The 56664-nt window shown below is 62.1% G+C and carries 49 protein-coding genes and 1 pseudogene (2 of these 50 cut by a window edge); 24 read left to right on the top strand and 26 right to left on the bottom strand.

Annotated features, from left to right (window positions below; translation table 11 throughout):
- The 3 genes from Q8O96_RS07890 to nadA form a co-directional block, all read left to right on the top strand.
- Positions 1-121: the 3' portion of an AMP-binding protein gene (locus Q8O96_RS07890; RefSeq protein ID WP_305948634.1), read on the top strand. It extends 2948 nt beyond the left edge of the window; the window shows 121 of its 3069 coding nt (coding positions 2949-3069); the start codon falls outside the window, past its left edge; its stop codon occupies positions 119-121.
- Entirely contained in the window at positions 118-759 is a 642-nt protein-coding gene (locus Q8O96_RS07895) for a thioesterase domain-containing protein (RefSeq protein WP_305948635.1), read from the top strand. The genes Q8O96_RS07890 and Q8O96_RS07895 overlap by 4 nt, the downstream gene beginning before the upstream one ends.
- 331 nt (positions 760-1090) lie before the next feature.
- Positions 1091-2149, top strand: a complete 1059-nt coding sequence (nadA, locus tag Q8O96_RS07900; protein ID WP_102860573.1) for a quinolinate synthase NadA — start codon at positions 1091-1093, stop codon at positions 2147-2149.
- Between the two features lie 63 nt (positions 2150-2212).
- Here nadA and Q8O96_RS07905 read toward each other — a convergent pair whose 3' ends face one another.
- The 12 genes from Q8O96_RS07905 to arcD (Q8O96_RS07960) form a co-directional block, all read right to left on the bottom strand.
- A complete protein-coding gene (locus Q8O96_RS07905) occupies positions 2213-2701 on the bottom strand; it encodes an RDD family protein (RefSeq protein WP_305948636.1) in 489 nt (162 codons plus the stop codon).
- A 96-nt stretch (positions 2702-2797) separates the two neighbouring features.
- Positions 2798-3010 (bottom strand): cold-shock protein, encoded by a 213-nt coding sequence (locus Q8O96_RS07910; protein WP_007977299.1) that lies wholly within the window; start codon positions 3008-3010, stop codon positions 2798-2800.
- A 392-nt stretch (positions 3011-3402) separates the two neighbouring features.
- The gene (gene gcvT, locus Q8O96_RS07915; RefSeq protein ID WP_305948637.1) at positions 3403-4527 is read right to left on the bottom strand and encodes a glycine cleavage system aminomethyltransferase GcvT; all 1125 of its coding nucleotides are present in this window, start codon (positions 4525-4527) and stop codon (positions 3403-3405) included.
- Positions 4528-4567: 40 nt separating this feature from the next.
- On the bottom strand, positions 4568-5944 hold the full coding sequence (locus tag Q8O96_RS07920) for an L-serine ammonia-lyase (protein ID WP_102880676.1): 1377 nt from the start codon (positions 5942-5944) through the stop codon (positions 4568-4570).
- 180 nt (positions 5945-6124) lie between these two features.
- Complete coding sequence (gcvP, locus tag Q8O96_RS07925) at positions 6125-8980, bottom strand: aminomethyl-transferring glycine dehydrogenase (protein ID WP_305948638.1); 2856 nt, start codon at positions 8978-8980, stop codon at positions 6125-6127.
- A 10-nt stretch (positions 8981-8990) separates the two neighbouring features.
- A complete protein-coding gene (gene gcvH / locus Q8O96_RS07930) occupies positions 8991-9374 on the bottom strand; it encodes a glycine cleavage system protein GcvH (RefSeq protein WP_102860578.1) in 384 nt (127 codons plus the stop codon).
- Between the two features lie 433 nt (positions 9375-9807).
- On the bottom strand, positions 9808-11316 hold the full coding sequence (locus Q8O96_RS07935; protein ID WP_102860579.1) for a sigma-54-dependent transcriptional regulator: 1509 nt from the start codon (positions 11314-11316) through the stop codon (positions 9808-9810).
- A 125-nt stretch (positions 11317-11441) separates the two neighbouring features.
- Positions 11442-11801: a DUF5064 family protein gene (locus Q8O96_RS07940; RefSeq protein ID WP_102860580.1), complete on the bottom strand. Its 360-nt coding sequence runs from the start codon at positions 11799-11801 to the stop codon at positions 11442-11444.
- A 71-nt stretch (positions 11802-11872) separates the two neighbouring features.
- The gene (gene arcC, locus Q8O96_RS07945) at positions 11873-12802 is read right to left on the bottom strand and encodes a carbamate kinase (RefSeq protein ID WP_115580752.1); all 930 of its coding nucleotides are present in this window, start codon (positions 12800-12802) and stop codon (positions 11873-11875) included.
- Between the two features lie 88 nt (positions 12803-12890).
- Positions 12891-13901: an ornithine carbamoyltransferase gene (locus Q8O96_RS07950; protein WP_305948639.1), complete on the bottom strand. Its 1011-nt coding sequence runs from the start codon at positions 13899-13901 to the stop codon at positions 12891-12893.
- 77 nt (positions 13902-13978) lie between these two features.
- Positions 13979-15235 (bottom strand): arginine deiminase, encoded by a 1257-nt coding sequence (arcA, locus tag Q8O96_RS07955; protein WP_102860582.1) that lies wholly within the window; start codon positions 15233-15235, stop codon positions 13979-13981.
- A 52-nt stretch (positions 15236-15287) separates the two neighbouring features.
- On the bottom strand, positions 15288-16715 hold the full coding sequence (arcD, locus tag Q8O96_RS07960; RefSeq protein ID WP_115580751.1) for an arginine-ornithine antiporter: 1428 nt from the start codon (positions 16713-16715) through the stop codon (positions 15288-15290).
- 451 nt (positions 16716-17166) lie between these two features.
- On the opposite strand from arcD (Q8O96_RS07960), the gene arcD (Q8O96_RS07965) reads away from it, so the two are divergent.
- A complete protein-coding gene (gene arcD, locus Q8O96_RS07965; protein ID WP_305948640.1) occupies positions 17167-18594 on the top strand; it encodes an arginine-ornithine antiporter in 1428 nt (475 codons plus the stop codon).
- 68 nt (positions 18595-18662) lie between these two features.
- Here the strand turns inward: arcD (Q8O96_RS07965) and Q8O96_RS31210 are convergent, their stop codons facing one another.
- From Q8O96_RS31210 to gap, 9 genes and pseudogenes are all read right to left on the bottom strand, one after another.
- Positions 18663-19418, bottom strand: coding sequence for a methyl-accepting chemotaxis protein (locus Q8O96_RS31210; RefSeq protein ID WP_371826170.1), 756 nt, complete (start codon positions 19416-19418; stop codon positions 18663-18665).
- Positions 19419-19568: 150 nt separating this feature from the next.
- Positions 19569-20882 (bottom strand): annotated as a pseudogene (locus Q8O96_RS31215) (chemotaxis protein); the annotation flags it as partial.
- A 150-nt stretch (positions 20883-21032) separates the two neighbouring features.
- On the bottom strand, positions 21033-21446 hold the full coding sequence (locus Q8O96_RS07975) for a YbaN family protein (protein ID WP_305948641.1): 414 nt from the start codon (positions 21444-21446) through the stop codon (positions 21033-21035).
- A gap of 117 nt (positions 21447-21563) precedes the next feature.
- Entirely contained in the window at positions 21564-22172 is a 609-nt protein-coding gene (locus Q8O96_RS07980) for a biliverdin-producing heme oxygenase (protein WP_305948642.1), read from the bottom strand.
- Between the two features lie 112 nt (positions 22173-22284).
- Complete coding sequence (locus tag Q8O96_RS07985) at positions 22285-24903, bottom strand: TonB-dependent receptor (RefSeq protein WP_305948643.1); 2619 nt, start codon at positions 24901-24903, stop codon at positions 22285-22287.
- 119 nt (positions 24904-25022) lie between these two features.
- Entirely contained in the window at positions 25023-25994 is a 972-nt protein-coding gene (locus Q8O96_RS07990; RefSeq protein ID WP_102860590.1) for a FecR domain-containing protein, read from the bottom strand.
- Positions 25995-26107: 113 nt separating this feature from the next.
- Positions 26108-26626, bottom strand: coding sequence for an RNA polymerase sigma factor (locus Q8O96_RS07995; RefSeq protein ID WP_102860591.1), 519 nt, complete (start codon positions 26624-26626; stop codon positions 26108-26110).
- 73 nt (positions 26627-26699) lie between these two features.
- The gene (locus tag Q8O96_RS08000; RefSeq protein ID WP_102860592.1) at positions 26700-27164 is read right to left on the bottom strand and encodes a methylglyoxal synthase; all 465 of its coding nucleotides are present in this window, start codon (positions 27162-27164) and stop codon (positions 26700-26702) included.
- A gap of 15 nt (positions 27165-27179) precedes the next feature.
- Positions 27180-28184 carry a type I glyceraldehyde-3-phosphate dehydrogenase gene (gap, locus tag Q8O96_RS08005; RefSeq protein WP_102880664.1) on the bottom strand — a complete coding sequence of 335 codons (1005 nt, stop codon included), beginning with the start codon at positions 28182-28184 and terminating at the stop codon, positions 27180-27182.
- A gap of 223 nt (positions 28185-28407) precedes the next feature.
- On the opposite strand from gap, the gene edd reads away from it, so the two are divergent.
- From edd to Q8O96_RS08060, 11 genes are all read left to right on the top strand, one after another.
- Positions 28408-30234, top strand: coding sequence for a phosphogluconate dehydratase (edd, locus tag Q8O96_RS08010; RefSeq protein ID WP_102860594.1), 1827 nt, complete (start codon positions 28408-28410; stop codon positions 30232-30234).
- The gene (locus Q8O96_RS08015; protein WP_102860595.1) at positions 30231-31187 is read left to right on the top strand and encodes a glucokinase; all 957 of its coding nucleotides are present in this window, start codon (positions 30231-30233) and stop codon (positions 31185-31187) included. The genes edd and Q8O96_RS08015 overlap by 4 nt, the downstream gene beginning before the upstream one ends.
- Before the next feature lie 87 nt (positions 31188-31274).
- A complete protein-coding gene (locus tag Q8O96_RS08020) occupies positions 31275-32006 on the top strand; it encodes a response regulator (RefSeq protein ID WP_305948644.1) in 732 nt (243 codons plus the stop codon).
- The gene (locus tag Q8O96_RS08025; RefSeq protein WP_102880661.1) at positions 31996-33465 is read left to right on the top strand and encodes an ATP-binding protein; all 1470 of its coding nucleotides are present in this window, start codon (positions 31996-31998) and stop codon (positions 33463-33465) included. Before Q8O96_RS08020 ends, Q8O96_RS08025 begins: the two co-directional genes overlap by 11 nt.
- 226 nt (positions 33466-33691) lie before the next feature.
- Complete coding sequence (locus Q8O96_RS08030; RefSeq protein WP_250329533.1) at positions 33692-34951, top strand: AGE family epimerase/isomerase; 1260 nt, start codon at positions 33692-33694, stop codon at positions 34949-34951.
- Between the two features lie 116 nt (positions 34952-35067).
- Positions 35068-36360: an ABC transporter substrate-binding protein gene (locus tag Q8O96_RS08035; protein WP_305948645.1), complete on the top strand. Its 1293-nt coding sequence runs from the start codon at positions 35068-35070 to the stop codon at positions 36358-36360.
- Between the two features lie 122 nt (positions 36361-36482).
- Positions 36483-37391 carry a carbohydrate ABC transporter permease gene (locus Q8O96_RS08040; protein ID WP_102860601.1) on the top strand — a complete coding sequence of 303 codons (909 nt, stop codon included), beginning with the start codon at positions 36483-36485 and terminating at the stop codon, positions 37389-37391.
- Complete coding sequence (locus tag Q8O96_RS08045; protein ID WP_102880657.1) at positions 37384-38229, top strand: carbohydrate ABC transporter permease; 846 nt, start codon at positions 37384-37386, stop codon at positions 38227-38229. The genes Q8O96_RS08040 and Q8O96_RS08045 overlap by 8 nt, the downstream gene beginning before the upstream one ends.
- A gap of 3 nt (positions 38230-38232) precedes the next feature.
- The gene (locus Q8O96_RS08050) at positions 38233-39393 is read left to right on the top strand and encodes an ABC transporter ATP-binding protein (protein WP_102860603.1); all 1161 of its coding nucleotides are present in this window, start codon (positions 38233-38235) and stop codon (positions 39391-39393) included.
- A gap of 88 nt (positions 39394-39481) precedes the next feature.
- Positions 39482-40831 carry a carbohydrate porin gene (locus Q8O96_RS08055; RefSeq protein WP_102860604.1) on the top strand — a complete coding sequence of 450 codons (1350 nt, stop codon included), beginning with the start codon at positions 39482-39484 and terminating at the stop codon, positions 40829-40831.
- A 130-nt stretch (positions 40832-40961) separates the two neighbouring features.
- Entirely contained in the window at positions 40962-41816 is an 855-nt protein-coding gene (locus Q8O96_RS08060; protein WP_115580741.1) for a D-hexose-6-phosphate mutarotase, read from the top strand.
- A 29-nt stretch (positions 41817-41845) separates the two neighbouring features.
- On the opposite strand, the gene Q8O96_RS08065 is transcribed toward Q8O96_RS08060, so the two are convergent.
- Positions 41846-42706 carry a MurR/RpiR family transcriptional regulator gene (locus Q8O96_RS08065; protein ID WP_170001736.1) on the bottom strand — a complete coding sequence of 287 codons (861 nt, stop codon included), beginning with the start codon at positions 42704-42706 and terminating at the stop codon, positions 41846-41848.
- Between the two features lie 225 nt (positions 42707-42931).
- On the opposite strand from Q8O96_RS08065, the gene zwf reads away from it, so the two are divergent.
- From zwf to Q8O96_RS08080, 3 genes are read left to right on the top strand one after another with little or no spacing between them, the layout of a single operon-like run.
- Positions 42932-44401, top strand: a complete 1470-nt coding sequence (gene zwf, locus Q8O96_RS08070) for a glucose-6-phosphate dehydrogenase (RefSeq protein ID WP_102860606.1) — start codon at positions 42932-42934, stop codon at positions 44399-44401.
- Positions 44388-45101, top strand: a complete 714-nt coding sequence (gene pgl / locus Q8O96_RS08075) for a 6-phosphogluconolactonase (RefSeq protein WP_115580740.1) — start codon at positions 44388-44390, stop codon at positions 45099-45101. The genes zwf and pgl overlap by 14 nt, the downstream gene beginning before the upstream one ends.
- A 17-nt stretch (positions 45102-45118) precedes the next feature.
- Positions 45119-45784, top strand: coding sequence for a bifunctional 4-hydroxy-2-oxoglutarate aldolase/2-dehydro-3-deoxy-phosphogluconate aldolase (locus Q8O96_RS08080; RefSeq protein WP_102860608.1), 666 nt, complete (start codon positions 45119-45121; stop codon positions 45782-45784).
- 114 nt (positions 45785-45898) lie between these two features.
- On the opposite strand, the gene Q8O96_RS08085 is transcribed toward Q8O96_RS08080, so the two are convergent.
- Positions 45899-47089 (bottom strand): aminotransferase class V-fold PLP-dependent enzyme, encoded by a 1191-nt coding sequence (locus tag Q8O96_RS08085; protein WP_102860609.1) that lies wholly within the window; start codon positions 47087-47089, stop codon positions 45899-45901.
- A 13-nt stretch (positions 47090-47102) separates the two neighbouring features.
- Positions 47103-47339, bottom strand: a complete 237-nt coding sequence (locus tag Q8O96_RS08090; RefSeq protein WP_025126856.1) for a DUF3820 family protein — start codon at positions 47337-47339, stop codon at positions 47103-47105.
- 229 nt (positions 47340-47568) lie between these two features.
- On the opposite strand from Q8O96_RS08090, the gene Q8O96_RS08095 reads away from it, so the two are divergent.
- The 4 genes from Q8O96_RS08095 (at position 47569) to Q8O96_RS08110 (ending at position 51251) form a co-directional block, all read left to right on the top strand.
- Complete coding sequence (locus Q8O96_RS08095) at positions 47569-48036, top strand: PA2169 family four-helix-bundle protein (protein ID WP_102860610.1); 468 nt, start codon at positions 47569-47571, stop codon at positions 48034-48036.
- Between the two features lie 156 nt (positions 48037-48192).
- Positions 48193-50181 carry an FUSC family protein gene (locus Q8O96_RS08100; RefSeq protein WP_250329527.1) on the top strand — a complete coding sequence of 663 codons (1989 nt, stop codon included), beginning with the start codon at positions 48193-48195 and terminating at the stop codon, positions 50179-50181.
- Positions 50168-50374 carry a DUF1656 domain-containing protein gene (locus Q8O96_RS08105; protein WP_102860611.1) on the top strand — a complete coding sequence of 69 codons (207 nt, stop codon included), beginning with the start codon at positions 50168-50170 and terminating at the stop codon, positions 50372-50374. The genes Q8O96_RS08100 and Q8O96_RS08105 overlap by 14 nt, the downstream gene beginning before the upstream one ends.
- A gap of 10 nt (positions 50375-50384) precedes the next feature.
- A complete protein-coding gene (locus tag Q8O96_RS08110) occupies positions 50385-51251 on the top strand; it encodes an HlyD family secretion protein (RefSeq protein ID WP_115580738.1) in 867 nt (288 codons plus the stop codon).
- 81 nt (positions 51252-51332) lie between these two features.
- On the opposite strand, the gene Q8O96_RS08115 is transcribed toward Q8O96_RS08110, so the two are convergent.
- Both Q8O96_RS08115 and Q8O96_RS08120 read right to left on the bottom strand, forming a co-directional pair.
- Positions 51333-51803, bottom strand: a complete 471-nt coding sequence (locus Q8O96_RS08115; protein ID WP_011062855.1) for a MaoC family dehydratase — start codon at positions 51801-51803, stop codon at positions 51333-51335.
- Between the two features lie 50 nt (positions 51804-51853).
- Positions 51854-52798, bottom strand: coding sequence for an alpha/beta hydrolase (locus Q8O96_RS08120; RefSeq protein WP_305948646.1), 945 nt, complete (start codon positions 52796-52798; stop codon positions 51854-51856).
- Between the two features lie 213 nt (positions 52799-53011).
- Between Q8O96_RS08120 and fadD2 the strand changes: the two genes are divergently transcribed.
- Positions 53012-54700 carry a long-chain-fatty-acid--CoA ligase FadD2 gene (fadD2, locus tag Q8O96_RS08125; RefSeq protein ID WP_250329525.1) on the top strand — a complete coding sequence of 563 codons (1689 nt, stop codon included), beginning with the start codon at positions 53012-53014 and terminating at the stop codon, positions 54698-54700.
- A gap of 339 nt (positions 54701-55039) precedes the next feature.
- Positions 55040-56664, top strand: partial view of a long-chain-fatty-acid--CoA ligase FadD1 gene (gene fadD1 / locus Q8O96_RS08130; RefSeq protein WP_102860615.1) — the 5' portion only. 64 nt of this gene lie beyond the right edge of the window; only the first 1625 of its 1689 coding nucleotides appear in the window; its start codon is at positions 55040-55042; the stop codon falls past the right edge of the window.

The following is a 56664-nucleotide window of genomic DNA, read 5'->3' on the forward strand; positions in this document are numbered from 1 at the left end:
GCTTGACCTGACAGTGGTCAAGTCGGCCCAGGGCTGCGAGGTGCTGCTCAACAGCTATTTGCCAGAGCCGCAGGCCCGGGCCTTCCTTGAGTCTTTTGTTGCGGCAGGGGAACGGCGATGAAGCTGATCTGCTTTCCCGACTTTGTCGGCCATCCGATCTGTTTCTCCGCCCTGGGGCGGGCGCTCAAGGGGCGGGTGTCGCTGGTGCAGGTCAACTACAGCGACTACTGGCCCTATTCCAGTGTCGGCGCCCTGGCCCGAAACATTGCCCAGGAGCACGACCTGAATACAGTGGACGCGGTGCTGGGTTACTCATTCGGCGCCTATGTGGCCGCTTGTTGCGTGGCACAGCGGGGCCCGGCGAGTGCGCCGCAGCCCGTATTGCTGGTGGACCCGCCACGGCTGGCGGAGCTACGGGGACTGGCCCCGGCCGCCATTGCCCAGCGCCTGGAAGCCGACCCGCAGTACGCCTATATCGACGACTTGGTGGATGCACAGTTGGTCAGCCGTGACTGCGTTCACGGCAATATCCAGCTGCTCTCTGAGTGGCAGGCTGTGTCGCTGAAGGGGCGCTCGGTGGATGTGCTGCTGTCTGCTGGCCGCAGCGCCGAGGCGCTGGCCCAGGGCTTGGGCCTCGATCCGGCCCAGGACAATCGCTACTGGCGGGATGAGCGGAGTCACCATGCTTCAGTGATCAACAGCCCTGATGTGGCGACCTGGCTTCTGGATCGCAGCGCCCTGCCGCGAATCGCTTGGTGAGCGGTTGTGGGTTGTTCGAGGCGGGTGAAGTTCCCGTCGGGTCTCTCCTTGCACCTCCTGCTGGTGCATGCCGGACCGGGGCAGGGTAGTGTTCGGCCCGACCGACGGTCCAGGCGCGTCTTGAACGCGCCCGGGGCAGATACGGAGCCGGCGGGGCGGGGCGTGGCTGTTGGGCAGAATAGGCTTTTGAATACCCTGGATATTCTGTAGCCTTGCGCGGCTCCAATGCTGTCCGTACCTGATGAACTCACTCTCCCGGCGGGGCCCTAAGCGGTCCGGAGCCGGTGGTATACTCGACTTTCGCGCCCAAGCGCCTGCAGGTCTTGCGAACATGACGCAAATTTCTGAACGCCTTCTGGTTCAAGCCCACCTCGACGCCAAGCAGCCCAAACCCTTGAGCGCTGAGCAAGAGGCCCATCTGCGTACCGCCATCGCTGCCGAGCTCAAGGCTCAGGATGCGGTGCTGGTTGCACATTTCTATTGTGATCCGGTGATTCAGGCCCTGGCCGAAGAAACCGGTGGCTGTGTTTCCGACTCCCTGGAAATGGCGCGCTTCGGCAATGCCCATCCGGCCAAGACCGTCGTGGTTGCCGGTGTCCGCTTCATGGGGGAAACGGCGAAGATTCTCAATCCTGAAAAACGCGTGCTGATGCCGACGCTGGAAGCCACTTGCTCTCTCGATCTGGGTTGCCCGGTGGATGAGTTCTCGGCTTTTTGCGATCAGCATCCCGAGCGTACCGTGGTGGTGTATGCCAACACCTCGGCTGCGGTCAAAGCCCGCGCCGATTGGGTGGTCACCTCCAGCTGCGCCCTGGAGATCGTCGAAAGCCTGATGGATAACGGCGAGAAGATCATCTGGGGTCCGGACAAGCACCTGGGGACTTACATCCAGCGCCAGACCGGTGCCGACATGCTGCTCTGGGACGGTGCATGCATCGTTCATGAAGAGTTCAAGTCCAAGCAACTGGAAGACATGAAGGCGCTGTACCCAGAGGCGGCGATCCTGGTGCACCCGGAGTCCCCCAGTTCGGTGATCGATCTGGCTGACGCGGTTGGCTCCACCAGCCAGTTGATCGCGGCCGCGCAGCGCTTGCCGAACAAGACCTTCATCGTCGCTACCGACCGCGGCATCTTCTACAAGATGCAGCAGCTGTGCCCGGACAAGGTGTTCATCGAGGCGCCTACTGCCGGTAACGGCGCGGCATGCCGCAGTTGCGCCCATTGCCCGTGGATGGCCATGAATACCCTTGAGCGCACCTTGCAGTGCCTGCAGCAGGGCAGCAACGAGATCCATGTGGACCCGGCGCTGATCCCTAATGCGGTTCGGCCGCTCAAGCGCATGCTGGACTTCACCCAGGCGGCGCGGATGAAACTGGCGGGTAACGCCTGATCGGTTTTCTCCCGTGGTCATGAAAACGCCCCGATCTGTCGGGGCGTTTTTGTGAGTGGCGGGCTATTTCTTCTTCTTGGGGATACGCACCAGCTGGGTATTGGAATAGATGTCGTGCCAGCTGCGTTTCTGCTTGTCCAGCAGCACCCAGAAGAAGCCCAGGCCGGCGCACAGCCAGGACGCGATCGATACCATGAAGCGCAGCAATGCCTGCCACAGGCTGATGCGGCTGCCATCGGCGTTCTGTACGCGGATGCCCCAGACCTGCATGCCCAGGGTCTGCCCTGAATGGGTCCAGAATTTGGCGAAGAAGCCGAACAGCACAAACAGCAGGACGGTGGAGTACAGCGGGTCGCCATCCAGAGCGCCGGATTCGGTCAAGGCACGCATCCGCGCTTCGCCGATGATCTGCATCTGGATAAATTTGTAGATGCCGCCGGTGACGATCAGCAGGGCGACGCACAGTAGAAAATCATAGAACATCGCTGCCAGGCGACGTCCCAGGCCGACAGTAGGGAAATCGCCTTGGGGGCTTAGCAGATGCTTCGACATGACAGGCTCTCGACTGAAAAAAGAAGCCATTTTACGGAATTGCGCGCACAAAAAAGCCCCTGATGTCAGCATCAGGGGCTTTTTCGTTACAGACGATTAAGCTTCTGCTTGTACTTCGTCAGCCTGCATGCCTTTCTGGCCTTGCACAGCGATGAAGGTCACTTTTTGGCCTTCTTTCAGGCTCTTGAAGCCGTTGCCCTGAATGGCGCGGAAGTGTACGAACAGATCCGGACCGCTTTCTGGAGTGATAAAACCAAAACCTTTCTCGTCGTTAAACCACTTGACGGTACCGCTCTGACGTTGGGACATTTCTTATTTCCTTTGACGCTAAAAAATTAATGACAGTCTCTTCCTCATGAAAGAGTACTGGGCTGGGTTGCAGGAAAGTAAGAGACGTCGAACGGGTTGTAGCAAACTTGTTAGCTACTGCCCAGGTCACGATTCCAAGCGACCCATGCAAACACAGTGGGGAAACTCTACGCCAACTATGGGAGAAAAAACAAGCCCCGCGAAGCCCCGGTTTTACTCAGCTTTCCGAGGTTTGGCGGAACTAGCGTGCAGGGCTTATTCGATAGAGTTGTTCAATTGTTTTCGGGCGTTATAAGTAGCGTTCAGTATCGAAAATATGCACTGTTTTATGGCGGTTGCGTTACAGATTAGTGCACTTCTAACGCAACCGCGTTACTTATAGAAACAGTCCTTTAGCCACGGTAGTAGCGTTGTGGCACGAATGGCATTTTGCTTACAAGCATTGGCACCTTTTTCCCACGAACTATTGCAGCAACCGGCGTATCAAGTGCGCTGTGCTTCACATCGAGGTAACCCATGGCCAATGGACCGCCCAAGGTGGGGCCGAAGCCGCCGCTGCAGACGCTACCGATGATGTTGCCTTCGGCGTCGACGATTTCCGCGCCTTCTCGTACCGGTGTCCGTTCCTGGGGCAGCAGGCCGACGCGTTTGCGACTGACGCCATCTTGCTGTTGGGCAAAGATCGCCTGGGCGCCTGGGAAACCCCCAGCCCTGGCACCATCGGCACGGCGGACCTTGGAGATAGCCCACAGCAGGCTGGCCTGGATCGGCGTGGTGTCGCTGTTCATATCGTGGCCATACAGGCACAGGCCGGCTTCCAGGCGCAGGGAGTCACGGGCGCCCAGCCCAATGGCCGCCACTTCTGGCTCGGCCAACAGCGCCCGGGCAAGTTTTTCCGCCAGATCAGCCGGTACCGAGATTTCGAAGCCGTCCTCTCCGGTGTAACCCGAACGGCTGACAAAACAGTCGGCGCCCAGCACCTGCACCGGCTTGAACTGCATGAAGGTCATCTGCGCCACTTCCGGCGCCAGGCGTGCCAGTACGGTGACTGCTGCCGGTCCTTGCAGTGCCAGCAGGGCGCGTTCTTCGAACAGGGGTTGGATGTCGCATTGATCGCCGATGTGCTGGCGCAAATGGGCCAGGTCCTGCTCCTTGCACGCGGCGTTGACCACCAGGAACAGTTGCCCGTCGCCCAGGTTGGCGACCATCAGGTCGTCGAGGATGCCGCCCTGTTCGTTGGTGAACATGGCGTAGCGCTGCATGCCCACCGGCAAGTCGATGATGTCTACCGGCACCAGGGTTTCCAGGGCCTGGGCGGCATTGGCGCCGCTCAAGCGGATCTGCCCCATGTGGGACACATCGAACAGACCGGCGTGCTCACGGGTGTGCTGATGCTCTTTCATCACCCCAAGCGGGTACTGCACCGGCATGTCGTAGCCGGCGAACGGCACCATGCGGGCGCCGAGTTCCAGGTGCAGGCTGTGCAATGGGGTTTTCAACAGTGTTTCGGTGGACATGGGCAACTCCTGAAAAATGTGCGGATGCGTCGCTTGGGCATCAGCACTCGATAATGTTCACGGCCAGACCGCCACGGGCGGTTTCCTTGTATTTGCTTTTCATGTCGGCGCCGGTCTGGCGCATGGTGCGAATGACCTTGTCCAGGGAGACGAAATGCTGCCCGTCGCCGCGCAGAGCCATGCGCACCGCGTTGATGGCTTTGACCGAACCCATGGCGTTGCGCTCGATGCAGGGCACTTGCACCAGGCCGCCAATCGGGTCGCAGGTCAAACCCAGATTGTGTTCCATGCCGATTTCCGCGGCGTTCTCCACCTGCTGCACGCTGCCTCCGAGGACTTCGCACAAGGCCCCGGCCGCCATTGAGCAGGCCACGCCCACTTCGCCCTGGCAGCCGACTTCGGCGCCGGAGATCGAGGCGTTTTCCTTGTACAGAATTCCGATGGCCGCAGCCGTGAGGAGAAAGCGCACCACCCCGTCTTCGTTGGCCCCGGGGATGAAGCGCATGTAGTAATGCAGCACCGCCGGAATGATTCCGGCCGCGCCATTGGTAGGGGCGGTGACCACTCGCCCGCCGTTGGCGTTTTCTTCATTCACCGCCAGGGCGTAGAGGTTGACCCAGTCCAGTACTGACAGGGCATCGCGCAGCGCCGCTTCCGGGTGTTTGCACAGTTGGCGATGCAAGGCGGCGGCGCGGCGCTTGACCTTGAGTCCGCCGGGCAGAATCCCTTCATTGCGACAACCGGCGTCCACGCAGTCCTGCATCACCTGCCAGATTTTCAGCAGCCCGGCACGGGTTTCCGCTTCCGGGCGCCAGGCGCTTTCGTTGGTCAGCATCACCTGGCTGATGGACAAGCCGTAGGTGCTGCAGTGCTGCAGCAGTTCCTTGGCGTTCCTGAAAGGAAAGGTCAAACGGGTGGTGTCTTCGACGATACGGTCGGCGCCGGCGGCGTCTTCATCGACCACGAAACCGCCGCCAACGGAGTAGTACTCACGGCTGCGGATCTGCAGACCGGCGCTATCGAAGGCACGGAAAATCATGCCATTGGGGTGATAGGCCAGGGGTTTGCGGATCATTGCCAGGTGTTCTTTCTCGTTGAACGCAATGCTGTGTTCGCCGAGCAGATCGATACGTCCGCTGCTGCGTATTTGCTGCAGGCGTGCGGCGATGTTTTCGGTGTTCACGGTGTCCGGGTGTTCACCTTCCAGGCCCAGCAGCACCGCCTTGTCGCTGCCATGGCCTTTACCGGTGGCGCCCAGCGAGCCGTACAGCTCGACTTTGACGCAGGTGGTGCTGGCCAGCAGCTGATCGCGCCGCAGGCCTTCGACAAAACGCGCGGCGGCGCGCATCGGGCCGACGGTGTGGGAGCTGGAGGGGCCGATGCCAATCTTGAACAGGTCGAACACGCTCAGGGACATGTTGGTTCTCCGGTTTCTTATTGTATTGATCGGCAAGCAGGCACTTGCAGGAGCGGGCTTGCCCGCGATTCAGGCGCCGCTGCTCTGCCCGATTGATGCGTTATCGCTCATCGCCGGCGAGCCGGCTCCTACAGGTATACGCGGTATCTGCAGGGGCACGGCTCTCCTGTGATGGACGGCTTAGGCGTCCTGGTAGCTTTCGATCGACGGGCAGGCGCACACCAGGTTGCGGTCGCCAAACACGTTGTCGACCCGACCAACCGGCGGCCAGTACTTGCCTTCGATCAGCGATGCCACTGGGTACACGGCCTGCTCGCGGCTGTACGGATGGGACCATTCGCCCACCAGTTCTGCTGCCGTGTGCGGAGCGTTCTTCAGCGGGTTGTCGTCCTTGTCCAGAGTGCCGTTTTCCACGGCGCGGATTTCCTCGCGGATGCGGATCATGGCGTCGCAGAAGCGGTCCAGTTCTTCCTTGGATTCGCTTTCGGTCGGTTCGATCATCAGGGTACCGGCCACCGGGAACGACATGGTCGGCGCGTGGAAGCCAAAATCGATCAGGCGCTTGGCCACGTCATCGACGCTGATGCCGCTGCTGTCTTTCAAAGGACGCAGGTCGAGGATGCATTCGTGGGCCACCAGGCCGTTGCTGCCGGTGTAGAGCACGGGGTAGTGCTCTTCCAGGCGCCGGGAAATGTAGTTGGCATTGAGGATCGCCAGCTGCGATGCGCGCTTGAGGCCGGCGCCGCCCATCATGCGGATGTACATCCAGGTGATCGGCAGGATGCTGGCGCTGCCGAACGGTGCGGCACACACCGCGCCTGTCTTGTTTTCCAGCGCCGCGTGGCCCGGCAGGAAAGGCGCCAGGTGCGATTTGACGCCGATCGGACCAACGCCCGGACCGCCACCGCCGTGGGGAATGCAGAAGGTCTTGTGCAGGTTCAGGTGGGACACATCGCCACCGAATTTGCCCGGCGCGCAGAGGCCGACCATGGCGTTCATGTTGGCGCCGTCGATGTACACCTGGCCGCCGTTGTCATGAATGATGCCGCAGATTTCGCGGATGCCTTCTTCGAACACACCGTGGGTCGACGGGTAAGTGATCATCAGCGCGGCGAGGTGTTCGCGGTGCTCGATGGCCTTGGCCCGCAGGTCTTCAATATCGACGTTGCCGCGGGCGTCGCAGGCGGTGACCACCACGCGCATGCCGGCCATGTTGGCGGTGGCCGGGTTGGTGCCGTGGGCCGAGGAAGGAATCAGGCAGATGTCGCGACGGTCATCGCCACGACTCTGGTGATAGGCGCGGATGGCCAGGAGACCGGCGTACTCACCCTGGGAGCCGGCGTTGGGCTGCAGGGAGACGGCGTCGTAGCCGGTGGCGGCGCAGAGCATGGCTTCCAGCTCGGTGGTCAGTTGCTGGTAGCCAGCACTCTGCTCGGCCGGAGCGAAAGGGTGCAGAGCACCGAACTCGGCCCAGGTGATCGGGATCATCTCGCTGGCGGCGTTGAGCTTCATGGTGCAGGAACCCAGCGGGATCATGGTGCGATCCAGGGCCAGGTCCTTGTCCGCCAATTTGCGCAGGTAGCGCATCAGCTCGGTTTCCGAGTGATAGCGGTTGAACACCGGGTGGCTGAGGATTGCCGACTGACGGACCAGGGCGGCGGGGATGCTGCTGGTGACCGCAGCCGCCAGGGCAGCGAAGTCCGGTGCGGCCTTGCCTTCGCCCAGCAGGTTCCACAGGCCTTCAACGTCGGCCTGGGTGGTGGTTTCGTCCAGGGACAGGCCCAGGCGCTCGGCGTCGATCACCCGCAGGTTGATGCCTCGGGCATGAGCCTTGTCGTGCAGCGCGGTGGTGTCGGCACCGGTGCGCAGGCTCAGGGTGTCGAAGAAGTTGTCCTGCTCCACGGCCAGCCCCAGATCCTTCAGGCCCTTGGCCAGGATCGCGGTCAGTTGGTGGATGCGCTGGGCAATCTGGATCAGGCCTTTGGGGCCGTGGTACACGGCGTACATGCTGGCGATGTTGGCCAGCAGTACCTGGGCGGTGCAGATGTTGCTGGTGGCCTTTTCACGGCGGATATGCTGCTCGCGGGTCTGCATGGCCAGGCGCAGGGCCGGCTTGCCGAAACGGTCTACCGAGACACCGACCAGACGGCCCGGCATGTCGCGCTTGAACGCATCGCGAGTGGAGAAGTAAGCCGCGTGCGGGCCACCGAAGCCCAGCGGTACACCAAAGCGCTGGGCGCTGCCGATGGCCACGTCGGCACCGAATTCGCCCGGTGGGGTCAGCAGGGTCAGGGCCAGCAGGTCGGCGGCCACGGCCACCAGGGCGTTGGCGTTGTGGAAGCGCTCGCTCAGTTCGCGGTAGTCGAACAGGTCGCCGTTGCTCGCCGGATATTGCAGCAGAGCACCGAAGAACGGGCTGACATCGGTCAGTTTGCGCTCATCGCCAACCACCACGTTGATCCCCAGGGGCTCGGCGCGAGTGCGCAGTACGTCCAGGGTTTGCGGGTGGCAATGCACGGAAGCGAAGAAGGCGTGGCTGCCCTTGTTCTTGCTCAGGCGCTTGCAGAAGGTCATGGCTTCGGCGGCGGCAGTGCCTTCGTCCAGCAGCGAGGCGTTGGCGATCGGCAGGCCGGTCAGGTCGCTGATCAGGGTCTGGAAGTTCAGCAGGGCTTCCAGGCGACCTTGGGAGATTTCTGGCTGGTAGGGGGTGTAGGCGGTGTACCAGGCCGGGTTTTCCAGCAGGTTGCGCAGGATTGGCGAGGGGGTGTGACAGCTGTAGTAGCCCTGGCCGATGTAGGTCTTGAACAGCTGGTTCTTGGCAGCGATGGCCTTGATCGAGGCCAGGGCCTGGGCTTCGCTCTGGCCCTGGCCCAGGTCCAGCACGCTGGTGCCCTTGATGCTGTCGGGAATCACGCTGGCGCTCAGGGCTTCCAGGGAGTCGAAGCCCAGGCTGTTGAGCATGGCCTGCTCATCGGCCTGGCGCGGGCCGATGTGGCGCGCGATGAATTCGTTGGCGGTAGTCAGGTTGACGGTCATGACGGGCTCCTCAGGCTTCGGCGCTGGCTTTGATCAGGCGGTCGTAGGCGTCCTGATCAAGCAGTTGGCCGACAGCGGCGGCATCGGCGGGAATGAAGCGGAAGAACCAGCCTTCACCCAGCGGATCTTCGTTGACCAGTTCCGGGCTGTCTTCCAGGGCCGGGTTGGTGGCGACCACTTCACCGTCCAGTGGCATGTACACGCCGCTGGCGGCCTTTACCGATTCCACGGTGGCGGCTTCGGCGCCCTTGTCGTAGCTCTGCAGCTCCGGCAGTTGCACAAACACCACATCACCCAGAGCGTTCTGGGCGAAAGCCGTGATGCCGACGGTGACACTGCCATCCGCTTCGCTACGCAGCCATTCGTGATCTTCAGTAAAACGCAACTCGCTCATGGAAACTCCTCAAGGGCCAGACTCGTCTGGTGGACGCGATTGAATGCTCGTGCAGGGCCGAGCCGAATGACAATGTCCATAGCAAGAACACGGCCAATAAATATTTAGTCCTTTAAAAACAATGGCTTGAGTGATTTTCTCTTTGGCCTGAAATTTTCGCGTGTAGCGAAATCGCTACACCTGATGCTGTAGAAAAAAGGCTTTGAGGATCAAAGCCTTGCACGGCAGCGATTACAAGGCTGTGTAGCGAAATCGTTCCGCTGTAGCGCTTTCAGTACAGTTGCAGGTCGTTTTCAGACCTGTATCGGCGACTGGCTCTGACAGGGAGGGGCTGGTGTGGGGGCGGGTTTGTCAGCGAAGGCACCCTGATGAACTACACAGGGCTTGAGGGCCTCTTCGCCGGCGAGCCGGCTCCTACGGGTGAGGGGGCAGGTCAGGCCTTGTTGGGAATGCCGTACTTGCGCAGGCGATGGGCGATGGCGGTGTGGGAGGTCTGCAGGCGGTTGGCCAGTTGCCGGGTCGAGGGGTAGTGCACGTAGAGGTTTTCCAGCAGCTCTTTCTCGAAGCTTTCCACGGCCTGTTCCAGGCTTTCGATTTCGGTGTCGTTCTGCCGTGCCACCGAGGTGCCGGCGATGTCCAGGTCGCCGATATCCACCAGGTTGCTTTCGCAGATGGCCGCCGCGCGAAAGATCACGTTCTGCAACTGCCGCACGTTGCCCGGCCAGCGGTTGCCCAGCAGGGCGGGGTAGGTGCCCGGGGTCAGGCGACACACCGGGCGCTGGATCTGCGCGCAGGCCTGCTGCATGAAGTAGCGGGCCAGCAGCAGGATGTCCTGGCCACGTTCGCGCAGCGGCGGCACTTCGACATTCAATACGTTGAGGCGGTAGAACAGGTCTTCGCGGAAGCTGCCTTCGCCGACCATCTTTTCCAGGTCACGATGGGTGGCGCTGAGGATGCGCACATTGACCTTGATCTCGCGATCGCCACCGACCCGGCGAAAACTGCCGTCGTTGAGAAAACGCAGCAGCTTGGCTTGCAGGTAAGGCGACATCTCGCCGATCTCATCGAGAAACACCGTGCCCTGGTTGGCCAGCTCCATCAGCCCCGGCTTGCCGCCGCGCTGGGCCCCGGTGAAGGCCCCGGGGGCGTAGCCGAACAGTTCGCTCTCGGCGAGGTTTTCCGGCAGCGCCGCGCAGTTCAAGGCCAGGAAGGGCGCACTGTGCCGAGCGCTGATGGCGTGGCAGGCGCGGGCCACCAGCTCCTTGCCGGTGCCGGTTTCCCCTTGGATCAACAGCGGTGCATCCAGGGCCGCGACCCGTTGGGCCCGGGCCTTGAGCGTGCGAATTGCCGGGGATTCGCCGAGCAGGGCATCGAAGCCTTCGGCATGATCATGGTGCAGGGCCGAGAGTCGCTCGCCGATGCGGTTGGGTTGATACAGGGTCAGCAGCGCGCCGGCATCGGTAATGGGCGTGGCATCCAGCAGCAGCGTCTGTCCGTTGACCATGATTTCCCGCAGCGGCAGGCGAAAGCCGTTTTCCAGCAGGGCCTCCAGCAGTGCGGCATCGGCAAACAGTTCGGCGACGCTTTCTCCCGCCGGTTCACGACCATACAGGGCGATCAGCGCCGGGTTGGCCAGCAATACCTTGCCGGCGCTGTCCAGGGCCAGTACCGGATCGGTCATGGCCGCCAGCAAGGCGTCCAACTGCAAGTGGCGACGCTGGCCGGGCAGGATATCGACCACCGTTACCGCCTGCACGCCCTGTACGTTGAACAGCGCATCACGCAGCTCTTCCAGTACCTGGGGGCTCAGGGTCGGGGCATCGATATAGACGTTGGGCGGCACCATCTCCACCGCATCCAGGTTGAGATTGCGTCCGCCCAGCAGGGCCAGGACTTCCTGGGTAATGCCGACGCGGTCGATGAAACTGACGTGGATACGCATGGGATGACAGAAGATTCTGGGACACTGAAGTGCGCCAGTATGCCTTGGGCGAGGGCCTTAGTCGAAATCGATGGGGGCGTTGTAGGAGCCGGCGTGCCGGCAAGCCGGCTCCTACAGAAGGGGGGTCATGCCAGGTGTTCGGGGTTGATCGGGTCGCCGGGCTTGACGTTCAGTTGCTTGCGTACGTCTTCGAACATCTCGTCGTAGTACTTGTGCATGGAGGCAATGCTGGCGCTCTTGGGCAAGCCGTACTGTTGCGCGATGCGGGTGGCGTGACGGGCGAAGTCAAAGGCTAGGTCCTTGGCCAGGAAGAACTGCTCTTTCAAGGATTTGTCTTCAATGGTGCCGTGCAGGGTGAACAGCATGCCATGACCCTCCTTGGGGTCCTGGGCCAGTTCATAGTCGATGCACAGGTTGTAGCTGAAGTCGTCCTTGCTCAGCGCATGGCGCTCTATATGCAGGTGACCGGGCTCAAACATGGCCATAGGCGTCTCTCCTCCAGGGCTTTGAATGAGGGCAGGCAGCGGGCCTGCCCCGTGTTCTCACAGCAAGCGTCTTACAGGTAGCGGATGCCGGGTTGCGCCGTGCTGATGCGGGTACCGGCCTTGCCCTGGACGATCGCTTCGATGTCCGAGAGTGAACCGATCACCGCGACTTTGCCAGTGTGCCGGGCAAATTCGCAGGCAGCCTGGACCTTGGGCCCCATGGAGCCGGCGGCAAAGCCCAGCTTGTCCATTTCATCCGGGTGGGCCTGGGCGATGGCCTTCTGGGTCGGCTTGCCGAAGTCGATGAATGCCGCGTTGACGTCGGTGGCGATCACTAGCAGATCGGCTTCGAGTTGCTCGGCCAGCAGCGCCGAACACAGGTCCTTGTCGATCACCGCCTCGATACCCTTGAGCTTGCCGTCCTCGCCGTACATCGTCGGAATGCCGCCACCGCCGGCGCAGATCACGATGCTGCTCTTTTCCAGCAGCCACTTGATCGGGCGGATCTCGAAGATGCGCTTGGGTTTCGGGCTGGCCACCACCCGGCGGTACTTGTCGCCGTCCGGGGCGATGGCCCAGCCTTTCTCCTTGGCCAGCTTCTCGGCTTCTTCCTGGCTGTAGACCGGGCCGATGGGCTTGGTCGGGTTCTTGAAGGCCGGGTCCTTGGCGTCCACTTCGACCTGGGTCAGCAAGGTGGCGAAGGGCACCTCGAAGTCCAGCAGGTTGCCCAGTTCCTGTTCGATGATGTAGCCGATCATGCCTTCGGTCTCAGCACCGAGCACGTCCAGCGGGTAGGGCGAAACCTGGGTATAGGCCGCCGCCTGCAGCGACAGCAGGCCCACCTGCGGACCATTGCCGTGAGCGATCACCAGCTGGTTGCCGGGATGGATCTTGGCGATCTGTTCGGTGGCGATGCGGATATTGGCGCGTTGGTTGTCCGCGGTCATGGGTTCACCACGGCGGAGCAGGGCGTTACCGCCCAGTGCAACGACGATACGCATAATGCAGTCCTTCTAGAGGCTCTGTAGGAGCCGGCTTGCCGGCGAACAGCGGTTCGCTGGCAAGTCAGCCCCGGCAGGGGGAGGCGGGTTAGAGGTCGGCCAGGGTCGAAACCAGGATCGCCTTGATGGTGTGCATACGGTTTTCCGCTTGCTCGAAGGCGATGCAGGCCGGGGACTCAAATACGTCGTCGGTGACTTCGATGCCGTTGGCCAGGTGCGGATACTGCTCGGCGATCTGCTTGCCCACCTTGGTGTCGCTGTTGTGGAAGGCCGGCAGGCAGTGCATGAACTTGGTCCGAGGGTTGCCGGTGGCTTTCATCAGCTGGGCGTTGACCTGATACGGCAGCAGTTGTTCGATACGTTCGGCCCAGGCTTCCACTGGCTCGCCCATGGAGACCCAGACGTCGGTGTGGATGAAGTCCACGCCCTTGACCGCAGCCTTCGGGTCTTCGGTGAGGGTGATGCGGGCACCGCTTTCCTCGGCGTATTGCTTGCAGCGCTGCACCAGGTCGTCATGGGGCCACAGGGCCTTGGGCGCGCAGATGCGCACGTCCATGCCGAGCTTGGCGCCCACCAGCAGCAGCGAGTTGCCCATGTTGTTGCGGGCGTCGCCCAGGTAGGCGTAGCTGATCTCGTGGATCGGCTTGTCGGCGTGTTCACGCATGGTCAGCACGTCGGCGATCATCTGGGTTGGGTGGTATTCGTCGGTCAGACCGTTGAACACCGGCACCCCGGCGAACTTCGCCAGTTCTTCGACGATTTCCTGCTTGAAGCCGCGGTACTCGATGGCGTCGTACATGCGCCCCAGCACCCGGGCGGTGTCCTTCATGCTTTCCTTGTGGCCGATCTGCGACGAGTTGGGGTCGATGTAGGTGACGTTGGCGCCCTGGTCATAGGCGGCCACTTCGAAGGCACAGCGGGTACGGGTGGAGGTCTTTTCGAAGATCAGGGCGATGTTGTTGCCCTTGAGGTGCTGCTGCTCGGTGCCGGTGTACTTGGCGCGCTTGAGGTCACGGGACAGGTCCAGCAGGTAGCGCAGTTCGCGTGAGGTGTGGTGTTCCAGGCTCAGCAGGTTACGGTTGTGGATGTTGAACGCCATGATTGTTTTCCTCGGATTCGGTAATCGGTCCGACCGGCGCCGGGTAGGCGCGGTCGGAGAGGGTGTCGTCTAAAGGCTTAGTAGTCGATCGGATCGCGGATGATCGGGCAGGTCATGCAGTGGCCACCGCCACGGCCGCGACCCAGTTCGCCGGCGCTGATGGTGATGACCTCGACCCCGGCCTTGCGCAGCAGGGTGTTGGTGTAGGTGTTGCGGTCGTAGCCGATGACCACGCCCGGCTCCACGGCCACCACGTTGTTGCCGTCGTCCCATTGCTCGCGCTCGGCGGCGAAGCTGTTGCCACCGGTTTCCACCACGCGCAGGGCCTTGAGGTTGAGGGCCTTGGCCACGGTGTCGAGGAAGCTGGTTTCCTCGCGGCGCACGTCGATGCCACCCGGTTTGCTTTCGTCAGGGCGCAGGCTGAAGGCGACGATCTGGCTCACCACTTCCGGGAAGACCGTGACCAGGTCGCGGTCGCAGAAGCTGAACACGGTGTCCAGGTGCATGGCCGCGCGGGATTTGGGCAGGCCGGCAACGATCACGCGCTCCACGGCCTTGTGCTTGAACAGGCTCAGTGCCAGTTGGCCGATGGCCTGGCGCGATGAGCGTTCGCCCATGCCGATCAGGACCACGCCATTGCCGATCGGCATCACGTCGCCGCCTTCCAGGGTGGCATTGCCGTGTTCCTGGTCCGGGTCGCCGTACCAGATCTGGAAGTCGGCGTGGGTGAACTCGGGGTGGAATTTGTAGATGGCGGTGGTCAGCAGGGTTTCCTGACGTCGCGCCGGCCAGTACATCGGGTTCAGGGTCACGCCGCCATAAATCCAGCAAGTGGTGTCGCGGGTGAACTGAGTGTTGGGCAGCGGCGGCAGGATGAAGCTGGAGTGGCCGAGGAAGTCGCGGAACATCTCGATGGTCTTGCCGCCGAAGCTGCTGGGCAGGTCGTCGGCGGAGACGCCGCCGATGAGGAACTCGGCGACCTTGCGTGGTTCCAGGCTGCGCAGCCACGAGCCGACTTCGTTGACCAGGCCCAGGCCGACCTGATTGGCGGTGATCTTGCGCTCCAGAATCCAGTCCAGGGCTTCGGGGATGGCGACGATGTCGGTCAGCAGGTTGTGCATTTCCAGCACATCAATGTCCCGCTCGCGCATCTTGGTGACGAAGTCGAAATGGTCGCGTTTGGCCTGGGCCACCCACAGCACATCATCGAACAGCAGTTCGTCGCAGTTGTTCGGGGTCAGCCGCTGGTGGGCCAGGCCTGGGGAGCAAACCATGACTTTGCGCAGTTTACCGGCTTCGGAATGGACGCCGTACTTAACTTTTTCCGTGGTCATTACTGTGATCCTCCAGAGACAAAACAATCGGGGTGTTGCTTGAAAGGCGGTGTTACAGGGTCAGGAAGCCGTCGTAGAGCCCGTAGGCCGCCACCAGGGCGCCTATGACCACCGCGGCAAAAATCAGCTTCTCGACGTTGGTGAAAATCGGTTTGTGCAGTTCCATCTTGGCCTTGGCGAACAGCACCACGCCGGGGGCGTAGAGCAGGGCCGAGAGCAGCAGGTACTTGACCCCGCCGGCATACAGCAGCCACATCGCGTAGAGCAGGGCGATGCCGCCGATGATCAGGTCCTTCTTGCGCTCGGCCAGGGCCTGTTCGTAGCTTTCGCCGCGCACCGCCAGCAGCACTGCGTAGGCCGCGGACCACAGATAGGGCACCAGGATCATCGAGGTGGCGAGGTAGATCAGCGACAGGTAGGTGCTGGCCGAGAACAAAGTGATGACCAGGAAGATCTGCACCATGGCATTGGTCAGCCACAGGGCGTTGGCCGGTACATGGTTGGCGTTCTCGCGGCGCAGGAACTCCGGCATGGTGTGGTCCTTGGCCGCGGCGAACATGATCTCCGCACACAGCAGCACCCAGGACAGCAGCGCTCCCAGCAGCGAGATGATCAGGCCGACGCTGATCAGCACCGCGCCCCAGTGGCCCACCACATGCTCCAGCACGGCAGCCATGGACGGGTTCTGCAGCTTGGCCAGTTCCGGCTGGGTCATGATCCCCAGGGACAGCACGTTCACCAGCACCAGGAACAGCAGCACGGTGATGAAGCCGATGACAGTGGCCTTACCCACGTCCGAGCGTTTTTCCGCCCGGGACGAGAAGATGCTCGCGCCCTCGATGCCGATGAACACCCAGACGGTGACCAGCATCATGTTGCGCACCTGGTTCATCACGCTGCCCAGGTCCGGGTTCTTCACGCCCCAGATATCAGCGGTGAAGATGTCCAGCTTGAAGGCGAACAGGGCAATCAGCACGAACAGCAGCAGCGGCACTACTTTGGCCACCGTGGTCACCAGGTTGATGAAGGCCGCTTCCTTGATCCCGCGTAGCACCAGAAAATGCACGGCCCAGAGCAGGATCGAGGCGCCGATCACCGCGGCCGGGGTGTTGCCCTCGCCGAAGATCGGGAAGAAATAGCCCAGGGTGCTGAACAGCAGGACGAAGTAGCCGACGTTGCCCAGCCAGGCGCTGATCCAGTAGCCCCATGCCGACGAGAAACCCATGTAGTCGCCGAATCCGGCCTTGGCGTAGGCATATACGCCACCGTCCAGATCAGGTTTGCGATTGGCCAGGGTCTGGAAGACAAATGCCAGGGTCAACATGCCGACAGCGGTAATTGCCCAACCAATAAGAACTGCACCGACATCGGCGCTGGCTGCCATATTTTGCGGTAAGGAAAAGATCCCGCCGCCAATCATGGAACCCACTACCAGGGCGACTAAGGCGCCCAGTCTTAGTTTACCGGGGGATTCAGACATTGCGTGACTCCAATGCAGGAGAAGAGAGACTTCAGAGTAAATCTGCTGGCAATCCGAACAGCTGACTTAGATCAGTTCATCGCTACATTCCGTTGTGAATGAATGACTTAAGATTTATTACGGGAGGTAGAATGCTGCCCTGAAAGGGCCATTCCAGACGCTTTATGATCTCCTAATCAGTAGGAGTTCTCATTGCCGACGATGTTTGAAACTAGACCCTTTTGCAGAATGTGCAAATCTTTACCGGTGTTTAATAATCACTTGCTGATGATGGCACTTAGTACATATACAGAACAAAACACTCGGTTATTCAGTGTCTTCTGCAGGGTATCTAAAGCCAGTGCGGATAAAGGATGATTAATTGACTGTTACTGTTAGACGCACGTTTGTAGACGTTATTTAATAAACTTCAGGTTTATCGCCAGATCGACTCACTGAGGCAGAGGTAGGGATGACACAACCGGCGCAGAAGCTTCAACTCGGTGCACTGATCGCTCTGGTCGTGGGTTCCATGATTGGCGGTGGGATCTTTTCCCTGCCGCAGAACATGGCCGCCCGGGCCGATGCCGGTGCGGTGCTGATCGGCTGGGGAATTACCGCTGTGGGCATGCTGACCCTGGCGTTCGTTTTCCAGACCCTGGCCAACCGCAAGCCGGAGCTGGATTCCGGAGTCTATGCCTATGCCAAGGCCGGATTCGGCGACTACATGGGCTTCTCGTCCGCCTGGGGCTACTGGATCAGTGCCTGGCTGGGCAACGTCGGCTACTTCGTCCTGCTGTTCAGCACCCTGGGCTATTTCTTTCCGGTGTTCGGCCAGGGCAATACCCCGGTGGCCATCGGTTGTGCGTCATTGCTGCTGTGGGCCGTGCACTTTCTGGTGCTGCGTGGGATCAAGGAGGCGGCGTTCATCAACCAATTGACCACGGTGGCGAAGATTGTGCCGCTGGTGATGTTCATCGTCATTGCGGCCGTGGCGTTCAAGGCCGACATCTTCACCCGCGATATCTGGGGCCGCAGCAATCCGAATTTTGGCGGGGTGATGGACCAGGTGCGCAACATGATGCTGGTCACGGTATTCGTGTTCATCGGCATCGAGGGCGCCAGCGTCTACTCGGCCCGGGCGCAGAAGCGCGCGGACGTCGGGCGGGCCACGGTGATCGGCTTCCTGGGGGTGCTGGCGCTGCTGGTGCTGGTGAATGTGCTGTCCCTGGGGATCATGAGCCAGCCGGAGCTGGCCAAGCTGCAGAACCCTTCCCTGGCAGCAGTGCTGGAACATATCGTCGGCCCCTGGGGCGCCTTGCTGATCAGCATTGGCCTGGCGATTTCCCTGCTGGGGGCGCTGTTGTCCTGGGCCCTGCTGTGCGCGGAGATTCTCTACGCGACCGCCCGGGACCGGACCATGCCGGCGTTCCTGAAGAAGGAGAACGCCAACCATGTGCCGGTCAATGCCCTGTGGCTGACCAACGTGATGATCCAGATCTTCCTGTTGATCACCCTGTTTTCCGCCGGCACCTATACCAGCCTGATCTATCTGGCATCGTCGATGATCCTGGTGCCCTACCTGTGGTCGGCGGCCTACGCGGTGTTGCTCAGCGGCCGTGGGGAAACCTACGAGCAAGCCTCCCGGGAGCGGATGAAGGACCTGTTCATCGCCGTCGTGGCCCTGAGCTACGCCATCTGGCTGTTGTACGCCGGCGGCTTGAAGTACCTGCTGCTGTCGGCGCTGCTCTATGCCCCCGGCGTGGTGCTGTTCGCCAAGGCCAAGCGTGAGCAGGGCGAGCCGTTGTTCACGGCGCTGGAGAAGCTGATTTTTTGCGCGGTGCTCATGGGGGCGTTGTTGGCGGCTTACGGGTTGTACAGCGGCTTGCTGAAGTTGTGATGCAACAGGCGCCGCTGTCGATCGTCCTTGAGCGACAGCGCCCCTGAGCTTGGGGGCAAGGCCTGGTGTTACACCCGGAATTGATCCATCAGCTTCATCTGCTGGGTCGCCAGGGCATTGAGCTGGCTGCTGACCTGGGCTGACTCGCTGGCTTGCTCGGTCAGGGTTTCGGTCACGCTGCGAATCGCCGAGACGTTGCGGTTGACCTCTTCGGCCACAGCGCTCTGCTCCTCGGCGGCGCTGGCGATCTGCAGGTTCATGTCGCTGATCACGGTGACCGCGTCGCTGATCTTGCCCAGGGCCTGGACCGCTTGCTGGATCTGTCCGGCGTTGTTCTGCGCCTGGCTCTGGCTGGCGTGCATGGTGCTGACCACATCGCGGGTGCCGCTCTGGATGCGTTCGATCACCACGCGGATTTCCTCCACCGAGTCCTGGGTACGCTTGGCCAGGTTGCGCACTTCATCGGCGACCACCGCGAAGCCGCGACCGCTTTCTCCGGCACGGGCCGCCTCGATGGCGGCGTTGAGGGCCAGAAGGTTGGTCTGCTCGGCGATGCTGCGGATCACCTCCAGCACCGAGCCGATCTGCTCGCTGCTCACCGCCAGGGCTTCGACTTCACCCACCGCCTTGCTCACCTCGTCGGCCAGCAGGCTGATGTCCCGGGTGCTGCGTTCGATGATGCTCATGCCTTCCTTGGCCGACTGGTCGGCGCCACGGGCGGCCTGGGCGGCGTTGGACGCACTGCTGGCGACTTCGTGGGCGGTGGCGCTCATTTCGTTGGAGGCGGTGGCCACCTGGTCGATCTCGCGGAACTGCACCTGCATGCCTTCGCTGGTCTGGCGGGCGATTTCCGAAGACTGGTCGGCGGTGCCGCGGGCCTCGATGATGCTTTGCTTGATCTGGGCAATGGTCGGTTGCAGCTTGTCGAGGAAACGGTTGAACCAGCTCACCAGCTCGCCCAGTTCGTCTTTCTTGCTGTAGTTCAGGCGCTGGGTCAGGTCGCCGTCGCCGCTGGCGATGGCTTGGAGCATCTGCGCCACGCTGTTGATCGGCCGGGTCACGCCGGAGGCGCTGAGCCACATCAACAGCAGGCCCAGCAGGCCGGCACCGACGGCGACCAGCAGGGTTTTCAGGGTGCCGCTGGTCTGGGCTTGATCCAGCAGGTTTTGCAGCTTGACCGAGTCCGCCAGCAGTACCTGTTGTGGCAGGTCGATGGTCACGCCCCAGGCCTTGGCATCGGCAATCGGGCTGAAGGGATAGACCGCGCGGATCAGGTCGCCTTGCTGGAAGATTTTCGATGGGCTGCCGCTGAGTGTTGCGAGGATGTCCTTGCCCTGGGCGCCAAAGGTTTCATTGATGTTCTTGCCGACCTGGCCGACATCGGCGCCGACAGCGGCCAGCAGTCCACTACCGGCGAGGATCATCATGTGCCCGGCTCCGTCGAACAGGTCCCGCTGCGCCTCGACAGCGGCGGCTTGCAGGGAGTCCAGGGCGATGTCGACGCCAATCACGCCCAGCACCTTGCCGTCCACCAGCAGGGGCAGGGAGATGGTGGTCATCAGCACTTGTTTCTTGTCCTGGCCGATGGTGTCGGCATAGGGATCGAGCAAGCAGGTGCGTCGGGTGTCCCGGGGGCAGGTGTACCAGATGTTGTAGGGTGTGCCGCTGAGGTTGAGGGTGGTCTTGGTCATGTCCTCCTCAGCCATCACGGTATTGAGTTGCTGGCCACCTGCGCGACTCCAATAGCTGGCAAAACGTCCGCGCTCGTTGGAGGCCCGGGTGGCATCGTTGGCGAACTCGCTGTCCTTGCCATCCAGGGCATTGGGCTCATAGGCGAGCCAGATGCCGAGCACCTTTGGGTTGCGCTCGAAGGCGGTTTTCAGGCTGCGGTTGAGTTCTTCGCGCAGCGCTGCAGCATCCAGGCCGCGCTGGTTGGCCAGGTCTCGCAAGTCCCGGACCTGATCCGCCAGGGCGGTGATCACCAGCTGGCTTTCGCCGAAGGTCTTCTGAATGTGTGCCGCTTGTTCGGCTGCCTTGGCCTGTAGCAGGTCCTCGACACCGGCCGTCAGCATCTGCGTGCTGGAGGTGTTGACCAGTTGGTTGTTCTGCTGGCTTTGATAGATGTTCATGCCGACGATCAGCGCCACCACGCCCAACAGGCACAGTCCGGACAACAGCACGATTTTCAGGCGGATGGAGAGAGAGTCGAGCATGAGGCGATCTCGCGAAAGGACGGATGGTAAGCACGGAATCGGTTGATTGCGGTCGCCAAGTCCTTTCAGCGCCATGTTTGGAACATCGGCTTGGCCAGCTTTTGCGTGAGGTTTAGCCGACGAACGGTAGGTATGAGGCCTTCGCCGCGTAAGCCCGGATTACCAGCGGAAAGGTCCGTGAAGCTCATGCCAATGCTGAGGGCGCTCTGCCCGGCAAGCGGGCTGTTACAGAGGCGGGGTGCAGGTTTGCGGCAGGGCTTCGGGGCGCGACCAGATCCACAGGTTGCCCAGGGTCATGCCGGCGATGGCGGCGTACATCGTCCAGTGATGATTGAGCAGGGTCAGCATCAGGCCGGCGCACAGCAGCATGCTGAGGGTGGCGCTGACTTTGGCCTTGCGGCTGACAATCCGGCCGTTGCGCCAGTTGCAGAGGATCGGGCCCAACAGCCGGTGGTTCTCCATCCAGGCACTCAGGCGTGGCGAACTCTTGGTAGCGGCCCAGGCGGCCAGGAGGATGAATTCGGTGGTCGGCAGGCCCGGTACGACGATGGCGATCAGGCCGATAGCCAGGCTGATATAGGCCAGCACGCCAAACAGCAGGCGGGATATTTTCGACGAGGTGGGGCGAGTGGGGGTCATGGCTTCGATGATGAGGTAACGCGTCGTGTGGCTCAATCCGGGGAAGATGCCGGCCGACAGAATACCGCTGTGGGCAGGGCAGAGGGGTCAGCCGCCACCGTGCCCACAACGTCGGGGTCAGGCCGGTTGCGCGGCGCTGGAGTAAGCCTGCTCCAGCAGTACGGTGAAGCGGTTGAAGGCATCCAGGGCACCTTTTTCCGCAGCGGCTTCTTCTTCGGCGGTGAACTCCAGGCCGTCGAGGATGCGGGTGAAGGTCTTCCAGCCTTCGGCACGGCCACCGGCCGGTTCGCCCAAGTGCCGGGCGCCGAAGGTTTCGCTCAGGCCCAGGCCCACGGCGCGCTTGATCAGGAACGCGGCGCCGAGCTTGGAACCCTCGGAAACGAAGATCCAGCCCAGGGCTTCGGCCTTGCTCGGGTTGCGCACAGCGCCGGCTACCGGTACTGGCACTTCAGTGTCCAGGTCCGCCAGGTCGGCCTTGGCCGCTTCGGCGCGGCAGCGCTCGGCCAGGTCAGGCACGATGCGGTTCAGTTCGGCATCGTTGTACAGGTCCACCAGTTCCGACTGGAAGAGGTATTGGGCGACCACGAAGCGGGCGAAGGCGCCCTGGGTTTCAAACGGTGCGTGGGCCTTGACCAGGGCGTCGAGCTTGGAATGGGGCTCGTGGGTGATCTGGTTCAGACGCTGGGAGCGCAGGTGATGACGCTGGGAGGAATCCTGGGAGGTCATGCAGATGTCCTTGAGAATGAGAGGCACTTAGTGACTAGACGAACAAGAAGACGCGACACAGTAAAAAATCCTCACTGCCCCGGATGAAAAAGGGCAGTGAGGCGGTCTGGGGTCAGATGTCCCACACCAGGTTGACCGAGAAGTTGCGGCCGGGCTGGGTCAGGCGGTCGAGGTTGGCGGGTGCGGTTTGTCCGGCCTCACCGACACTGTCGTAGCCGCGCACGTCGTCCCAGTTCCAGTATTTCTTGTCGGTCAGGTTGTACAGGCCGGCGTTCAGGGTCAGGTCATCGGTGACCTTGTAGAAGCCGCTGAGGTCGAGGATGCCGTAGCCCGGTGTCTTGAACTGACCGCTGGTGGCGCGGCCATCCGGGGCCTTGAAGGTGCTGTTGTCGACCCGGTCCTTGCGTTTGACCAGGGTCCAGCTCAGCAGCGCGCCATAGTTGTCCTGGTCGTAGCCGAGGCCAAATACGCCCTTGAGCGGGTTGACACTGTTGATCGGCTCGCCGTTGTCATTGTTGCGACCGTAGGCGTAGGCCAGCGAGCCGATGCTGTACAGGCCCTGTGGTGCACCGAAGGCATCGAGGTTCAGACGGCCCCTGGCTTCGGCGCCCTTGATGGTGGCGTGTTTGATGTTGTTGCTCTGGATCACCGATTGCAGCGCGCCGGCGGTGATGGCGTCTTCGTTGATGAAGTCGCGGTACTGGTTGTAGAACACCGAGACATCGAAGGAGCCCGCGTCGAAGTTGCCGCGCAGGCCGGTTTCATAACCTTTGCTGGTTTCCGGCTTGAGGTTGGAGTTGGGCTCGACCACGTACCCGGTGGCGAGGTTTTCGAAGCGGCCGTAGAGCGCCTTGGCCGACGGCGTGCGGAAGCCCTCGGAGTACTGGCCATAGGCCGTGTAGTGCTCGTCGAAGCTGTAGGTCAGGCCGAACTTGGGTGAAACCCGATTCCAGGTCTTCTTGTCGTCGCTGACCGGAAAGTTGCCGGTAGGGTTGGCGACATTGAGGAACTCCTGGGTCAGTTTCGGCTTGAGCTGGGTGTAGTCGTAGCGCAGGCCAGGGGTGAAGGTCCAGGCGTTCCAGCTGATCTGGTCCTGGGCGAACAGGCTGTAGGTGCTGACGGTGGGGTCCGGGAAGTCGCTGGATTTTTTCACGCTGTCGCTGGCGCTTGGGCTTGGCGCGCCGATGGCGGTGCAACCTGCACCGACCTTCAGGCAGGTGGCGGTGCCATAGCGTGAGCCGGTGACTTTCTGTTGCTTGAGGGTGGTGCCGTAGGTCAGTTGATGCTCGGTTTCACCGAGGGTGAAAGCCTTGTCCAGTTGCGCGTCCAGTACCCACTGTTTTTCCTGGTACAGGGTTTGCCGCTCCCGCAGCACGTCACGGGCGTTGGGGGAGAACGCCGAGACCGGGTTGTAGCGCTCGGAAGTGCTCTGGTCGGTCTTGGCGACCTGGTAGTTCAGGCTCCACTTGATCTGGTCGGCGATCGGCGATTGCACGGCGAAGCTGTTTTCCAGGCCGAAGCGCTCACGGGTGATGGTGTCGTTGCCGACCCGCGAGCGATACCAGTTCTGACCGACGCCGTTGAGAAACAGGCCGCCTACTGCGCTTTTCTGGTTGGTGTCGCGGTCATCCTTGTACTTTTCGTAGGTCAGGCCCAGGCGAGCATCCGGTGCATAGTTCCAGCCGAGCTTGGCCAGGACGTTGGTGGTGCGGGCGTCTTCCGGGTTGGCGGCGGTGCGGTTCAGGCCGGTGCCGTTGTTGCTGCCATAGGACTCGGTTTCGTGGCCATCACGCCGGCTCAGGTGCAGCAGGGCGTCGAAGTCGCTGGCCCGGCCGGCGACGGTGGCGGATTTCAGCCAGCTTTCATCAGCCGAGCTATAGCCGGTTTTCAGGCGCGCACCGAAGTCCTGGCCGGGTTTGATGATGTCGTCGGCGTCCAGGGTGTAGTAGCTGACGGCGCCGCCGATGGCGCTGCTGCCGTAGAGCACCGAGGCCGGGCCACGGAGGATTTCCACGCGCTTGACGATTTCCGGGTCGACATAGTTGCGGTTGGTCTTGGCGTAGGGACCGCTGAAGAAGTGATCTGGCACTTCCACGCCATCGACCTGGGTGAGAATCCGGTCGCTGTCGATGCCGCGGATGTTGTAGCCACTGAGTCCTGCGCGCTGACCTGCACCACCGACGGAAACCCCAGGCTCGTAGCGCACCAGTTCCTTGATGGTGTTGACGTTCTGGCGGTCCAGTTCTTCCCGGGTCTGCACACTCACGGTGCTCGGCACCGAGTTGATGTCCTGCTCCTGGCGGGTAGCGCTAATGGTCACTTGCTGCAGGTTCACCACGTTGGCGCCGCTGCGCTTCTCCAGGACGATGCTGTTGTTGCCCAGTTTGCGGTAGCTCAGGCTGGTGCCGCCGAGCAGCCGATCCAGGGCCTTTTCCGGCGGCAGCGAGCCGCGTACGCCGGGGGAGGCAACGCCGGAACCCAGCTCGGCGGGCAGGCCCACTTGCCAGCCGGTGACCGCGGTAAAGGCATTGAGCGCCGAGACCAGCGGTTGCTCGGCAATGGCGAAGTTGTAGTTGCCCATGCGCTGGCTGGAAGGCGCCGGGGCATCGGCGGCCATGACAGGCGTGGCGTGAGCGCCGGCCAGCAGGATCGCTGCGGTGAGCAGCGACAGCGTGCAGTTCTGCAGACGGGTACAGGGAACAGAGGATCGGCTGTTGAGGCGAGGGGACATCGAGAGCGCTCCGGGTCGCACGAATCTTATAGGTGCAGACGCGCATTAAAAATGCGAATCAGTTGCATTGGCTATAACGAGACGTATGACCCATGGCTATCGCGTAAAAATAATTATTCTCAGTTGAGAATCACCAGCGCCGGGAATTCCGAGAGTCGCGCCGAGGTGATATGGGCCAGGGATCGCAACACATCCAGGGGCTGGTCCAGGCGGTAGTTGCCGGTGACCGCAACACTTGCCAACTGTTCGTTGTTGTTGACGATCCAGCCCGGGTAATAACGCCGCAGTTCCGCCAGCACCTGATTGAGGGGGCAGTTCTCGAACACCAGGCGCCCCTCGACCCAGGCCAGGTCCTTGCCAGCATCGAGCTTGGCCGGGCGCTCAAACCCCTGAGGGCCGACGCGTACGCTTTCTCCGGCCCTCAAGCGAATGCGCTGGTCGGCGTGGGTCGCCCGCAGGTCGATATCGCCGCGTTGCACCTGGACCTGGGCGATGCCGTCCAGATAGCGCACGGCGAAGGCGGTGTCGCCCACGCTGGCCTTGACCGGACCGGCGTCCAGTTCCAGGGGCCGGCCGAGAGTGGCGGGGATCTCGAAGAAAGCTTCGCCCTGGTACAGCCGAGCCACGCGCTGGTGATCGTTGATCTGGCTGGAAAACGCCGAGTTGGTGTTGAGCAGGACTTTCGAGCCGTCTTCCAGTTGCAGGCGCTGGCGTTCACCCACCAGGGTCAGGTGGTCGGCCTGCAGGCGCAGGGGCAGGTTGCTGAAGCTGAACAGCCCAAGCACCAGCACTGCGGCGGTGGCCAGGGGCTTCCAGTGGGGGCGCAGGCGAGCCAGGCGTGAAACCTTCGGTGCAGGGGCGGCCAGGGCCTGGGCACAGAGCGCCACTTGCGGTCCGTTCCAGATGGCCTGGGCCTTTTCGAAGGCCTGGGCATTGAGCGGTGAAGCCGCCAGCCACTGATGAAACTGGCGCACCTGTTCCTCGTTCGGATGTTCCAGCTCGATCAGCCAATCCAGCGCCTGATCCATGGCAAGGGTGCTTGAGTGCGAGCCGGCAGGGGTGGGCGGCTCGGCGCTGTGAAAATCCGTCACGGGTGTTCCTCGGCGGCGTCTGTGCGCAGCTGTTTTTTCAAGAGAGAGCGAAAGCCGGCCAAGGTTAACAAAGGCCTGGGGCTGACGCAGTCATTGTGCTCAGCGGTTGAGACTCACTGGCCGTCGAGACGTTCGGCGACGCCGATGCAGATGGCCATGATCAATTTCAGTTCCTTTTGCACGGTGCTCAGCGACACCCCGAGTGCGTCGGCGATCTCCTGATAGCTGTGGCCATGCAGGCGGCTGAGGATGAAGATCTGCTGCTGGCGCGGGCTGAGCTGACCGAGGCTGAGGTTCAGGCGTTCGAGCAATTGCTCGGCGTGGGCTGCGTCCTCGGCGCTGCTGAGGGGAGCGGCGACGCTCTCCACCACCTCCGGTGGCACATCTTCCAGCAGGGTGCGGCCCTGGATGCGCCGGGCCCGCAGGTGGTCGAGCGCCAGGTTGCGTGCAGTCTGGAACACGAAGGGCTCAAGGTGGGTGATTGGCCGCTCGCTGAGGGCGCGGGTCACCCGCAGATAGGTTTCCTGCAGCAGGTCTTCGGCGGTGCTGTGGTTGTTGACCATCCGCTCCAGCGTTCGCAGCAGAGAAATTCGTTGAGTGAGGAAGACGTGGTTGAAGTGCGATTGACTCACAGCAAGGCCTGATCCATTTTTGCAGCAGATGATAATGATTGTCATCTGCGCCAGTGGTCAAGCCTTGTGTGATTTATCCCCGAGCGGCCAGGTACGCCTGGTAGTCGGGAATCCGGTGTTCATGGGCCTGGCTCATCAGTGGGCTGCTGAGCAGATAGTCGGCGCTGCACTCGTTGCAGGCCACGGGAATGTTCCACACCGCCGCCACGCGCAGCAGGGCCTTGATATCCGGATCGTGGGGCTGGGGTTCGAAGGGGTCCCAGAAGAACACCAGCAGGTCGACCCGCTGTTCGGCAATCTGCGCGCCCAGTTGCTGATCGCCGCCCAGAGGGCCGCTGATCATGCTGTGCACCGGCAGTCCCAGGCGTTTGCTCAGCAGCAGCCCGGTGGTGCCGGTGGCCAGCAGTTCATGTTCGGCCAGGCGTGACTTCTGTCGTTCGGCCCAGTCCAGCAGAAAGACCTTGCAGTGGTCATGCGCGACCAGGGCGATGCGCTTGCGCGCCGCCATGGTCTTTTGGGTAAAACTGATACCGATCATCGACGAATATCCGTTTTATTCCGCGTTGCACAGGGCCAGGCAGTTATCCAGCATGCGGTTGGAAAAGCCCCACTCGTTGTCGTACCAGGCCAGCACCTTGAGCAAGCGACCGCCGCTGACCTTGGTGTGGTTGGCGTCGAAGATCGACGACAGCGGGTTGTGATTGAAGTCGCTGGAGACCAGCGGCAGGGTGTTGTAGCCGAGGATCTTCGAATGTTGGCTGGCACTCTTGAGCAGGGCGTTGACCTCTTCGGCGGTGGTGTCGCGCTTGAGGGTCACGGTCAGGTCCACCAGCGATACGTTGATCACCGGTACCCGCACTGCCATGCCGGTCAGCTTGCCCGCCAGCTCCGGCAGCACCAGGCCCACGGCTTCAGCGGCGCCGGTCTTGCTCGGGATCATGTTCTGGGTAGCCGAGCGGGCGCGGTAGGGGTCGCTGTGGTAGACGTCGGTGAGGTTCTGGTCGTTGGTGTAGGCGTGGATGGTGGTCATCAGGCCGTTGTCGATGCCCAGCTCGCGGTGCAGCACCTGGGCCACCGGGGCCAGGCAGTTGGTGGTGCACGAAGCGTTGGAAATGACCTGGTGCGACTGGCGCAGGATGTCGTGGTTGACCCCGTAGACCACGGTGGCGTCGGCGCCTTTGGCCGGGGCCGAGATGATCACTTTGCGGGCGCCGGCAGTAAGATGGGCAGCGGCCTTGGCGCGGTCGGTGAACAGGCCGGTGCATTCGAAGACCACGTCGATCTTTTCCGCGGCCCAGGGCAGTTCGGCCGGGTTGCGGATGGCACTGACGGCAATCCGGTCGCCGTTGACGGTCAGGCTTTCCTGGTCGTGCTGGACTTCGGCGTCGAAAGTGCCGTGGACGGTGTCGTACTTCAGCAGGTGGGCATTGATCGCGCTGTCCCCCAGATCGTTGATGGCGACGATCTGCAGATCCTGACGATAGCCTTGGGTATAGAGTGCGCGCAGGACGTTACGGCCAATACGGCCAAAACCGTTGATTGCGATTCGAAGAGTCATGTGCAAACGCCTGTCGTTAAATTTGTTGTTGGAATTACAAGATTATTCGCATAGAAATAGAAAACAAGCCTTTTTAGTGGCAATATTTTGTCTTATCTACAACGAGTGACCTGAATCAACTGGTCCAAATGGTCAGAAATGTCCTCCACTGTCCCTCGGTGGCGGGGCTTCTGATCAGCATAGACAAACAGGTCGCCACATCCGTTAGCCTGGAGTTCTACATATGCATCCCCGCGTTCTTGAGGTCACCGAACGGCTTATCGCTCGCAGTCGCGCCACTCGCCAGGCCTATCTGGCGTTGATTCGCGGTGCCGCCAGCGATGGTCCGCAGCGCGGCAAGCTGCAGTGTGCGAACTTCGCCCACGGCGTGGCCGGTTGTGGCGCCGACGACAAACACAGCCTGCGGATGATGAATGCGGCCAACGTGGCAATTGTTTCGTCATATAACGACATGTTGTCGGCTCACCAGCCTTACGAGCGTTTTCCCGAGCAGATCAAGAAAGCCCTGCGCGAGATCGGTTCGGTGGGCCAGTTCGCTGGCGGCACCCCGGCCATGTGCGATGGCGTGACCCAGGGCGAGGCCGGCATGGAGTTGAGCCTGCCGAGCCGCGAGGTGATTGCGCTGTCCACGGCCGTGGCCCTGTCGCACAACATGTTCGACGCGGCGCTGATGCTGGGGATCTGCGACAAGATCGTCCCGGGCCTGATGATGGGCGCCCTGCGCTTCGGTCATCTGCCGATGGTCTTCGTCCCGGGCGGGCCGATGGTGTCGGGGATTTCCAACAAGCAGAAGGCCGATGTGCGCCAACGTTACGCTGAAGGCAAGGCCAGCCGCGAGGAGCTGCTGGAGTCGGAAATGAAGTCCTACCACAGCCCGGGCACCTGCACCTTCTACGGCACCGCCAACACCAACCAGTTGCTGATGGAAGTCATGGGCCTGCACCTGCCGGGCGCCTCGTTCGTCAACCCCAACACGCCGCTGCGCGACGCCCTGACCCATGAGGCGGCGCAGCAGGTCACGCGCCTGACCAAGCAGAGCGGCAGCTTCACGCCCATTGGCGAAATCGTCGACGAGCGTTGCCTGGTCAACTCCATCGTCGCTCTGCACGCCACCGGCGGTTCCACCAACCACACCCTGCACATGCCGGCCATTGCCCAGGCGGCAGGCATCCAGTTGACCTGGCAGGACATGGCCGATCTGTCCGAGGTGGTGCCGACCCTGTCCCACGTCTATCCCAACGGCAAGGCCGACATCAACCACTTCCAGGCAGCGGGCGGCATGTCGTTCCTGATCCGTGAACTGCTGGAAGCCGGCCTGCTTCACGAGGACGTCAATACCGTGGCCGGCCGCGGCCTGAGCCGCTACACCCAGGAGCCGTTCCTCGATAACGGCAAGCTGGTATGGCGCGAAGGCCCGATCGAAAGCCTCGATGAAAACATCCTGCGGCCGGTGGCCCGGGCCTTCTCTCCGGAAGGCGGCTTGCGGGTCATGGAAGGCAATCTGGGCCGCGGGGTGATGAAAGTGTCCGCGGTGGCCCCCGAGCATCAGGTCGTCGAAGCCCCGGCGGTGGTGTTCCAGGACCAGCAGGACCTGGCCGACGCCTTCAAGGCCGGCCTGCTGGAAAAAGATTTCGTCGCGGTGATGCGCTTCCAGGGCCCGCGCTCCAACGGCATGCCCGAGCTGCACAAGATGACCCCGTTCCTCGGGGTGCTGCAGGACCGTGGCTTCAAGGTGGCGCTGGTGACCGATGGACGTATGTCCGGTGCCTCGGGCAAGATTCCGGCGGCGATTCATGTCAGCCCCGAAGCCCAGGTCGGCGGTGCGCTGGCTCGGGTGCTGGACGGTGACATCATTCGCGTTGACGGGGTCAAGGGCACCTTGGAACTCAAGGTCGACGCCGCCGAATTCGCCGCCCGGGAACCGGCCAAGGGCCTGTTGGGCAACAACGTCGGCACCGGTCGTGAACTCTTCGCTTTCATGCGCATGGCCTTCAGCTCGGCAGAGCAGGGCGCCAGCGCCTTTACCTCTGCTCTGGAGACGCTTAATTGAAACTGGCCCTGGTCGGTGACATCGGTGGCACCAACGCGCGCTTCGCGTTGTGGAAAGACCAACAACTGGACGCGATCCAGGTCCATGCAACGGCGGACTATCGCTGCCCGGAAGACGCCATCAAGGCGTACCTGCAAGACCAGGGCCTGGCCCTGGGTGCCATCGGTTCGGTATGCCTGTCGGTGGCCGGTCCGGTCAGCGGCGATGAGTTCCGTTTTACCAACAACCACTGGCGCCTGAGCCGTCAGGCGTTCTGCCAGGCCTTGCAGGTGGAGCAGTTGCTGCTGGTCAACGACTTCTCGGCCATGGCCCTGGGCATGACCCGCTTGCAGCCCGATGAGTTTCGCGTGGTCTGCGAAGGCGTTGCCGAGCCCTTGCGTCCGGCGGTGGTGATCGGTCCGGGCACTGGTCTCGGCGTCGGTACCCTGTTGAATTTCGGCGACGGCCGCTACATGGCCTTGCCGGGGGAGGGGGGGCATGTCGACCTGCCCTTGAGCAGCCCGCGGGAAACCCAGCTGTGGCAGCACATCCACGATGAAATTGGCCATGTCAGCGCCGAGACTGCTTTGAGCGGCAGTGGATTGCCGCGGGTGTACCGGGCGATCTGTGCGGTGGACGGCCATGAGCCGCGCCTCGATACCCCGGAAGCCATCACCGCTGCCGGGCTTGCTGGCGACCCGATTGCCCGGGAAGTGCTGGAGCAGTTCAGCTGCTGGCTGGGGCGAGTGGCGGGCAACAACGTGCTGACCACGGGCGCGCGGGGCGGGGTGTATATCGTCGGCGGGGTGATTCCCCGTTTCGCCGACTTCTTCATCCACAGCGGCTTTGCCAGGAGTTTTGCCGACAAGGGCTGCATGAGCGACTACTTCAAGGGCATTCCGGTGTGGTTGGTGACGGCGCCCTATTCCGGGCTGACCGGTGCCGGCGTAGCGCTGGAGCAGGCCCAGGGTTGACCTTGAGCCGCACGGCGAAGAGGCGGTAACACGCCTCCCTGCATCAGGCATAATCGCGCTCCCTGCCTAACAATAAGGACGGCCCCGGTGAGTTCAGTCAGTAAGTCGATTTTGTTGGTTGACGACGATCAGGAAATTCGCGAGCTGCTGGAAACCTACCTCAGCCGCTGCGGCTTCCAGGTGTGCACGACCGCCGATGGCGCCGGCTTTCGTCAGGCCCTGAGCGAGGCACCCAGCGACCTGGTGATCCTCGACGTGATGCTGCCCGACGAAGACGGCTTCAGCCTGTGCCGCTGGATTCGCCAGCACCCACGGTGCAGTCAGGTGCCGATCATCATGCTCACCGCCAGCTCCGACGAGGCCGACCGGGTGATCGGTCTGGAGCTGGGGGCCGACGACTACCTGGGCAAGCCCTTCAGCCCCCGGGAGTTGCAGGCGCGGATCAAGGCGCTGTTGCGCCGGGTGCAGTTCGCTCAGGAGCGGGTCGCAGGTGACGTGCTGTGCTTCGACGAGTGGCGCCTGGATGTGATCAGTCACCGCTTGTTTCATAACGACGGCGAGGAGGTGATCCTCTCCGGCGCCGACTTTGCCCTGCTCAAGCTGTTCCTCGACCACCCCCAGGAAATCCTCGACCGTGACACCATCGGCAATGCCACTCGCGGGCGTGACCTGATGCCCCTGGACCGCATCGTCGACATGGCTGTCAGCCGCCTGCGCCAGCGTCTGCGGGACACGGAAAAGCCACCGCGGCTGATCCGTACCGTGCGTGGCAGCGGGTATCAATTGGCAGCCAATGTGGTTGCCGGCAATGGTCACTGAGGCACTGCGCAGAGTATTGCGGCGGGTGCCGGTGCCCCGCTCGCTGCTGGGGCGCATGCTGCTGCTGACCTTGCTGGCGGTGTTGTTCGCCCAGGCCCTGTCCAGCGTGATCTGGGTTTCGCAGTTGCGCGCTACCCAGCTCGAAGGCCTGGTGACCAGCGCCCGCAGCCTGGCTCACTCGATGACCGCCAGCGTCAGTTACCTGCGTTCGCTGCCGGTGGCTTATCGCCCCCTGGTGCTCGACCAGTTGCGCAGCATGGGCGGTACCCGTTTTGTCGTGACCCTCAATGACAAGCCCCTGGGCATGCAGGTGCTGCCCGCTACACCGCGCAAAGAGGCGGTATTGCAGGCGGTGGAGCAAGTGCTGCGCCAGTCCCTGGGCAACGACGCGGATCTATCCGTGACCTTTGTCAGCCCCGATGATCTGCGGATTTTCAATGGCGGCCTCAAGCTCGACGAGTTGCCCCGCTCCTGGGCCCATTACGCCTTGACCCTGGAGCCGGTGAACCCACCAGTGCTGGTAACCCAGATCCAGATGGCCCCGGGAGAATGGCTGTACATTGCCTCGCTGCTGCCCGAGCCCTATACCAGCCTCGAAGAACAGGGGCTGCCGGCGCAGCAGGTGTGGTTCATCCTGCTCACCAGCGGTTTTCTGCTGCTGTTCATTGGCCTGCTGGTGCATTGGCAGAGCCGGCCCCTCAAGCGTCTGGCCCGGGCGGCGCGGGACATGTCCCTGGGCGCCGATGTCGAGCCGGTGGCGCAGGGCGGCGGCAGTGAAGTGGTGGAAGTGGGGCGGGCCTTCAACAGCATGCGCGAACGCATCAGCCGCTACCTGACCGAGCGCAGCCAGCTGTTCAGTGCCATCTCCCATGACCTGCGCACCCCTATCACCCGCCTGCGCCTGCGAGTCGAACTGCTGGAGGACGAACAACTGCAAGCCAAGTTCGGCCGCGACCTGGACGAGCTGGAACTGCTGGTCAAAGGTGCGTTGCAATGCGTCAAGGACACCGACATCCACGAGAACATCGAGCCGGTGGACCTCAACCAGGTGCTCGACTGCCTGGTGGAGCCTTACCTGGCACCCAACGGCAATGGCCGCGTGACCCAGCAGGGCCGGGCGCTGGCCAGCTATCCGGGCAAGCCCCTGGCGCTCAAGCGCTGCATGGGCAACCTGATCGACAACGCCCTGAAGTACGGCCAGAACGCCCATCTGCACATCGAAGACGACGACAGCGGTTTTGTCCTGCATGTCGACGACGAAGGCCCGGGCGTACCGGAGCAGCGCCTGGAGCAGGTGTTCGAGCCGCATTTTCGTCTGGCCGGCCAGCAGCAGGGCTACGGCCTGGGCCTGGGGATTGCCCGCAACATTGCCCACAGCCATGGCGGCGAAGTCAGCCTGCAGAACCTGCGCGAAGGCGGCCTGCGGGTGACCCTGTACCTGCCCCGGACCTTCGACTGAGCGGCTGGCCTGTGCAGACGCTGACTTGTGTAGGAGCTGGCTTGCCAGCGAAGGCGTCCCCAAGGGTACTGCAGGACTCAAGGGCCTCTTCACCGGCAAGCCGGCTCCTACGGGTGGAACCGCGCAATGTCACGGCTTGGTGACATTGTGCTGGCCCTTCGTTACCTGCGGTTGCGAACGGCTTGATTAGACTCAAGCCTTCGATAAAAACAACAACAGGCCACTCATGGACTCTCTCCCCCTGCCGCTGCGCAGTTGGCTGAACGCGCCCGCTCACCATTCCTGGCTCGCCGCCGAAGGCCTGCGCCTGCTTGATTTCGCCAAGGCTTCACGACTCGCCGAAGGCTTCGGCAACCTTGATGCCCGGGGCTGCCTGCCCGCCGGTGCCCAGGCCGAAACCATGAACACCGCGCGCATGACCCACAGCTTCGCCATGGCGCACATCCAGGGTCTGCCGGGTTATGCCGGGCTGGTGGACCACGGTATCGCCGCGCTCATGGGGCCGTTGCGCGATGCCGAGCACGGCGGCTGGTTCGCCGTTGCCGGGCAGGCGGACGGCAACAGCACCAAGGCCGCCTACCTGCACGCCTTTGTCGCCCTGGCCGCCAGCTCCGCGGTGGTGGCGCAGCGGCCGGGTGCCCAGGCCCTGCTTGAGGAGGCGATCCGGATCATCGACGGGCATTTCTGGAGCGAGGAGGAGGGCGCCATGCTCGAGTCCTTCAATCGCGACTGGCGCGAGCCGGAAGCCTATCGCGGCGCCAACAGCAACATGCACGCCACCGAGGCTTTCCTGGCCCTGGCCGATGTCACCCAGGACCCGCGCTGGCTCAACCGCGCCCTGCGCATCGTCGAGCGGGTGATCCATCAGCACGCCGCCGCCAACGACTTCATGGTGATCGAGCATTTCGACGCTGACTGGCAACCCCAGCGCGACTATAACCGGGCCTTTCCCGCCGACGGTTTCCGGCCCTTCGGCACCACGCCGGGCCACGGTTTCGAATGGGCGCGCCTGCTGTTGCACCTGGAGGCGTCGCGCGGCCTGGCCGGGATGCTGACCCCGGGCTGGCTGGCGCTGGATGCGCAGCACCTGTTCGCGAGCAACTGCCGCCACGGCTGGGACGTGGACGGTGCCCCGGGCATTGTCTACACCCTGGATTGGGACAACCGGCCGGTGGTGCACCAACGCCTGCACTGGACCCATGCCGAGGCCAGCGCCGCCGCCAGCGCTTTGCTCAGGCGCACCGGCCAGGAGCAGTACGAGGCCTGGTACCGGCGTTTCTGGGAGTTCTGCGAAGCCCATTTCATCGATCATCAGCAGGGCAGCTGGCATCACGAACTGGGCCGCGACAACCGCCCGGCCGCCGAGATCTGGGGCGGCAAGCCGGACCTCTATCACGCCTGGCAAGCCGTGCTGATTCCGCGTCTGCCCCTGGCGCCGAGCATGGCCTCGGCTTTGGCCCAAGCGTCTGTTCCGGGCCTTGTGTAACCATGTCGTGACATTTCCCCGTCGCTTCGTTACCCGAACGTTCGACTAGGCTGTTTAGACTCGTATGCAGCGCAAGCACCAGACTTGCATGCATAACAACAAGAAAGGTACTTCAAATGAATGCGATTTCTCGCCTCGCCACTGTCATTTCCCTTGCCTCTCTGTTTCCCCTGAGCGCCCTCGCTGCCGATTCCAAAGGTTCCGTGGAAGTCGTCCACTGGTGGACTTCGGGTGGTGAAAAAGCTGCCGTCGATGTGCTCAAGGCCCAAGTGGAAAAAGACGGTTTCACCTGGAAGGACGGCGCCGTGGCCGGTGGTGGCGGTTCCACTGCGATGACCGTGCTCAAAAGCCGCGCCGTGGCCGGCAACCCGCCGGGCGTAGCCCAGATCAAGGGCCCGGATATCCAGGAGTGGGGCAGCACCGGCCTGCTCAGCACCGACACCCTCAAGGACGTGGCCAAGACGGAAAACTGGGACGGCCTGCTGTCGTCCAAGGTGGCCAATACCGTCAAGTACGAAGGTGATTACGTCGCCGTGCCGGTGAATATCCACCGGGTCAACTGGCTGTGGATCAACCCTGAAGTGTTCAAGAAGGCCGGGATCGACAAGGCCCCGACCACCCTCGAAGAGTTCTATGCCGCCGGCGACAAGCTCAAGGCTGCGGGCTTCATTGCCCTGGCCCATGGCGGCCAGCCGTGGCAGGACAGCACCGTGTTTGAAGACGTGGTGCTCTCGGTCATGGGCCCTGAAGGCTACAAGAAAGCCCTGGTGGACCTGGACCAGAAAACCCTCTCCGGCCCCGAAATGACCAAGGCCTTTGCCGAGCTGAAGAAAATCACCGGCTACATGGACCCCAACCGTGCCGGGCGTGACTGGAACATTGCGGCTGCCGACGTGATCGGCGGCAAGGCCGGCATGCAGATGATGGGCGACTGGGCCAAGAGCGAATGGACGGCGGCGAAGAAAGTTGCCGGCAAGGACTACCAGTGCGTGCCGTTCCCGGGCACCGACAAGGCCTTCACCTACAACATCGACTCCCTGGCGGTGTTCAAGCTCAAGGCCGATCGCAAAGGTGATATCGCCGCTCAGCAGGACCTGGCCAAGGTGGCCCTGGGCAAGGACTTCCAGAAGGTCTTCAGCATCAACAAGGGCTCGATCCCGGTGCGTACCGACATGCTCAACGACATGAGCGCCGAGGGCTTCGACTCCTGCGCCCAGGCAGCGGCCAAGGACTTCCTGGCCGACGAGAAGACCGGCGGCCTGCAGCCGAGCATGGCGCACAACATGGCCACTTCCCTGGCGGTGCAGGGCGCGATCTTCGATGTGGTGACCAACTTCATGAACGACAAGGATGCGGACCCGGCCAAGGCCAGTGCGCAACTGGCCTCGGCGGTCAAAGCCGCGCAGTAATCCTTGACCCCGCCGCCGGTACGTCGGCGGCTGACCTGTGACTGTGTTGCCGCCCTGCAGGGCTTACGCCCATGCAGCGGCGGCGTGCATCCCGGATTCACTTCAATAACTGGGTTTTTGCGATGAGCTCTGTGGCGGTTTTCAGCAAGGCCTCACCCCTGGACGCACTGCAGCGCTGGCTACCCAAGCTGGTGCTGGCGCCGAGCATGGTGATCGTGCTCGTGGGGTTTTATGGCTACATCATCTGGACGTTCATTCTGTCCTTTACCAATTCCAGCTTCATGCCGAGCTACAAGTGGGTCGGCCTGCAGCAATACCTGCGCTTGATGGACAACGACCGCTGGTGGGTGGCGAGCAAGAACCTCGCGCTCTTCGGCGGCATGTTCATTGCCATCAGCCTGGTGCTGGGGGTGTTCCTGGCGGTGCTGCTGGACCAGCGCATCCGCAAGGAAGGCTTCATCCGTACCGTGTACCTGTACCCCATGGCACTGTCGATGATCGTCACCGGTACTGCCTGGAAGTGGCTGCTCAACCCTGGCCTGGGCCTGGACAAGATGCTCCGTGACTGGGGCTGGGAAGGCTTTCGCCTGGACTGGCTGGTGGATCAGGACCGGGTGGTCTACTGCCTGGTGATCGCCGCTGTATGGCAGGCCTCGGGCTTTGTCATGGCGATGTTCCTCGCCGGTCTGCGCGGTGTCGACCAGTCGATCATCCGCGCCGCCCAGGTGGACGGCGCGAGCCTGCCGACCATCTACCTGCGGATCGTCTTGCCGAGCCTGCGGCCGGTGTTCTTCAGTGCCTTCATGATCCTCGCCCACATCGCCATCAAGAGCTTCGACCTGGTGGCGGCGATGACCGCGGGCGGCCCGGGCTACTCCTCCGACCTGCCGGCGATGTTCATGTACTCCTTCACCTTCAGCCGGGGCCAGATGGGCATCGGCTCGGCCAGCGCCATGCTGATGCTCGGTGCCGTACTGACCATCCTGGTGCCGTACCTGTACTCCGAACTGCGAGGCAAGCGCCATGACTAACTCCCTCGCCAAGCCGACCTTGAACTTCAGCCGGATCGCCATCTACGCCACCTTGCTGCTGGCGGCGGCGGTGTATCTGATTCCATTGGTGGTGATGCTGCTGACCAGCTTCAAGACCCCTGAAGACATCCGCACCGGCAACCTGCTGAGCTGGCCCCAGGTGGTGGACGGCATTGGCTGGATCAAAGCCTGGGACGCTGTGGGCGGCTACTTCTGGAACTCGGTGAAGATCACCGTGCCGGCGGTACTGATCTCCACCTTCATCGGTGCAATGAACGGCTACGTGCTGTCGATGTGGCGCTTTCGCGGCTCCCAGCTGTTCTTCGGCCTGCTGCTGTTCGGCTGCTTCCTGCCGTTCCAGACCGTGCTGCTGCCGGCCTCGTTCACCCTTGGCAAGTTCGGCCTGGCCAACACCACCACCGGTCTGGTGCTGGTGCACGTGGTCTACGGCCTGGCCTTCACCACGCTGTTTTTCCGCAACTACTACGTGAGCATCCCCGATGCCCTGGTCAAGGCCGCGCGTTTGGATGGCGCCGGGTTCTTCACCATCTTCGGCAAGATCCTGCTGCCGATGTCGGTGCCGATCATCATGGTCTGCCTGATCTGGCAGTTCACCCAGATCTGGAACGATTTCCTGTTCGGCGTGGTGTTTGCCAGCGGCGATGCGCAACCGATCACCGTGGCCCTGAACAACCTGGTCAACACCAGCACCGGGGCCAAGGAATACAACGTTGATATGGCGGCGGCGATGATCGCCGGGCTGCCGACACTGCTGGTCTACATCTTCGCCGGCAAGTATTTCCTGCGCGGGCTGACGTCCGGCGCAGTCAAGGGGTAAAGCATGGCCACTCTCGAATTACGCAACGTCAACAAGACCTACGGTGCCGGCCTGCCGGACACCCTGAAGAACATCGAACTGAAGATCGACGACGGTGAGTTCCTGATCCTCGTCGGCCCGTCCGGCTGCGGCAAATCCACCCTGATGAACTGCATCGCCGGGCTGGAGAACATCAGCGGCGGGGCGATCCTGGTGGACGACGCCGACATCAGCGGCATGAGCCCCAAGGATCGTGACATCGCCATGGTGTTTCAGTCCTACGCGCTGTACCCGACCATGAGCGTGCGCGACAACATCGCCTTCGGCCTGAAGATCCGCAAGATGCCCACTGCCGAGATCGACGCGGAAGTGGCGCGGGTGGCCAAGTTGCTGCAGATCGAGCACCTGCTGACCCGCAAGCCGGGCCAGCTCTCCGGTGGCCAGCAGCAGCGGGTGGCCATGGGCCGGGCGCTGGCGCGGCGACCGAAGATCTACCTGTTCGACGAACCGCTGTCCAACCTCGACGCCAAGCTGCGGGTCGAGATGCGCACCGAAATGAAACTGATGCACCAGCGCCTCAAGACCACCACGGTCTACGTCACCCACGACCAGATCGAAGCCATGACCCTGGGCGACAAAGTGGCGGTGATGAAGGACGGGATCATCCAGCAGTTCGGTACCCCGAAGCAGATCTACAACGACCCGGCCAACCTGTTCGTGGCGAGTTTTATCGGATCGCCGCCGATGAACTTCATCCCCCTGCGCCTGCAACGCAAGGACGGCCGCCTGCTAGCCCTGCTGGACAGTGGCCAGGCCCGTTGCGAGCTGCCCCTGGGCATGCAGGACGCGGGGCTCGAAGACCGCGAGGTGATCCTCGGCATTCGTCCGGAGCAGATCTCCCTGGCTCCCGCCGAAGCCAATGGTTTGCCGACCCTGCGCGCCGAGGTCCAGGTGGTCGAGCCCACCGGTCCCGACACCCTGGTGTTCGTCACCCTCAATGGCACCAAGGTCTGCTGCCGCCTGGCTCCGGATCAGGCGCCCGATGCCGGGGAAACCCTGACCCTGCAGTTCGATCCGGCCCGAGTGTTGCTGTTCGATGCCCAGAGCGGCGAGCGCCTGGGAGCGGCCGGCGCGCCTGTGTCCGAGCCCCGTAGCGGCAACGTGGCGCAGTTCAAGGGGCGTTGAATCCGTGGCGGATGGCCTGTCATCCGTCGCACCCGCTGTAAACCGCGTTGGATAAATCGTTAATAACAATAAAGACGAGGATGTAGGGATGAAAAAGCAACACAGCAATACCCGGCTGCTTTGCCAGTTGTCAGCGGCTGCGGCATTGGTCCTGTCCGCCAATGCCATGGCGGACGAGGCGTTCAGCGCCGACTCCAAGTGGATGACCGGCGACTGGGGTGGTGAGCGTACCAAGCTGATCGAGCAGGGGATCGACATCAAGGCCGACTACGTCGGTGAAATGGGCGCCAACCTGCATGGCGGCTACAACGACGACAAGACCGGGCGCTACAGCGATCAGTTCGGTCTCGGCGTGGCCTTCGATCTGCAGAAGCTGCTGGGCTGGGACAATACCCAGGCCAAGATCCAGCTGACCAACCGTAACGGCCAGAACATTTCCAACGATCGTATCGGCGACCCGCGTGCCGGCACCCTGAGTTCTTCCCAGGAGGTGTACGGTCGTGGCCATATGGTGCGTCTGACTCAGCTGTGGATTCAGCACCAGTTCCTCGACGGCAAGCTGGACGTCAAGGCCGGTTACTTCGGCGAAGGCGAAGACTTCAACACCTTCCCCTGCGAGTTCCAGAACCTGGCCTTCTGCGGCTCCCAGGTGGGCAACTGGGCCACCGGCATCTGGTACAACTGGCCGGTCAGCCAGGCGGCGCTGCGGGTCAAATACCACATCACCCCCGAGCTGTATGCGCAGATCGGCGCTTACAACCAGAACCCGTCGCAGCTGGAGCACGGCAACGGCTTCAAGCTCAGCGGCAGCGGCACCAAGGGCACGGTATTGCCGGTGGAACTGGTCTGGTCGCCCAAGCTCAATAGCCTGCCGGGTGAGTACCGCGTGGGTTACTACAAGAGCACGGCCGACGCCAATGATGTGCGCAAGGACGCCAACGGCCAGGACGCCGCGGACACAGGCGACGCCTATCGCGTGCACAACAGCAAGCACGGCTACTGGTTCGTCGGGCAGCAGCAACTCACCACCCACAACGGTGACGCTTCCCGTGGCTTGAACATCGCCGCCAACGCCACCTTCCATGACAAGGACACCAACGTCGTCGACAACTACCAGTCGCTGATGTTCGTGTACAAGGGGCCGTTCGATGCGCGTCCGAAAGATGACGTGGGTATCGGTTTTGCGCGGATCCACGTCAACGACGATGTGCGCAAGAACGCCCAGCTGATCAATGAGGACAACGGCATCAGCAACTACGACAACCCGCTGTACATGCCGCTGCGCGACACGGAATACAACTACGAGATCAACTACGGTTTCCACGTCACCAACTGGCTGACCGTACGCCCCAACCTGCAATACATCACCCATCCGGGCGGTGTGGATGAAGTGGATAACGCGTTGGTGGCCGGTCTGAAAATTCAGTCGGTGTTCTAGAGCTGTTGCGATAAGCTCCTCCTCCATGTGCGCATTTTGCGGATGGCCCAGGCCGTCCGCTTTTTTTTGTGGGGATTGCAAGTCCCCCTGATGAGTATCGAGACAGCAGTGAATTTCAGGACCGCGGCCCATGCATGAGCATCCGCTACAACGCTTTTTCAAATCCCTGCGCGAACGCCCGGTGTTCGCCTGGGAGCGCTATCAGATGCGCGATGTGCTGGTGATCGATCACCCGCTGTGTCAGGCGGTGTTCAGTCGCCAGGGCGCTCAACTGCTGCACTTTCAGCCGGCCGGGCAGAAGCCCTGGCTGTGGTGTGCCTCGAAGTGGCCGCAAGTGGGGGCGATCCGCGGTGGTGTGCCGGTGTGCTGGCCCTGGTACGGTCGCCATCCCAGTGAAAATGCTTGGCCGTCCCACGGTTGGGCGCGGCTGCTGGACTGGAAACTGCTGGACAGCAGCAGCGACGAGGACGGCGTGCGCCTGCACTGGCAATTGCAGTTGTGCGACTGGAAGGTCGACCTGCATGCGCACCTGGGGCAAAGCATGGATCTGCGCCTGAGCACCGAGCACCAGGACAGTGAACCTTGTCAGTTGAGCCAGGCTTTGCACGCCTACTGGCGTATTGGCGACGTCGGCGAGGTAGCGCTGTCCGGGCTTGATGGCGCCCAGGGTTACGACCAGTTGAACCGCCAGGTCTGTCAGCAGCAGGGCGAGTTGCGGGTCGAGGGCGGGTGCCAGCGGGTGTTCCAGCACGAAGGCGAATTGCAGCTCAAGGACCACGCCTGGCAACGGGAGTTGTGCATCGATACTGGTGACGATGCCGACACCGTGGTCTGGCACCCCGGCACCCGGCCCTTGCTGGGGGTGAGCTGGAATGAGGTATCGCGGTTTGTCTGTGTCGAAGCGGCTGCCGGCGGCACCGACAGCCTGTGCCTGGCGCCGGGGGAGCAGGCGCACCTGAGCTTGCAGGCGCGGGCTGCGGTGTAGGAGTCGGCAGGCCGGCGAACCGGCCAGCCTCAGTTGAACTCGTCGCCCACCGGATAGCGGCTGGCGTTGAGGCTTTCCTTGATCTTGCGCAGGTGCGGCTGGAAGTCCACGCCACGGCGCAGGGTCATGCCGGTGGCCAGCACGTCGAGCACGGTGAGCTGGATGATCCGCGAGGTCATCGGCATGTAGATGTCGGTGTCTTCGGGCAGAGGGATGTTCAGGCTCAAGGTACTGGCCTTGGCCAGGGGCGAGTTCTCTGCGGTCAGCCCCAGCACCGAAGCGCCGTTTTCTCGGGCAATGCGTGCCACTTCCACCAGTTCGCGGGTCCGGCCGGTGTAGGAAATGATCACGAACAATTCGCCGGTGTGGGCCACCGAGGCGATCATGCGCTGCATCAGTACATCGGCATGGGCCGTCACTGCCAGGTTGAAGCGGAAAAACTTGTGCAGTGCATCCATGGCCACCGGGGCCGAGGCACCGAGGCCGAAGAAGTGGATCTGCCGAGCCTGAATCAACAGGTCAACGGCCTTGCTGATCAGGTTCGGGTCCAGGGCCTGGCAGGCACTGTCCAGGGAGGCGATGGCACTGCCGAAGATCTTTTGTGTGTAGGCCTCGGGGTTGTCGTCGGCCTCTACGGCGCGGCTGACGTAGGCGGCGCCGCTGGCCAGGCTCTGGGCCAGTTGCAGCTTGAGTTCCGGGTAGCCGCTGACACCGAACGAGCGGCAGAAGCGATTGACCGTCGGTTCGCTGACCGAAGCGGCCTGGGCCAGCGCAGCGATGCTGAAGCGAGTCGCCTGCTGTGGGTTGAGCAGGATGACTTCGGCGACTTTACGTTCCGCCTTGTTCAGTTCTTCAAGGCGGTTCTGGATCTGCTCCAGAAGATTTCGCACTCGGTCCATTCAGGTTTCCTAGATCGGCTAGACAGGCGCAGCGGCAGAGCCGCTAGAGCGCCCGCAATGCGAAGTTGAGAGGTGGCCTATCCTACTGATGGCCTGGATCGACCACCACCTGGAATCTGTATTTTGTAAAAATGTTGTGTTTATTACTACATTTTTCCTTGAGTGATGCCTTGAAAAAAGGTATTTGTAGCTTAACTTGATAAAAGAACAAACATCATGCCTTCGATAACGGTTGAACCCTGCACTTTTGCCTTGTTCGGCGCGCTGGGCGATCTGGCGCTGCGTAAGCTGTTTCCTGCCTTGTACCAACTCGATGCCGCCGGTCTGTTGCATGAAGACACGCGGATTCTGGCCCTGGCTCGTGAGCCGGGCAGCGAGCAAGAGCACCTGGCGAATATCGAAACCGAGCTGCGCAAGTACGTCGGTGACAAGGACATCGACACTGAGGTCCTGCAGACTTTTCTCGCTCGCCTGAGCTACCTGCATGTGGACTTCCTCAAGGCCGAGGACTATGTGGCCCTGGCTGAGCGCGCCGGCGGCGAACAACGCTTGATCGCCTACTTCGCCACACCGGCGGCGGTGTATGGCGCGATTTGCGAGAACCTGTCCCGGGTCGGACTTAACCAGCACACTCGCGTGGTCCTGGAAAAACCCATTGGCTCGGACCTGGAATCGTCGCGCAAGGTCAACGACGCGGTGGCCCAGTTCTTCCCGGAAAACCGCATCTACCGGATCGACCATTACCTGGGCAAGGAGACGGTGCAGAACCTGATCGCCTTGCGCTTCGCCAACAGCCTGTTCGAAACCCAGTGGAACCAGAACTACATCTCCCACGTGGAAATCACCGTGGCCGAGAAGGTTGGCATCGAAGGCCGCTGGGGCTATTTCGACAAGGCCGGTCAACTGCGAGACATGATCCAGAACCACTTGCTGCAGTTGCTGTGCCTGATCGCCATGGACCCACCGGCCGACCTCTCCGCCGACAGCATCCGTGACGAGAAGGTCAAGGTGCTCAAGGCCCTGGCGCCCATCAGCCCGGAAGGCCTGACCACCCAGGTGGTGCGTGGCCAGTACATTGCCGGTCACAGTGAGGGCCAATCGGTGCCGGGTTACCTGGAGGAAGAAAACTCCAACACCCAGAGCGACACCGAAACCTTCGTCGCCCTGCGTGCCGATATCCGCAACTGGCGTTGGGCCGGGGTGCCGTTCTACCTGCGTACCGGCAAGCGCATGCCGCAAAAACTGTCGCAGATCGTCATCCACTTCAAAGAGCCGTCGCACTATATCTTTGCCCCCGAGCAGCGCCTGCAGATCAGCAACAAGCTGATCATTCGCCTGCAGCCGGATGAAGGCATCTCGTTGCGGGTGATGACCAAGGAACAAGGCCTGGACAAGGGCATGCAGCTGCGCAGCGGTCCGTTGCAGCTGAATTTTTCCGATACCTATCGCAGTGCACGGATTCCCGATGCCTACGAGCGGTTGTTGCTGGAAGTGATGCGCGGCAATCAGAACCTGTTTGTCCGCAAAGATGAAATCGAAGCCGCGTGGAAGTGGTGTGACCAGTTGATCGCCGGGTGGAAAAAATCCGGTGATGCGCCCAAGCCGTATGCGGCCGGGTCCTGGGGGCCGATGAGCTCCATTGCACTGATCACGCGGGACGGGAGGTCTTGGTATGGCGATATCTGATTTGCAACTGCCGGCGGGGCTAGCAGCCCACGAATTCCGCAGTCCTACCTTGTTGGCTGAAGGCCAGGCACTGAGAGTGGCCGAGCTGCTGCGCGAGGCCATTGCCGCCCGCGGCAACGCGACCCTGGTGGTGTCCGGTGGCCGTAGCCCGGTGGCGTTTTTCCAGGCCCTGGTAAAGCAGGAGCTGGATTGGTCCAAGGTGCTGATCACCCTGGCGGACGAGCGTTGGGTGCCGGTGGAGCATGCCGACAGCAATGCCGGCCTGCTCAAGCGCTATCTGCTCCAGGGGCCGGTGGCCAAGGCCAGCTTCCTCAGCCTCTATAGCGCGGCGGCCAACCTGGAAGAAGCGGCCCAGCAGGCCGATCGTCTGTTGTCCGAGTTGCCGGGAATTGATGTGCTGGTGCTGGGCATGGGTGATGACGGTCATACCGCCTCGCTGTTCCCCAACAGCCCTAACCTGGCCGAGGCGCTTCGGGTCGATGGCAGCCGTCGCTGCTGGCCAATGCTGGCGCCCGCCGTGCCCCATCAGCGCCTGAGCATGAGCCGGGCCTTGCTGGCCTCGGCCCGCCATCAGCTGTTGTCGATTTCCGGTCAGTCCAAGCTGACCACCCTGAGTGCCGCACTGGCCGGTGACGCTGTTGCCGAAATGCCGATTCGCGCCTTCCTGCAAACCCCGTTAGAGATTTACTGGTGCCCATGAGCCAAGGATCAGCCGCTATGACAAACCTACCCCCGACCGTTTCCATGGCGGACAAAGTTGCCCTGATCGACAGCCTCTGTGCCAAGGCGCGGATTCTGCCGGTGATCACCATCGCCCGTGAGCAGGATGTGCTGCCACTGGCAGACGCCCTGGCGGCAGGTGGCCTGACGGCCCTGGAAGTGACCCTGCGTTCGCAGTTCGGCCTCAAGGCCATCCAGATCCTGCGCGAACAGCGCCCGGAACTGGTGACCGGTGCCGGCACCGTGCTTGATCCGCACATGCTCACCGCGGCGCAAGCGGCAGGCTCGCAGTTCATCGTCACCCCGGGTATCACCCGTGACCTGTTGCAGGCCAGTGTCGCCAGTCCGATCCCGCTGTTACCGGGGATCAGCAATGCTTCCGGGATCATGGAGGGTTATGCCCTGGGTTATCGTCGCTTCAAGCTGTTCCCGGCTGAAGTCAGCGGTGGTGTGGCGGCGATCAAGGCCCTGGGCGGTCCGTTCGGTGAGGTGAAATTCTGCCCGACTGGCGGCGTTGGCCCGGCCAATATCAAGAGCTACATGGCGTTGAAGAATGTGATGTGCGTGGGCGGTAGCTGGATGCTCGATCCCGAGTGGATCAAGAACGGCGACTGGGCGCGGATTCAAGAGTGCACAGCCGAGGCCCTGTCTCTGCTGGACTGAAATTTTTACCTGATTCGTTGGTGTGTTCTACGGCTTTACGGTGCGCTTGGTCGGTGCACCGTTTTTTTTTGCCTGGAGAAAAAGCCTCGCCCCTCGCTTGAAGAGAGGGAGGCGTCACTGGTTGGCCAATTCGCCAAGGGCCCCGATCAAGCACTGGATGTGCTCCAGAGGCGTCACCAGCCCCGGGGTGATGCGGATGCAGGGGCCAAAACCGGCGCCGGTACGGGTTACGGCGAACAGGTTGTAGTCGCGCAGCAGGCGCTCCACCAGGGCTTGCTGGTCGGCGTGGCGGGTAAAGCGCAGGGCGCTGATGGCGCAGCACAGGCGCGGGTCTTTCGGGGTCAGGATTTCGATCCCTGGCGTCTCGCGCACGGCTTCGGTCCAGGTCGCGCGCAGGTAGTTCAGGCGTGCGCCCTTGGCCGCCGAACCGCCCATGGCTCGATGCTCTTCGAACACCAGGGGCAAGGTCATCAGCGCCGGGATGTTCGGTGTGCTGTAGGGCGTTCGGGCCCTGATGTCGTCGGTGGGGAAGTGGAACTCGCCCATGTCCGGGTCGATATCCTCCAGGCGTTCCGGGTGGATATAGATAAAGCCCAGGCTCAGCGGCGCGCCGATCCATTTGTGCAGGTTGAAACCAGCGAAGGCGATCCCCAGCTGGGGCAGGTCGAAGTCGATCTGGCCCAGGGCGTGGGCGCCGTCGAGAATGATGTCGACTTGGTGTTCCCGGGCGGCGGCGGCAATGGCCTGGACTGGCATGACCAGTCCGCTGCGATGGGTGACGTAGGTCAGCGGCATCAGCTTGAGTCGCGGGTAACGCTCGAACGCGCTTGTATAGGTGTCGAGCAGGCTGTCAAAACTGGCAGGGTGCTGGTGCTCGATTTCTATCACCTCCACACCCCGGTGACGGGCCAGCCAGCGCATCGCGCTTTTCACCGTGTCGTACTCCAGGTCGCTGAGCAGCACCTGGTCGCCGGGTTGCAGGCGGTTGTAGTTGCGGATCAAGGATTGCAGGGCGTCGGAAGCACAGCGAGTCAGGGCCACGGCATTCTCCGGGGCCTCCAGCAGTGCCGCCAGCTGGCCACGGATCTGCAGGGCCTCGATCTGTTCGAAGCGCTGGCGCACATGCACCGAGTTGCTGCGGTTCACCCACTGGATATTGTGTTGGTACTCCTCGGCCACCTTGCGCGTCATGCGCCCGAAATAGCCGTTCTCCAGATTGATCGGCCCAGGTTCGATGTCGAACTGCCGGGCGATTGCACGCCAATGGTCTTCGTCCTGGGCAAGGGTTGCTGCAGTCCTTGGCATGGTGGGCTCTTTTTCAGTGACGGGGCTTGGGTTTGCCGTGTTTGGCGCGCAGCGGGTCCAGCAGGTCGGACAGGCCGTTGTGATCGATCTCCTGCATCAGGGCCAGCAGGCCGCCGAGCTCACCCTTGGGAAAGCCCTCGCGGGCGAACCAATTCAGGTAGGGGCCGGGCAGGTCGGCCAGGATGCGGCCCTTGTACTTGCCGAAGGGCATTTCCCGGGTGATCAGCAGTTCAAGTGTCTCGGGGGTCATGGCGCAACTTTCGTGTGATTCGAACGCCATGGAAAATACAGGCATTCTGCATGCAGGCCAAATGACAGATCATGCAAATAACGCGGATACAGATTTTTAGTTAAAAGATAACTTATTGAAAATTAAGTAAAAAATATAAATTCAAAGTCTGGCATGGCGGGTGCAAAGGTTAATCCAGCAGTTAACCCAGCAGTTGACTCAACTCTCTCAACCCGCAAGGAACCAGAAAATGACTGACTTGAATAAAGAAGCAATTTCGGTGCTCAACAGCCTGATCGAGACCAGCAAGGATGGTCAGGAAGGGTTCAAGACCTGTGCTGAAGACATCAAGCACCCAGAACTCAAGGCGCTGTTCATCAAGCGCTCCACCGATTGTGCTACCGCCGCCGCCGAACTGCAGTCCGTGGTGCGCTCCATGGGTGGCGAACCGGAAACCTCCACCAGCGTCAGTGGCGATCTGCACCGTCGTTGGGTCGACCTCAAGTCACTGGTGACCGGCAAGGATGAGGAATCGGTGCTCAACGAGGCCGAGCGTGGTGAAGACCATGCCTTGAAGTCCTACAAGGAGGCGCTGGATAAAATCAGCAAGCACAACCTGGTGGGTATTCGTGATGTGGTAGAGCGCCAGTACCACGGCGTGCAACGCAATCACGATCAGGTCAAAGCCTTGCGCAACCAGGCTCGTGCCCGTTCGTAACGGCTAAAACCTGTCAAAAACGCCAGCCAGTCTGGCGTTTTTTTATGCCTGTGATTTAGTGCTGGACGGGAATTAGTTAGCTAGCTAATAATTAGCTCGCGCCCACTCGTGGCGATCCCGACTATGGTTATTCAGTCCTTCCGAGAGTCCTTGTTCGTGCCCATTACCTTGCAGGCCTTGCTTGCTCCCAGCCTTCCTGCCGTGCAGTTCGCGATCAAGACGCTGCTGGGTGGCGGCCTGGCGCTGTGGCTGGCGTTGCGTTGGGGCCTTGAGCAGCCGGCCTGGGCCCTGATGACCGCGTTCATCGTCGCTCAGCCGTTGTCCGGAATGGTGCTGCAAAAGGGGCTGGCCCGGCTGCTGGGGACCTTGGTCGGCACCCTTATGTCGGTGCTGTTCATGGGCCTGTTCGCCCAGACGCCCTGGTTGTTCCTGCTGGCCCTGGCCCTGTGGCTGGGGTTGTGCACCGCCAGTTCCACGCTGCTGCGCAGTGCCTGGTCCTACTCCTTTGTGCTGGCGGGCTACACCGTGGCGATCATCGCCTTGCCCGCCATCAGTCACCCGTTGACCGTGTTCGATCAGGCCGTGGCCCGTTGCACGGAGATCTCCCTGGGGATCATTTGCGCCACCGCCAGCAGTGCCCTGATCTGGCCGATGCGGGTAGAGCGGCAATTGGCGGATCAGGCCCGCAGCGCCTGGCACAGTGGCATGCAGGCCGCTCGCGCCACCCTGGCCGGCGATGCCCTGGCGCGCAAGGGCCTGCTGGAAATTCTCGGGCGCATCGTCGCCGTGGACTCCCAGCGCGAACACGCCTGGTTCGAAGGGCCATCGGGGCGCCAGCGGGCCCGGGCCATCAGTGGCCTGAGCCAGAAGCTGCTGATGCTGTTGCGGATCTCCCGTTCGGTGCGGCGCCAGTGGAAACAATTGGACGCCGACGAAGCCCGGCAACTGCAGCCCTGGATGGATCGGGTTCAGGAAGCCCTGGCGGCGGCCGACAAGGCTGGTCTGCAAGCGCTGCGGCCGCGCCTGCAGGAAGCGTCCCATGAGCTTCAGATCAGCCCGGCGCAGAGCTTTTGCCTGGCGCGTTTTGCGTTGTTGCTGGATACCGCCCTGGCGGCAACCCAGGCCCTGGACGCGGTGCAGGAGGGGCGGGCGCCGGTGGAGCAACCGGCAACCCTGACTCCCCATCGTGATCTGTCGCTGGCCCTGGTATTCGGTGCCCGCAGTGCCTTGGCGTTTCTCACGGTGGCCAGCTTCTGGCTGGCCACTGCCTGGCCTGCTGCTTCCGGGGCCATGCTCCTGACCTGTGTGGTCTGCAGTCTGTTTGCCAGCCGTGAGAACGGCGCGCAGATTGGCATGAGCTTCATGCGCGGAATCTTCCTGGCGATTCCGACGGCGTTCCTGGTGGGGCAGATCCTCCTGCCCCAATGGAGCGGCTTTGCGATGTTGGCCATGGCCATGGGCGTGCCGCTGTTCTTCGGCGCCCTGGGCATGGCCAAGCCACAGATAGGCGCCACTGCCACTTCGTTCTGCCTGCATTTCATCGTGTTGATTTCGCCGATGAACCGCATGAATTTCGATGTCGCCAGCTTCTTCAACAATGCCCAGGCCATGGTGCTGGGGGTGGGCGCTGCGGTACTGGCCTTCCATCTGCTGATTCTGCGTAACCCGGCCTGGCATGGCCGGCGCCTGCTGGCGGCGACCTTGAGTGATCTGGTGCGTTTGACTCGGCGCAACCTGCGGGGCGCGGAAAGCTGGTTCGGCGGGCGCATGGCTGATCGCCTGCTGCAACTGGCCCGGCATTATCCGGAGCTGCCGGAACAGGCCCGCAGTCGCTGGGACGATGGCCTGTTGGGCCTGGACGTCGGCGATGAACTGATGCACCTGCGCCTGAGCCTGGCGGTGGCCCAGGTGCCGGTGAGTGCGGCGCAGCGTGAGTATTTCGAGCAGTTGCAACGCATCCTTGAACAGGGCCCGGCCGGTCATCGCCAGGAAGCGCTGGTGGCGCCCAGTGCGGCCTTGCTCGACGCTTTGGACCAGCAGCCACCCAGTGACGCGTTGAAACTGGCCAAGGGGGCGGTGCTGCAATTGCAAAACAGCTGGCGCAGTTGGTGCCGGCAGCAGGAGGACAGTCATGGGGCTGCGTGAGTGGTCGTTGGGCGGGGTGCTGCTCAGCCCGTTTCTGATTTACGTGGTGCTGGCGCTGGTGGTCACCGGCGTGCTGCGAGTGCTGGTGCGAGTCACCGGATTGGGGCGCTGGATCTGGCATGAAGCCCTGTTCGATTGTGCCCTGTACGTCTGTGTATTGACGGTGATCACTGTGGTCCTGGGACCTTTATAAGGAGTTGATTATGCGTACACCCGTACGTGTCGTATTTACCCTGTGCCTGGTGGCGGTGGCGATCTTCGCCGGTTATCACCTGTGGCAGTACTACATGCTGACGCCCTGGACCCGGGACGCGCGGATTCGCGCCGACGTGGTGATCGTGGCCCCGGACGTATCCGGCTGGGTGCGCGAGCTCAAGGTGGCGGACAACCAGCCCGTGAAGGCCGGAGACTTGTTGCTGAGCATCGACCGTGACCGGTTCGAGGCGGCCCTGGAAAAGGCCCAGGCCGTGGTTCAGACCCGTCAGCAGCAATTGAGTCTGCGCGAGCACGAGGCCAGTCGCCGTGCTGCCCTGGGTCCCCAGGCCATCAGTGCCGAGCTGCGCGAGAACGCCCAGATCAACGCCGGCATAGCCCGGGGCGAACTGCGTCAGGCCCAGGCCGAGGCCAAGGTCGCGGAGCTCAACCTGGCCCGCAGTCAGGTGCGCGCGCCCCGTAACGGGCATATCACCAACCTGCGCCTGGCCGAGGGCAACTACGTCAATGCCGGGCAGCCAGTGATGGCGCTGATCGATGATTCGACGTTCTACGTCCAGGCTTATTTCGAGGAAACCAAGCTGCCGCGAATCCAGGTCGGCGACCCGGTAAAAGTCTGGCTGATGAGTGCCGGCGATGCCCTGCCGGGCCATGTGCAAAGCGTCAGCCGGGGGATCACCGACCGCAACGCCACCCCTGACGGGCAATTGCTGGCGGAGGTGGAGCCGACCTTCAACTGGGTTCGTCTGGCCCAGCGGATTCCGGTGCGGATCAAGCTGGACAAGGTGCCTGAAGGCATCAATCTGAGCGCCGGGATGACCGCCAGCGTGCAGGTCGAGGAGGGCGGTGGACGGTAGGAGACGGCTTGCTGGCGCAAGCCATGACGAGCAAAGCCTTCGCCGACAAGCCGGCTCCTGGAGGATTACGTGGGGTGCGGTTTAGCCAATGGTGATGGCCGGCAGGGTCGGCAGGGTCACGGTCTGTTGCTTGCGTGGGGCGAGGATCTCGGCTTCGCCGTCCACCACCAGCTCGTCGCGCTGGTTGAACACGCGAGTGGCGATGCGGACGCGGAATTTCGGCAGTTTTTCGAGGATTTCCAGGCGTACGGTCAGGGTGTCGCCAATCTTCACCGGCTTCTGGAAGCTCATCTGCTGACCGATGTAGATGGTGCCCGGCCCAGGCAATTCGCAGGCCACGGCGGCGCTGATCAGGGCGCCGCTGAACATGCCGTGGGCAATGCGCTCCTTGAACATGGTGGCGGCGGCGAACTCGGGATCCAGGTGCACCGGGTTGTGATCGCCGGACATGGCGGCGAACAGCTGGATGTCACGCTCCTCGACGGTCTTGCTGTACTGGGCGGTCTGACCGACTTCCAGGGCTTCGTAAGGGGTGTTGGTAACCTGGGTCATGTTGCTGAAATCCTCTGACAGGTAAATGAGCGCACTGACCGCGCCGTCGCTTACTCCGACCGTGGAGGCCGGCGGTGTTGCAGCGCTTGGTCCAGCCAGGCCAGTACGTCGTGGGTCACTTGATCACGGTTGCTTTCGTTGAACAGCTCATGACGTGCCTGCGGGTAGATATTGAGTTGCAGGCACTGGCTGCCGGCCTCGCGCAATGCGTTGGCCAGATCCTTGAGACGCTTGCCATCACTCACCGGATCACATTCTCCGCCCATGACCAACAACGGCAGGCCGGGATCGATCTGCGCCAGGTTGGAAATCTTGCTGATTTGTTGCAGGCCACCGAGCAGGTCGATCCACAGCTGGTTGGTGCAGCGATAGCCACACAGCGGGTCGTTCACGTACTTGTCGACTTCGGCCGGATCGCGGCTGAGCCAGTCGAAGGCGGTGCGATTGGGCTTGAAAGCCTTGTTGAAGGAGCCGAACGACAGCCACTCGATCAGTGCGCTGCGTCCCTGGCCGCCCTGGCGCCAGCGTTCGAACCGCGCGATCAGGCTGGCGGCGCGGTACAGGGCCACTGGCTGGAAGTTCGAGCCGCTGAGAATCGCCCCGTGGAGGCTGGCGCTGTGATGTTGCAGGTAGGCCTGGGCGATGTAGCTGCCCATGCTGTGGCCCAACAGCACGATGGGCGTGCCGGGGTGTTGCTGGCCGATGTGCTGGTTGAGGCTGGCCAGGTCGCCGACGACCTTGTTCCAGCCACCCTGGTCTGCGTAGTGGCCGAGGACCCCGTGTTCCGCGGTTTTACCGTGGCCGCGCTGATCCGGGGCATAGATTCCATAACCCTCGGCGCACAGGGCCTCGGCCAGGCGAGCGTAACGCCCGCTGTGCTCGGCCATGCCGTGGGAGAGCAGGATGAGTGCCTTGAGCGGGCACTCGGGCAGCCACAGGTTGACGAAGAGGCGTTGGTGATCACTCGTGGTCAACCAGAACGTGTCGTGGGTCATGGCGATTCCTTTGCACGAAGACGCTGCACTTTATAGCGTATCGCCGCGTGTGCGTCTGATGCGCACGCCTGTTGGAAGCAAGATTCATAAAATTAATGACACACTTGCGCATATTTGCCTGATTCACCATAGCTGCTAACGTCCGATGAGCCCCGCCGCTGATAGCGTTACACAGGCGGCCCGGACCGTTCAGGTAATGAGAGGACAAGAATAATGCAACCTGATTTCTGGAATGATAAGCGCCCCGCCGGCGTCCCCAACGAGATTGACCTGGGGGCCTTCAAGTCGGTGATCGAGGTGTTTGAGCGTTCCTGCAAGAAATTTGCTGATCGCCCGGCCTTCAGCAATATGGGGGTGACCCTCACCTACGCCGAGCTGGAACGCTACAGCGCGGCCTTTGCCGGTTATCTGCAAAGCCATACCGATCTGGTTCCGGGGGATCGTATTGCGGTGCAGATGCCCAACGTCCTGCAGTACCCGATCGCGGTCTTCGGTGCGCTGCGGGCCGGTCTGGTGGTGGTCAACACCAATCCGCTGTACACCGCCAGGGAGATGCGTCATCAGTTCAAGGACTCAGGAGCCCGGGCCCTGGTCTACCTGAATGTCTTCGGGCAGAAGGTCCAGGAAGTTTTAGGGGATACCGATATCCAGTTCCTGATCGAGGCCAGGATGGGCGACCTGATGCCCACCGCCAAGGGCTGGTTGGTCAACATGGTGGTGGACAAGGTCAAGAAGATGGTCCCGGCCTATCACCTGCCCCAGGCCATTTCCTTCAAGAGCGCCCTGCGCCTGGGGCGTGGCCAGGGGATCAAGCCGCTGCAGGTGGGGCTCGATGATGTTGCCGTGTTGCAGTACACCGGCGGTACCACCGGCCTGGCCAAGGGCGCGATGCTGACCCACGGCAACCTGGTGGCCAACATGCAGCAGGCCCGGGCCTGCCTCGGCCAGCACGGGCCCGACGGTCATAGCCAGTGGCGTGAAGGGCAGGAAGTGATGATCGCGCCGCTGCCGCTGTACCACATCTATGCCTTCACCGCGAACTGCATGTGCATGATGGTCACGGGCAACCACAACGTGCTGATCAGCAATCCGCGGGATATCGGCGCCTTTATCAAGGAGCTGAAGAACTGGCGTTTTTCCGCCTTGCTGGGGCTCAACACGCTGTTCGTGGCCCTGATGGATCACCCGGAATTCAAGAACCTGGATTTTTCCAACCTCAAGCTGACCAACTCCGGTGGCACGGCCCTGGTCAAGGCCACGGCTGAGCGCTGGCAGAAACTCACCGGCTGCCGGATCACCGAAGGTTATGGCCTCACCGAGACCTCGCCGGTGGCCTGCACCAACCCCTATGGCGACCGCTCGCGATTGGGTACGGTCGGTCTGCCAGTGCCGGGCACCACCTTGAAGGTCATCGATGACCAGGGCACCGAGCTGCCGCTGGGCGAGCGTGGCGAGCTGTGCATCAAGGGACCACAGATCATGAAGGGCTACTGGAACAAGCCGGAAGCCACGGCCGAAGTGCTGGATGCCGAGGGTTGGTTCAAGTCCGGCGATATTGCAGTGATCGATCCCGATGGTTTCGTGCGCATCGTTGATCGTAAGAAGGACATGATCATCGTCTCGGGTTTCAACGTTTACCCCAACGAGATCGAAGATGTGGTCATGGCTCACCCCAAGGTCGCCAACTGCGCGGTGATCGGGGTGCCGGACGAACGTTCCGGCGAGGCGGTGAAGCTGTTTGTGGTGCCTCGTGAGGCGGGGGTCAGCCTTGAAGAGCTCAAGGCTTACTGCAAGGAGAATTTCACGGGGTACAAAGTGCCCAAGCACATCGTGCTGCGTGAGTCTCTGCCGATGACGCCTGTGGGCAAGATCCTGCGTCGCGAGCTGCGCGACATCGCCTGATCCCTGGCTTTTTCCATCGCGGGCAAGCCTGTTGGCTCAACGGGCTTGCCCGCGATGCATTCTGGGGGTGCAAAGGCCCGTGCCAGAGCGGAATTCAAGGTTGTAGAATTTTTACTCTAAAAATGACTATTATAGTGTCTTGAGTCATAAGTGTGACTATTGAGGCCTTTTTTGGCTCTAGGCGGCCTTTTCCAAAGCTGCTACTCTCGGCGCGCTTTGTGACTTCTCGGCCTAAGTAAAAGCCAGACTCACCAACAATAGACACCAATAAAAAACACAGACAAATAATAATCGCATCAAATGCGGTGATGAATTCGCGTTGCTGAGGAGTGGGCTTCCATGATCGAAGACTTTTGGAAGGATAAGTACCCAGCTGGGATTGCTGCCGATATCAATCCTGACGAGTATCCGAATATTCAGGCGGTGTTGAAGCAGTCCTGCCAACGTTTTGCTAACAAACCGGCCTTTAGCAACCTCGGCAAGACAATCACTTACGGTGAACTGTACGAACTGTCTGGGGCCTTCGCCGCGTACCTGCAGCAGCATACCGATTTGCAGCCTGGCGATCGAATCGCCCTGCAGTTGCCCAACCTGTTGCAATACCCGATTGCGGTGTTCGGTGCTATTCGCGCCGGCCTGATCGTGGTCAACACCAACCCGCTGTACACCGCGCGGGAGATGGAGCACCAGTTCAACGACTCTGGAGCCAAGGCTCTGGTTTGCCTGGCCAACATGGCCCACCTGGCAGAGACCGTGGTCCCCAAAACCTCGGTCAAGCACGTGATCATCACCGAAGTGGCGGACCTTTTGCCCACCTTCAAGCGTGTGCTGATCAACAGTGTGGTCAAGTACGTGAAGAAGATGGTGCCGGCTTATCACTTGCCCCAGGCCGTCAAGTTCAATGAGGTGCTGAGCAAGGGCCACGGCCAGCCAGTACAGGAAGCCAACCCTGCCAGCGGCGACGTGGCGGTACTGCAATACACCGGCGGTACCACCGGCGTGGCCAAGGGGGCGATGCTGACCCATCGCAATCTGGTGGCCAACATGCTGCAGTGCAAGGCGCTGATGGGCTCCAACCTCAATGAAGGTTGCGAGATCCTCATCACTCCGCTGCCGCTGTACCACATCTATGCGTTCACCTTCCATTGCATGGCCATCATGCTCATGGGCAACCACAACATCCTGATCAGTAACCCGCGGGATCTGCCGGCGATGGTCAAGGAACTGTCGAAGTGGAAGTTCAGCGGTTTTGTTGGTCTCAACACCCTGTTCGTTGCCCTGTGCAACAACGAAGCGTTCCGCAAACTGGATTTTTCCGCGCTCAAAGTCACGCTGTCCGGGGGCATGGCCCTGCAACTGGCGGCCGCCGAGCGTTGGAAGTCGGTCACCAATTGCTCGATCTGTGAAGGCTACGGCATGACCGAGACCAGTCCGGTGGCCACGGTCAACCCGATCCAGAACATCCAGATCGGCACCATCGGCATTCCAGTGCCTTCGACCTTGTGTCGGGTGATCAACGACGCGGGCGACGAACTGCCCCTGGGGGAAGTGGGTGAACTGTGCGTGAAGGGCCCGCAGGTGATGAAGGGCTACTGGCAGCGTCAGGACGCTACTGACGAAGTCCTCAGCGACGGCTGGTTGAAGACCGGTGACATCGCCCTGATTCAGCCGGACGGCTATATCCGCATCGTCGACCGCAAGAAGGACATGATCCTGGTCTCGGGTTTCAACGTGTACCCCAACGAACTGGAAGACGTCCTGGCTTCCCTGCCGGGGGTCCTGCAGTGCGCAGCGATCGGCGTACCGGACGAGAAGTCTGGCGAGATCATCAAGATCTTCATCGTCGCCAAGCCAGGCGTGACCCTGACCAAGGAGCAGGTGATGGAACACATGCGCGCCAATGTCACCGGCTACAAGGTGCCCAAGGCCGTGGAGTTCCGCGATGCGCTGCCGACCACCAACGT

The organism is Pseudomonas sp. LPH60 (assembly GCF_030718165.1).
GTDB classification, from domain to species: domain Bacteria; phylum Pseudomonadota; class Gammaproteobacteria; order Pseudomonadales; family Pseudomonadaceae; genus Aquipseudomonas; species Aquipseudomonas danubii.

Excerpts from the sequence above, each read along its gene's own strand:
- edd (WP_102860594.1), top strand. The coding sequence starts at position 28,408 with ATGCATCCCCGCGTTCTTGAGGTCACCGAACGGCTTATCGCTCGCAGT.
- Q8O96_RS08045 (WP_102880657.1), top strand. The coding sequence starts at position 37,384 with ATGACTAACTCCCTCGCCAAGCCGACCTTGAACTTCAGCCGGATCGCC.
- Q8O96_RS08090 (WP_025126856.1), bottom strand. The coding sequence starts at position 47,339 with ATGACCCCCGAGACACTTGAACTGCTGATCACCCGGGAAATGCCCTTC.
- arcD (WP_115580751.1), bottom strand. The coding sequence starts at position 16,715 with ATGTCTGAATCCCCCGGTAAACTAAGACTGGGCGCCTTAGTCGCCCTG.
- Q8O96_RS07935 (WP_102860579.1), bottom strand. The coding sequence starts at position 11,316 with ATGCGTATCCACGTCAGTTTCATCGACCGCGTCGGCATTACCCAGGAA.
- Q8O96_RS08120 (WP_305948646.1), bottom strand. The coding sequence starts at position 52,798 with ATGACCCACGACACGTTCTGGTTGACCACGAGTGATCACCAACGCCTC.
- fadD2 (WP_250329525.1), top strand. The coding sequence starts at position 53,012 with ATGCAACCTGATTTCTGGAATGATAAGCGCCCCGCCGGCGTCCCCAAC.
- Q8O96_RS07950 (WP_305948639.1), bottom strand. The coding sequence starts at position 13,901 with ATGGCGTTCAACATCCACAACCGTAACCTGCTGAGCCTGGAACACCAC.
- gcvP (WP_305948638.1), bottom strand. The coding sequence starts at position 8,980 with ATGACCGTCAACCTGACTACCGCCAACGAATTCATCGCGCGCCACATC.
- nadA (WP_102860573.1), top strand. The coding sequence starts at position 1,091 with ATGACGCAAATTTCTGAACGCCTTCTGGTTCAAGCCCACCTCGACGCC.
- Q8O96_RS31210 (WP_371826170.1), bottom strand. The coding sequence starts at position 19,418 with ATGCAGGTGCAGTTCCGCGAGATCGACCAGGTGGCCACCGCCTCCAAC.
- Q8O96_RS08040 (WP_102860601.1), top strand. The coding sequence starts at position 36,483 with ATGAGCTCTGTGGCGGTTTTCAGCAAGGCCTCACCCCTGGACGCACTG.
- Q8O96_RS07910 (WP_007977299.1), bottom strand. The coding sequence starts at position 3,010 with ATGTCCCAACGTCAGAGCGGTACCGTCAAGTGGTTTAACGACGAGAAA.
- Q8O96_RS08110 (WP_115580738.1), top strand. The coding sequence starts at position 50,385 with ATGCGTACACCCGTACGTGTCGTATTTACCCTGTGCCTGGTGGCGGTG.
- zwf (WP_102860606.1), top strand. The coding sequence starts at position 42,932 with ATGCCTTCGATAACGGTTGAACCCTGCACTTTTGCCTTGTTCGGCGCG.
- arcD (WP_305948640.1), top strand. The coding sequence starts at position 17,167 with ATGACACAACCGGCGCAGAAGCTTCAACTCGGTGCACTGATCGCTCTG.
- arcC (WP_115580752.1), bottom strand. The coding sequence starts at position 12,802 with ATGCGTATCGTCGTTGCACTGGGCGGTAACGCCCTGCTCCGCCGTGGT.
- Q8O96_RS08030 (WP_250329533.1), top strand. The coding sequence starts at position 33,692 with ATGGACTCTCTCCCCCTGCCGCTGCGCAGTTGGCTGAACGCGCCCGCT.
- Q8O96_RS08060 (WP_115580741.1), top strand. The coding sequence starts at position 40,962 with ATGCATGAGCATCCGCTACAACGCTTTTTCAAATCCCTGCGCGAACGC.
- Q8O96_RS07980 (WP_305948642.1), bottom strand. The coding sequence starts at position 22,172 with ATGACCTCCCAGGATTCCTCCCAGCGTCATCACCTGCGCTCCCAGCGT.
- Q8O96_RS07905 (WP_305948636.1), bottom strand. The coding sequence starts at position 2,701 with ATGTCGAAGCATCTGCTAAGCCCCCAAGGCGATTTCCCTACTGTCGGC.
- pgl (WP_115580740.1), top strand. The coding sequence starts at position 44,388 with ATGGCGATATCTGATTTGCAACTGCCGGCGGGGCTAGCAGCCCACGAA.
- gap (WP_102880664.1), bottom strand. The coding sequence starts at position 28,184 with ATGACTCTTCGAATCGCAATCAACGGTTTTGGCCGTATTGGCCGTAAC.
- Q8O96_RS07895 (WP_305948635.1), top strand. The coding sequence starts at position 118 with ATGAAGCTGATCTGCTTTCCCGACTTTGTCGGCCATCCGATCTGTTTC.
- Q8O96_RS08085 (WP_102860609.1), bottom strand. The coding sequence starts at position 47,089 with ATGCCAAGGACTGCAGCAACCCTTGCCCAGGACGAAGACCATTGGCGT.
- Q8O96_RS07940 (WP_102860580.1), bottom strand. The coding sequence starts at position 11,801 with ATGGCCATGTTTGAGCCCGGTCACCTGCATATAGAGCGCCATGCGCTG.
- Q8O96_RS08025 (WP_102880661.1), top strand. The coding sequence starts at position 31,996 with ATGGTCACTGAGGCACTGCGCAGAGTATTGCGGCGGGTGCCGGTGCCC.
- Q8O96_RS08080 (WP_102860608.1), top strand. The coding sequence starts at position 45,119 with ATGACAAACCTACCCCCGACCGTTTCCATGGCGGACAAAGTTGCCCTG.
- Q8O96_RS07985 (WP_305948643.1), bottom strand. The coding sequence starts at position 24,903 with ATGTCCCCTCGCCTCAACAGCCGATCCTCTGTTCCCTGTACCCGTCTG.
- Q8O96_RS08115 (WP_011062855.1), bottom strand. The coding sequence starts at position 51,803 with ATGACCCAGGTTACCAACACCCCTTACGAAGCCCTGGAAGTCGGTCAG.
- gcvH (WP_102860578.1), bottom strand. The coding sequence starts at position 9,374 with ATGAGCGAGTTGCGTTTTACTGAAGATCACGAATGGCTGCGTAGCGAA.
- Q8O96_RS08050 (WP_102860603.1), top strand. The coding sequence starts at position 38,233 with ATGGCCACTCTCGAATTACGCAACGTCAACAAGACCTACGGTGCCGGC.
- Q8O96_RS08055 (WP_102860604.1), top strand. The coding sequence starts at position 39,482 with ATGAAAAAGCAACACAGCAATACCCGGCTGCTTTGCCAGTTGTCAGCG.
- Q8O96_RS08095 (WP_102860610.1), top strand. The coding sequence starts at position 47,569 with ATGACTGACTTGAATAAAGAAGCAATTTCGGTGCTCAACAGCCTGATC.
- Q8O96_RS08000 (WP_102860592.1), bottom strand. The coding sequence starts at position 27,164 with ATGATCGGTATCAGTTTTACCCAAAAGACCATGGCGGCGCGCAAGCGC.
- Q8O96_RS07920 (WP_102880676.1), bottom strand. The coding sequence starts at position 5,944 with ATGTCCCTGAGCGTGTTCGACCTGTTCAAGATTGGCATCGGCCCCTCC.
- arcA (WP_102860582.1), bottom strand. The coding sequence starts at position 15,235 with ATGACCACGGAAAAAGTTAAGTACGGCGTCCATTCCGAAGCCGGTAAA.
- Q8O96_RS08035 (WP_305948645.1), top strand. The coding sequence starts at position 35,068 with ATGAATGCGATTTCTCGCCTCGCCACTGTCATTTCCCTTGCCTCTCTG.
- Q8O96_RS07975 (WP_305948641.1), bottom strand. The coding sequence starts at position 21,446 with ATGACCCCCACTCGCCCCACCTCGTCGAAAATATCCCGCCTGCTGTTT.
- gcvT (WP_305948637.1), bottom strand. The coding sequence starts at position 4,527 with ATGTCCACCGAAACACTGTTGAAAACCCCATTGCACAGCCTGCACCTG.
- Q8O96_RS08105 (WP_102860611.1), top strand. The coding sequence starts at position 50,168 with ATGGGGCTGCGTGAGTGGTCGTTGGGCGGGGTGCTGCTCAGCCCGTTT.